Genomic DNA, 57,671 nt, shown 5'->3' with positions numbered 1-57,671 from the left:
GGAGACGCTCACGACGGCGTTTGCTTCCGGCGATTTGAACAGCGGCGAACTGTACGGGATGATCGAGTCTCGGGATCGATTTGTGCAGGGGTATATTTCGGATTTGGACAATATGGTCAATTCGATGGCCAACGGCGAGGTCGAGGTGACGATTCCGAAGGGGGCCGTCCTGCCGGATGGCACGACGCTGAACAACGTGACGTACACGGGGGCGAATCGGACGCTGACCGAGGATTTGACCGTGAAAGTCAACGGTTTGAACGGGCTGCATCAGCTCGGCTATAACTTCACGTCGAACTCGACGGGCATCGCCTTCTTCACGAAGGCCGACGGCACGACTGAAGGACTGACCGCCGAGAACCTGCGCCTCAATCCGGATATCGAGTCGAACGCCAACAAAATCGCCACATCGATGCGCGTGACGATCGGCGCGAGCGCCGACACCGTCGTGACGGGCAACAACTCGATGGCGGTGATGTTCTCCCAAATGCGGGATGCGAAGTTTAACTTCGGCACCGCGGTGGACGCGGACCTCAACACGGGCGATGCGTATTTCCGTTCGGTTGTCGGTCAATTGGGCGTGCAGGCCGAGGAGGCCAACCGCCGCTTGTCGAACCAGCAGTCGCTGGTCGACCAAGTCGATTCGAACCGTCAGTCCGTAAGCGGCGTTTCGCTGGACGAAGAGATGTCCAACCTGATCAAATTCCAGCATGCGTACAACGCCGCTGCCCGCAACATGACCACGATCGACGAGATGCTGGACAAAATCATCAACGGCATGGGCCGCGTAGGCCTCTAATATTTACACCATAAACCACGGAGGTAATTAGCGATGTCATTACGCGTCACCCAATCGATGATGAACGCCCGTCTCCTTAGTAATATAACCGGAAATATGAATCGTATGAATACACTGCAGGATCAACTTTCTTCCGGCAAACGCATCAACAAGCCATCCGACGATCCGGTCGGATTGACCTTCGCGATGCGCTACCGGAGCGAGCTGCAGGCGAACGACCAGTACGAGCGCAACGTCGATGCGGCGACATCGCTGCTCGAGTACACGGATACAACGATGGGCGAAGCCATGGATGTGGTGCATCGTGTTCGTGAACTGATGGTGCAAGGCGCGAATGGCGCACTTCCTCAGGACGCCCGCGATTCGATAACCGTTGAGGTGAAGCAGTTATTCAGCCAGCTCGTGGAGATTGGCAACAGTCAATTCAATGGCAAGTACATGTTTAACGGCGAACAAACGCAAACCGCTCCCTATTTGAAGCGGACAATTGATGAGGCGGCAGCGGTAACACCAGCTCAACTGGCTGCCGATCCGACGGCTAACTTCTTGGCCCAGAATGTAACGAGCGATACGGGGCAAATTAAGTATGAGCTGTCGACCGGGATGACAATGGCCGTCAATGTGACCGGCAACGAGTTTTTCGGGGAGCAGGTTTTGCCAGGGCAAGAAACGACAAGCGACAATATTTTCAACGTGCTTACCCAGATGGTGAAAGCGCTGGATGCCGGCGATTCGACAGCTGTATCCAACATGATTAGCAAAATCGACAGCCGCATGAGTACGATGCTGGAGAAGCGTTCCGAGGTTGGTGCACGCGCCAACCGGATTGAGCTCATCACGAACCGCTTGGCGAATAACAACATCAATCTTCAAAGTGTGTCCGCGAAGACAGAGGATGCAGACATGTCGCTCGTCATTACGAACTTAAAGATGGAGGAGAATGTGTACCAGGCTTCTTTGTCGGCAGGTGCTAAGCTCATCCGTCCAAGTCTAATTGATTTCCTGAGATAGAGGTGAAATCTAATGCGAATTCCGCAGATACAAATTCATCAGGAATACGCGTGGATTGGGATCCAAACGACGTCGGCCAAGCAGGAGATCGAGCAGCCCCAAGCGACGGTCGAAATAAAGCAAACCTCGGCCCAGCTTACGATTGAGCAACCTAACGGAGAGCTCGCAATCGATCAAACTCGGGCAAGAGATGCGCTTGCGATGGGGAATAACCTCGAGATGATGAAGCGGATCTATCAGAAGTCGGCAGAGCTGGCCCTTCAAGGGATATCTCGGATTGTAGAGAAGGGTGATCGAATGGCCACCATTCATGACGGCAGCAATCCCATCCCTGAGATGGCCATGGACTGGCGCCGTACATTTCCCGAATTTGCATTTGAGGGGCCCGCATCCATGGATAATGTCGACATTCAGTATACGGCTCATCGCCCTATTATTGAGTGGAATTTGGGCGGTGTCGAATATAACGTTACCACGCATAAAGCAGAGCATCAGTATACGCCAGGCAAAGCCGAGATTTATCTTCGCCAGCGTAATAGCGTCGAGTTTACTCTGCCGCAGGTGGACTTGACGTTATAATTGTTTTAGCTATAGGCAGAAGTTACAGATAGGGCGACCTTGAAGTAAGCTGCCTATAGTTTTTTCTATATTTAAGACAAAGGGGAAATGGATGGAGATGGATACCACACGGCTAGGAGATGTAACCGTAACCGGCTCGCGAGAACTGATCTTTGAGCATGGCATTCCGGGATTTGAAGACCTTCGCCGGTTTGATTTATTGGATTTGGAGATTGATCTGCCGATCAAGTTGCTGCAGTCGGCAGATAATCGCGATATTTCCTTACTGGTCGGAAATCCGTTTCATTTTTATCCCCACTATGAATGGGAGCTTGCCGAGAGTGTGCAGCAGGAGCTTGGTATTACGGATGCAGCCGAGCTTGAAATTTGGTCAGTCATTATTTTGCCAGCTAATGCAAGCGCCGCTACCATTAACCTGCAGGCGCCGATCGTGGTCAACCAGAAGACGGGAGCTGCCAAGCAGATTATTTTACATAACAGTATCTATAGCCACAGGCACCCGTTGCTAGAAGAGAAGTCCGTGGAGAAGACTTCACAAGGGCAGGTGGAGTAATGCTCGTATTATCTCGGAAAACAAACGAATCGATCATGATCGACAATCAGATTGAAGTTGTCGTAGTCAGCGTGGAAGGTGACGTCGTCAAGCTGGGCATTAGGGCGCCCAAGGAAGTAGAGATCTTTCGAAAAGAAATTTACTTGAACATTCAAGCTGCCAACAAAGAGGCGTCCACGAGCAGTCTCCAATTGCGACAGCTGTCCAAGTTGTTTGAGAATGACGGTGATTCCTCACCGAAAGCGTAATTTCTTTGCTTCACGAGCAAATACCGAAACCCCGAGTCCTGCGACTCGGGGATTTTTCGTTTTCTGGTGGAGGGGTTCGAGAATGTATAGAAAACAGAATACCAGAATTGCACTATAAACAATCCTCTTATATGGCCGATATATATAGTATCGGGTCGAGAGCGTACAAAACCTCATCTACCACGATAAAACACAGGCACCGCAAGGAAGCGGAGCCTTAAATTCAGGGAGGAAATAACAATGCGTATTAACCACAACATCGCAGCATTGAACACACATCGTCAATTGGGAGTCAACACGGCAAACCAAAGCAAAAACATCGAGAAACTGTCGTCCGGTCTTCGCATCAACCGTGCAGGCGACGATGCGGCAGGTCTGGCCATTTCCGAGAAAATGCGCGGTCAAATCCGTGGTTTGGATCAAGCTTCCCGCAACGCGCAAGACGGCATCTCGTTGATTCAAACGGCTGAGGGCGCCCTGCAAGAAGTTCACTCGATTCTGCAAAGACAAAGAGAACTGGCCGTCCAATCCGCGAACGATACGAACGTAACAGCCGACCGTACAGCGCTGGAAGCTGAATTTGATCAGCTGACTGCAGAAATCGGACGAATCAAAGACAATACAACCTTCAATACGCAGAAGCTTCTTGATGGCTCTGCTACGGCTGACCTGAAAATGCATGTTGGTGCAGACGCTGCTCAAACGATCGACATTAATCTCGACACAGCAGGTGTTGATTTAACGGCAGTACACACGGCTGCGACAGGCGCTACTATTGCGACACAAACAGATGCAAACACAGCGATTACAACGATCAACACGCAGCTGGAAAGTGTATCGGCTGGCCGTTCGTACCTGGGTGCGCTGCAGAACCGTTTGGAGCACACCATCAACAACCTGAACAACGCATCGGAGAACCTGACGGCATCCGAATCCCGTATTCGTGACGTAGACATGGCCAAAGAAATGATGGAGCAAACGAAGAACTCGATTCTTTCTCAAGCTGCTCAAGCGATGCTGGCTCAAGCGAACCAACAGCCGCAAGGCGTACTTCAACTTCTTCGTTAATCTTTGGTAAAGAGAAGAGACCTTAGTTGATCTAGGGTCTCTTTTAATGAGCGAATACCACCATCAAGTATGGATGAATTCATATAGACCCCTGGGGTCAAACTACAGGAAGAGGAGTGGTCTATTTGCAGAAATTCCCTGCGTTAATAGCGAACTACATGAAAAATTTTAAATGCACGGGATCTGCTTGCGAAGATACCTGCTGCAGCGGCGGATGGACAATTCCTGTAGACAAAGTGAGCTACGAGCGCTATCAGAAGGATGACGAAATTAAACGTAACGTCGTACGTGATACGGCCAAAGTAACGGGTCAGTACGCCTACATGAAATTATCAGAGGATAAGCTTAGCTGTTCGATGTTATCGGAAGACAAGCTTTGTACCATACAAGCAAGACTAGGCGAAGGCGCATTATGCAAGACGTGTTATATTTACCCGCGGAACTATAACTACGTCAATAAAAATCTCGAGATTTCGGCTACTTTGTCCTGTCCCGAAATTGCTCGGCTTGCGTTGCTTCAGAAGGATGGAATCGACTTCGATTACTTCGAAGAGTATCCCCTTTTGCGGGAAGTTCAAGTTCAGAACAGTGTAGAGACGTATAGCCACGATAACGAACTTAAATACTTGTGGGATCTGCGGAGTTTTTCAATCGGTCTTCTGCAAAACAGAGCGTATAGCTTAAAGGAACGGTTGATCTTGCTCGGCATGTTTTTTGAAAGTGTAAATAAAGAAATCGAAGCCCAAAACTATGCAGCGATTGGACAATTCATCGATCGTTATACCGAGCTGTTGGATCACGGATTATTAAAAAATGAGATCGACAGCATCAAGCCCAACATCGCGGCCCAAATTCAAGTGTTAACCCAATTGACGGAAATCGGCGTGAAATATATTACGCCAGGCAATGACCGTTATCGGGAATGTGTGATTGAGTTTATTGATGGCCTGGTTCATCCGGATCATGCAGGTGACAAAAGTATTTTGGACACCTACGAAGATGCATATAACCATTATTATGTGCCTTTTATGAAACAACATGAATATATTTTAGAGAACTATTTAGTCGATCTCGTCTTCAAAAATGTTTTTCCGATTACAGACGGCAAGTCATCCATATTTGACGAATATGTCAAATTGATCTGTCACTATGCGATTATCAAGTTTTTGTTAATTGGGATTTCCGCCCACGATAAAGGGCTGCAAATAGATAAAGTAATCAAAGTCATTCAATCGTTCTCCAAGAGCATTGGGCACAATAAAAGTCACGTGAGCAGTATAATTGCGAAAATCAAGGAAGAAAAGAATAATAATTTGTATTATATGACTTGTCTGGTCAATCATTAATAACCCGTATTCAAGCTACAGGACGAATTTTGTTCTGTAGCTTTTTTCTTGAGAAAATTCCTTTTTTAAAGAAATTTTTTCTAAATGCTATAAAACTTAACGGATAGCTTGTCGATATAAATATTGGTAGCTACAAATAGAGGGCGGCCGACCTCGATCTTAGTAGTAATCATCATCCACACGGACGTGGGTACATAACCATTTCAGGGAGGAATTATCATGCGTATTAACCACAACATCTCTGCACTGAACACACATCGTCAATTGGGCGTCAACACGGCAAACCAAAGCAAAAACATCGAGAAACTGTCTTCCGGTCTTCGGATCAACCGTGCAGGTGACGATGCAGCAGGTCTGGCAATCTCCGAGAAAATGCGCGGACAAATCCGTGGTTTGGATCAAGCATCCCGCAACGCACAAGACGGCATCTCGTTGATTCAAACGGCTGAGGGCGCCCTGCAAGAAGTTCACTCGATTCTGCAAAGACAAAGAGAACTGGCCGTACAATCCGCGAACGACACGAACGTAACAGCAGACCGTACAGCGCTGGAAGCTGAATATGATCAGCTGACTGCAGAAATCGGACGCATCAAAGACAATACAACGTTCAATACGCAGAAGCTGCTTGATGGCTCTGCAACCGCTGCTTTGAAAATTCATGTTGGTGCAGATGCAACCCAAACGATCGACATTGATCTCGACACAGCAGGTGTTGATTTATCGGCAGTCGCTACTGCAGCTGGTGGTGCAACAATTGCGACACAAACAGGTGCTAATGCAGCGATTACAGTGATCAACACGCAGCTGGAAAGTGTATCCTCCGGCCGTTCGTACCTGGGTGCGCTGCAAAACCGTCTGGAGCACACGATCAACAACCTGAACAATGCTTCGGAGAACCTGACTGCATCCGAATCCCGTATTCGTGACGTAGACATGGCGAAAGAAATGATGGAGCAAACGAAGAACTCGATTCTTTCCCAAGCCGCTCAAGCGATGCTGGCTCAAGCGAACCAACAACCGCAAGGCGTTCTTCAACTTCTTCGTTAATAGCAGTCAACAGAGGAGAGACCTGAGATTATCTTGGGTCTCTCTTCTTGTCACCCGCGGGGTTCATTTCGCAGGGTAAATATACCAGAAACAGTGCTATAATTATTGCTCTTAACGAGCCGATATATATATTAGCGGGGACGAGAGAGTAGAAAAACAAAAACCTCAAGTGGACCGCAACACTAACACAGGCATCGCAAGGAAGCGAGCCTTACACTCAGGGAGGAAATATTCATGCGTATTAACCACAACATCGCAGCATTGAACACACATCGTCAATTGGGAGTCAACACGGCAAACCAAAGCAAAAACATCGAGAAACTGTCGTCCGGTCTTCGCATCAACCGTGCAGGCGACGATGCGGCAGGTCTGGCCATTTCCGAGAAAATGCGCGGACAAATCCGTGGTTTGGACCAAGCATCCCGCAACGCGCAAGACGGGATCTCCTTGATTCAAACGGCTGAGGGCGCCCTGCAAGAAGTTCACTCGATTCTGCAAAGACAAAGAGAACTGGCCGTACAATCCGCGAACGATACGAACGTAACGGCAGACCGTACAGCGCTGGAAGCCGAATTTGATCAGCTGACTGCAGAAATCGGACGCATCAAAGACAATACGACGTTCAATACGCAGAAGCTGCTTGATGGCTCTGCTACCGCTAACTTGAAAATGCATGTTGGCGCAGATGCTGCTCAAACGATCGACATTAATCTCGACACGGCAGGCGTTGATTTAACGGCAGTCGCTACTGCAGCTGGTACGGCAACAATTGCTACGCAAGCAGGTGCAGATGCAGCGATTACATCCATCAACACGCAGCTGGAAAGCGTATCGGCTGGCCGTTCGTACCTGGGTGCGCTGCAAAACCGTCTGGAGCACACGATCAACAACCTGAACAATGCTTCGGAGAACCTGACTGCATCCGAATCCCGTATTCGTGACGTAGACATGGCCAAAGAAATGATGGAGCAAACGAAGAACTCGATTCTTTCCCAAGCCGCTCAAGCGATGCTGGCTCAAGCGAACCAACAACCGCAAGGCGTTCTTCAACTTCTCCGTTAATAGCAGTCAACAAAGGAGAGACCCTAGATTATTTAGGGTCTCTTTTCTTATTTCTACTTCTGTATATCAGGGGTGCGTTCGGATAAATGTACCAGGTATCGTGCTATAATCAATCCTCTTAACGAGCCGATATATATAGTATCGGGTCGAGAGCGTACACAACCTCATCAACCGCGATAAAAACACAGGCATCGCAAGGAAGCGGAGCCTTAAACTCAGGGAGGAAATAACAATGCGTATTAACCACAACATCGCAGCATTGAACACACACCGTCAATTGGGCGTCAACACGGCAAACCAAAGCAAGAACATCGAGAAACTGTCGTCCGGTCTTCGCATCAACCGTGCAGGCGACGATGCGGCAGGTCTGGCCATTTCCGAGAAAATGCGTGGACAAATCCGTGGCTTGGACCAAGCATCCCGCAACGCGCAAGACGGCATCTCGTTGATTCAAACGGCTGAAGGCGCCCTGCAAGAAGTTCACTCGATTCTGCAAAGACAAAGAGAACTGGCCGTACAATCCGCGAACGACACGAACGTGACGGCAGACCGTACAGCGCTCAAAGCTGAATTTGATCAGCTCAGCTCCGAAATCGGCAGAATCAAAGACAATACAACATTCAATACGCAGAAGCTGCTTGATGGCTCTGCAACCGCTGATCTGAAAATGCATGTTGGCGCAGATGCTGGTCAAACGATCGACATCAATCTCGACACGGCAGGGGTTGACTTGACTGCAGTCCAAACAGCAGCAGCGGGAGCTGATATTTCGACTCAAGCAGGTGCAAACACGGCGATTACAACGATCAACACGCAGCTGGAAAGTGTGTCCTCTGGTCGTTCGTACCTGGGTGCGCTGCAAAACCGTTTGGAACACACCATCAACAACTTGAACAACGCATCGGAGAACCTGACGGCATCCGAATCCCGTATTCGTGACGTAGACATGGCCAAAGAAATGATGGAGCAAACGAAGAACTCGATTCTTTCCCAAGCCGCTCAAGCGATGCTGGCTCAAGCGAACCAACAACCGCAAGGCGTACTTCAACTTCTCCGTTAATAGCAGTCAACAGAGGAGAGACCCTAGATTATCTAGGGTCTCTTTTCTTATGCTCCACCCCATAAGGGGAAGGTTTATCTTTAGGATTCTTGATTTTACCTGAATCGTACTATAAACAATCCTCTTAAATGGCCGATATATATAGTAGCGGGTCGAGAGCGTACAAAACCTCATCAACCGCGATAACAAACACAGGCATCGCAAGGAAGCGAGCCTTACACTCAGGGAGGAAATATTCATGCGTATTAACCACAACATCGCAGCATTGAACACACATCGTCAATTGGGAGTCAACACGGCAAACCAAAGCAAGAACATCGAGAAACTGTCGTCCGGTCTTCGCATCAACCGTGCAGGCGACGATGCGGCAGGGCTGGCCATTTCCGAGAAAATGCGCGGACAAATCCGTGGTTTGGACCAAGCATCCCGCAACGCGCAAGATGGCATCTCGTTGATTCAAACGGCTGAGGGCGCCCTGCAAGAAGTTCACTCGATTCTGCAAAGACAAAGAGAACTGGCCGTACAATCCGCGAACGATACGAACGTAACAGCGGACCGTACAGCGCTGGAAGCTGAATTTGATCAGCTGACTGCAGAAATCGGACGCATCAAAGACAATACGACGTTCAATACGCAGAAGCTGCTTGATGGCTCTGCTACCGCTAACTTGAAAATGCATGTTGGCGCGGATGCTGGTCAAACGATCGACATTAATCTTGACACGGCAGGTGTTGATTTAACGGCAGTCGCTACTGCAGCCGGTACGGCAACAATTGCTACGCAAGCAGGTGCGGATGCAGCGATTACATCCATCAACACGCAGCTGGAAAGCGTATCGGCTGGCCGTTCGTACCTGGGTGCGCTGCAAAACCGTCTGGAGCACACGATCAACAACCTGAACAATGCTTCGGAGAACCTGACGGCATCCGAATCCCGTATTCGTGACGTAGACATGGCCAAAGAAATGATGGAGCAAACGAAGAACTCGATTCTTTCCCAAGCCGCTCAAGCGATGCTGGCTCAAGCGAACCAACAACCGCAAGGCGTACTTCAACTTCTCCGTTAATAGCAGTCAACAAAGGAGAGACCCTAGATTATCTAGGGTCTCTTTTCTTATGCCCCGCGGGCTTCATTGCACAGGGTAAATATACCAGGAATAGTGCTATAATCGATGCTCTTAACGAGCCGATATATATAGTAGCGGGTCGAGAGCGTACACAACCTCAACAACCGCGATAAAAACACAGGCATCGCAAGGAAGCGGAGCCTTAAACTCAGGGAGGAAATAACAATGCGTATTAACCACAACATCTCGGCTTTGAACACACATCGTCAATTGGGCGTCAACACGGCAAACCAAAGCAAGAACATCGAGAAACTGTCGTCCGGTCTTCGCATCAACCGTGCAGGTGACGATGCGGCAGGTCTGGCCATTTCCGAGAAAATGCGCGGACAAATCCGTGGCTTGGACCAAGCATCCCGCAACGCGCAAGATGGCATCTCGTTGATTCAAACGGCTGAGGGCGCCCTGCAAGAAGTTCACTCGATTCTGCAAAGACAAAGAGAACTGGCCGTACAATCCGCGAACGATACGAACGTAACCGCAGACCGTACAGCGCTGGAAGCTGAATTTGATCAGCTGACTGCAGAAATCGGACGAATCAAAGACAATACGACCTTCAATACGCAGAAGCTGCTTGATGGCTCTGCTACCGCTAACTTGAAAATGCATGTTGGTGCAGACGCGGCTCAAACGATCGACATTAATCTCGACACAGCAGGTGTTGATTTAACGGCAGTACACACGGCTGCAACAGGCGCTACTATCGCGACACAAACAGATGCAAACACGGCAATTACAACGATCAACACGCAGCTGGAAAGCGTATCGGCTGGCCGTTCGTACCTGGGTGCGCTGCAAAACCGTTTGGAGCACACCATCAACAACCTGAACAACGCATCGGAGAACCTGACTGCATCCGAATCCCGTATTCGTGACGTAGACATGGCCAAAGAAATGATGGAGCAAACGAAGAACTCGATTCTTTCCCAAGCCGCTCAAGCGATGCTGGCTCAAGCAAACCAACAACCGCAAGGCGTTCTTCAACTCCTTCGTTAATAGCAGTCAACAGAGGAGAGACCTTAGACTATCTAGGGTCTCTTTTCTTGCCGCCATCGCTTCATACCAGATGGGGTTTGGCTGGTTATCTTTAGGCCTTATCATTTTGCCGAAAATTGCATTGTATCAATTCGATGAACACACTGCGTAAATTTCGACATTATCCCCTGAGAGGCGAAAGTTTTAGAGGATTGCTCTAATGCATTCGCGGAGAATAGCCGATATATGAATTATAATCATTCCAATGGGGGATTGGGAGCTATGAATATGAATGTATCGGGTGTGAATAGCGGCATTTCGGAACGTGGCACCCACGCTGAGTCGGCTCAGAAATCAAGCGGAGCATTACAATCCAGCGTGCCGGACCCGATCACGCAAGCGCATATTCAATCGTTAAGCGATCTGAAACAAGCAGAGATGCGTGGAGAGAATTACACGCTCAGCGACGAGCAGGTGGTCAAAGCGGTAGAACGCGCGATTAAAGCGATGCAGGGAAAATCGACGGCGCTGGAGTTTACCGTGCATGAGAAGACCAAGCTGATCGCGGTGAAGGTGCTCGATAAAGAGACGGGTGAGATCATCCGTGAAGTGCCGCCGGAGAAGACACTCGACTTTGTTGCGAAGCTTTGGGAAATGGCCGGTTTATTAGTAGACGAGAAGAGATAAGGGTTAACGAATTTTAGAGAGGAGTGGTCCGAATGGTTGGAGTAAACCGTCTAAGCGGTCTTGTTTCTGGTTTGGATACCGACTCATTGGTAAAAGCACTCGTAAGCTCGAATTCCGCAAAAGTCAACAAGTATAAGCAGAAGCAGGATATGCTGGAGTGGAAACGTACCGATTATCGGGAAATGAACAGTAAAATCCTGGATTTCCGAAATAGTGCTTTTAATATGAAACTGCAATCCAGCTACATGACGAAGACAGTAACATCCTCGCAGGACAGTGCCGTCTCCGTCAGCGCTTCCACGAGCGCGAATACAGGACAATTTAATATTGAAGTGTCCAGCTTAGCTTCAGGAGCGTCGCTAACATCGGCCGTTCTTGGCTCGAATCCAGATTTCACTAACAAAAATTTGACCATTAATGATTTTAATGGCAATCCAGTAGATATTCTTTCTGCTTCTGGATCAAACACGAAACCAGCCGATCTTGTGAATTTAATCAATGCCAAATCATCGGAGACAGGCGTAAAAGCTTCTTATGACAGCACGATGCAGCGGATATTTTTCACGACGACGAAAACCGGGGAGAACGCGGAGATCACGCTCGGGGGCTCGGCGGTTAGTGTATTAAATACGGTTAATAAGGTTGGTGCGGCAAGTACCTCGGAAAAAGGAACGAATGCGGACGTCACATTCAACGGGGTATCTGGCTCATACGAGACGAACACGTTCTCGATAGCGGGCTTGAACATTACCGCTAAGGCTGTTACGACTACGCCGGCGACAGTAACCGTCAATCAAGATTCGGATGCGATATTTAATACAATCAAAGGTTTTGTCGATAAATATAATGAACTGATCGAAACCGTGAATAAAAAAATATCCGAAACCCATGAGCGCAGCTTTGAACCGCTAACTAAAGAGCAGAAGGACGCCATGAGCGAGGATGAGATCAAGAAGTGGGAAGAGAAAGCAAAGGCTGGCTTGCTGTCCCGAGATTCGATACTGACCAGCGGCTTGTCCTCGCTGCGTCAAGCGTTCTCGGAGAAAATTGACGGCATGCCTGTCGATCTGGACAGCTTGGCTAAAATCGGTATTTCGTCGACCCTCTCTGCTGGCGGCGGAATTGCGGGTTCTTATATGGATAAAGGTAAAATCTATATCAGTGATTCGAAGCTAAAGCAAGCGATTGCCGATAACCCGGACGAGGTCATGAAGCTGTTTACGGCGAACGACGGAGACGATAAGGCAAGCGGCGGCGATGGACTGGCGGTTCGTCTATATGACCGGGCGAACGAGATCATTAACAAAATTACGGCCAAAGCGGGTTCAACCGGTTCCGTTTCCATGACATCGTATAGCATGGGCAAAGAATTGCTGGAGCTTAAGAATCGTATTTCTACGGAAGAGACACGAATCAGCGATTTGCAGGAACGTTACTACAGACAATTTTCCCGGATGGAATCATACCTGAGCAAGATGAACTCTCAGAGCAGCTGGATGGCAGGACAGACAGGACAATAATAAGGGGATGAGAGATGATGCAATATTTGCAGCGCAATAAGTATCTCGAGACGACGGTGCAGACAGCAACACCAGCACAATTGCTTCTAATGTTGTTTGATGGCGCGATTCGTTTCTGCAGAGGGGCGATCGATGCCCTACGTGCGAAGCGCAATGAAGAAGCCAATGAGCTTCTGATTAAAACACAAAACATCATTTCAGAATTCATAATTACCGTTGACCGCAATTCACCGTTAGCTCAGAGCTTGCTTTCGCTGTATGAATATTACAATCATCTTCTGGTCCAAGCTAACATTAAGAAGGATGTGGAGCCGGCAGAAGAAGTGCTCGGTTACCTGGTCGAAATGAAGGCAACCTGGATAGAAGCAGCGAAAGCAGCGAATGCGACAGGAGCGATCCCGAATGGAACAGCCAATCGTACGGCTCAAACGGTTGTCGGCTGAGCTGGTCAGCCGGTTGGGGGAATGTGAGCTGGAGGATTTTGACCAGTACATGACCGAGCGGGAAGAGATATTCGAGAACTTGATGCAAGGCCAGCTTAAGCCGGAGGAACACGAGGACGCGAAACGGATCCTTGAGCTGGATAAGCAGATTATCATTCGCATGCTTCAACTGAAGAATGAAGCGGCAGAGGAGCTTGAAAAAGTACAGCAAGGTCAGCGAAGCCGAAATTTATATGATAGCAGCTACGGCGCCCATCAAGACGAGAGCTTATTCTTCGACCGAAGAAGATAGCTCTCTTCTTCTTTTTATATACAGGCATGAATAAGTTCACGTTTTTTCATAAACCTTGTATTTCTCCGTGCTGATGCGACCTTCTCAATCCTCGGATGTGAAAGCAAACGAATCAACTTATGCGGAATGTAACGCAACGCGCCGTTAAAAAACGGCGACAGTCGGTACACCTTGCATCTCGTGTTAGCTCCCGTTTTCATGAAAGTAAAACGCTTCCACAACATCGTTGACAATTGTGTGACAACGATGGTATAGTCGATTTGTGAGCCACATTCGTGTGTGACCTCGCAGCATTTGAAGATGAAGGGAATGTTTATGCATGCAAGGAAAAGTTAAATGGTTCAACGCTGAGAAGGGCTATGGCTTCATCGAGACTGAACAAGGCGGCGACGTATTTGTTCACTTCTCCGCAATCCAATCCGAAGGCTTCAAAACGCTTGAGGAAGGTCAAGCTGTAGAATTCGACATCGTGGAAGGCGCACGCGGACCACAAGCTGCAAACGTAGTCAAACTGTAATCATCGGCTGACTTCAGCCCACGATAGATGGTTCACGCTTGACGAACTAATGCAAACACAACCGCAGCCCTGGGCAACCAGGGCTTTTTTTTATTTTCGGATATCTTGCGCAGGCGAGCCGCGTCGACATCGCTTGCGATGAACGAATGCGGCTCGGCATGATGCATCAGATCGCCGATATTAATTCCTTACTTCTTTGTCCACCTGGTCAGCGCGCCGCGGGAGCAGAACCCTGGATTCTCAGCACGTTTCCGGATTTTCATGCATGCGGGCTCGGTCAACCTCACCTGCTCGCAAACCAATAACAATCCATTTCCTCGCGGCTGCAATTACCAATCTTTCCGTTTCATTAAAGAACTAACTATCCCCCTAAGTCCCTCACGCGCTTCCTTACCATGTCGCGTTCATTAATCGGCCAAACTATTATCTAAAAATTCTAATAATACAGAAAATACTTTGGGAAAACGCCTTCAACTATGATATAATGAGAGCATGTAAAGGAGGAGTGCCCCATGAAATACAATGTTCGAGGTCAAAACATCCAAGTGACAGACGCGATGCGCGAATATGTCGAGAAGAAGCTCAGCCGCCTGGAAAAGTATTTTGAAGCGCCCGAAACCTCCGAATTGAATACGACGATGTCCGTGACGAAAGGCAGACACGCCGTCGAAGTCGCGATTCCGCTCCAGGGTACGATGTTAAGAGCCGAGGAGAAGAGCGACGATATGTATGCTTCGATCGACGTGGTGGTGGACAAACTCGAACGTCAAATCCGCAAATACAAAACCAAGGTCAATCGCAAATATAGACAGGAAAGCGGCATTCGAACCTTATTCAGGGAAGATGCGGCGCCCGTGCGGGTTCACGAGGACGAAGAGGACTGGGAGCTGGTACGCACCAAGCGTTTCACGCTGAAGCCGATGGATGTGGAGGAGGCGATCCTCCAAATGAACATGGTGGGACACTCGTTTTTCGTCTTCGCCAACGCCGAGACCAAAGAAGTGAACGTGGTCTACAAGCGGGGCGACGGGCGTTACGGCTTAATTGAACAGAACTAATCAACTTGCTTATAAACAGGGCATCGTTTCCTACCGGAAGCGCTGCCCTTTCATATTATACGGGCAGATGGGGAAACACATGAACAAGGTGCTAATCGGTTTTTTAACCGCGGCTGAAGCGCCATTGTTACATAGCCGGCTTACCGTCATCAATTCCGCCCGGACGGGCGCTTTCGAACGAACCGGAATCCGCGGCTCGGCAAGGTTTAAAGGTGACATGCATTTCGCCATGCGCTCCCGTCTAACCGTCGTCTTACATTGCGATACGCGCCGCAAACTGTTACAATTTACCCAAACATGCTTTTGCAGCGAAAGGGGAAGACCATGCTCGGACTTGTGAAGAAAATTTTCGGAGACGCCAACGAACGGGAAGTCAAGCGTCTGCTGCGCACTGTAGAGCAAATCAACGGAATGGAGTCTCAAGTGTCACAGCTTTCGGACGATGAGCTCCGCGGGAAGACCGATGAGTTCAAGGCGCGCCTGGAGAAGGGCGAGACGCTCGACGATCTTCTGCCGGAAGCGTTCGCGGTCTGCCGCGAAGCGTCCAAGCGCGTGCTGAACAAGCGTCACTATGACGTGCAGCTGATCGGCGGCATGGTGCTGCACGAAGGCAAAATCGCGGAGATGAAAACCGGTGAAGGCAAAACGCTCGTCGCGACGCTGCCGGTTTATTTGAATGCGCTGGCGGGCAAAGGCGTGCATGTCGTCACGGTCAATGATTACTTGGCCGAGCGCGACAGCAGCTTGATGGCGCCGTTATATACGTTCCTCGGTCTGACGGTCGGCTGTAACTTGAGCGGTCTGTCGCACGAGGAGAAGCAGCATGCATACAACTGTGACATTACCTACGGCACGAACAATGAGTACGGCTTCGACTATCTGCGGGACAACATGGTCCTGTATAAGGAACAAATGGTACAGCGTCCGCTGTATTATGCAACCATTGACGAAGTGGATTCCATTCTCGTGGACGAGGCCCGCACGCCGCTCATCATCTCCGGACAAGCCGCGAAATCGACCGAGCTGTATTTTGCGGCCGACCGGTTCGTGAGCCGTCTGGTAGCCGAGGAAGACTACACGGTGGACGTGAAGCTCCGCAGCGTTACGATTACCGAGTCCGGCGTCGAGAAGGCGGAGAAGGCATTCAATATCGAGAACTTGTTCGACCATGCGAATGTGCTCCTCAACCATCATATTAACCAAGCGCTGAAGGCCCACGTAATCATGAAGCGCGACGTCGATTACGTCGTGCAGGATGATGAGGTCATCATCGTCGACGAGTTCACAGGTCGACTGATGGCAGGCCGCCGTTATAGCGACGGACTTCACCAGGCGATCGAGGCCAAAGAGCAGATCAAGGTCCAGAACGAGAGCATGACGCTCGCGACGATCACCTTCCAGAACTACTTCCGGATGTACCGCAAGCTGTCCGGCATGACCGGTACGGCGAAGACGGAGGAAGAAGAGTTCAAGAAGATTTACGGCCTCGAGGTCGTACAAGTGCCGACGAACCGCCCGAACATCCGTCAGGATATCGCGGACGTCGTCTACAAGACCGAAGAGAGCAAGTTCAAGGCGGTCGTTGAAGCGATCGTCGAGCGCCATAAGCTCAACCAGCCGGTTCTCGTGGGCACCGTCTCGATCGAGAATTCGGAGCGTCTCTCTGACATGCTCCGCAAGAAGGGTGTACAGCATAAAGTCCTGAACGCCAAGTACCATGCCGAAGAGGCCGAGATCGTCTCCCGCGCGGGTCAACCGGGCGCCGTCACGATCGCCACGAACATGGCGGGCCGCGGCACCGACATTATTTTAGGCGAAGGCGTCCACGAGATCGGCGGTCTGCATATCATCGGCACCGAGCGCCATGAGAGCCGTCGGATCGACAACCAGCTGCGCGGACGCGCCGGCCGTCAAGGCGACCCGGGCTCGTCGCAGTTCTACCTCTCGCTCGAAGATGAGCTGATGCGCCGTTTCGGTTCGGATAACATTAAAGGCATGATGGAGCGTCTGGGCTTCGAGGAAGACCAGCCGATCGAGAGCCGCCTCATCTCGCGCGCGATCGAATCCGCGCAGAAGCGCGTCGAGGGCAACAACTTCGACCTTCGGAAGATCGTCCTGCAGTACGACGACGTCATGAACCAGCAGCGCGAGATCATCTACAAGCAGCGCCGCGAGGTGCTCTTCTCGGAGAACATCCGCGATGACGTGCATGAGATGATCAAGCCGGTCGTCGAGCGCATCGTCGAAGCCCATTGTTCGGACGACGAAGTGCCTGAGAACTGGGAGTACCAGGAGATCATCGATTATGCGCAGGGCACCTTCCTGAACGAGGGTATGCTGACCAAGGATGATTTGTGGGGCAAAGAAAAGGAAGAAATCATCGAGTTCCTGCTCGATAAAGTGATGAAACTGTACGAAGAGCGCGAAGCGGAGATTGGCGAAGAGACGATGCGCGAGTTCGAGAAGGTCGTCGTGCTCCGCGCTGTCGACAGCAAGTGGATGGACCATATCGACGCGATGGATCAGCTTCGTCAAGGTATTCACCTTCGCGCGTACGGCGGTACCGATCCGCTTCGCGAGTATCAATTCGAAGGCTTCGAGATGTTCAAAGAGATGATCGAGCACATCCAGGAAGAAGTCACGAAGTACGTCATGAAGGCGCATGTGGAGAACAACCTGCAGCGTCAAGAAGTGGCGAAAGGCCAAACGAGCAGCGGCGGAAGCAGCGAGACGGGCGTCAAGCGTCCGGTGAAGCTGAAGGAAGCCGACCGAATCGGCCGCAACGATCCTTGCCCTTGCGGAAGCGGCAAGAAATACAAGACCTGCCACGGCGAGCAAGCGTAAGCTTGCCGCCGGCATAGGCGGGCCAGACATATTTTGAGGTGAAGCAGTCATGATCGACGCAAGCGTGAAGCACAATCTGCGCGAGATGGCAAAGCGGCTCCAAGAACTCAGGGGGTCTCTTTGACTTAGATCTTAAGCAAGAGATGATCGCGAACTACGAGGAACGGATGACGGCGCCCGATTTCTGGGACGACAACGACAAGGCGCAAAGCACGATCGCCGAGCTCAATGCCGTCAAATCGGTCGTCGAGCAATACGAGCGGTTGAATACCGAGCAGGAAGATCTGCAGACGATGCTGGAGTTGGCGGAGGAAGAAGGGGACGATTCCCTCGAAGCGGACATCGTCTCCGGCACCGCCGAGCTCGTTCGCAAGGCGAACGAATTCGAGCTGCAGCTGCTCCTCAATCAGCCGTATGACAAGCTGAACGCCATTCTCGAATTGCATCCGGGCGCGGGCGGCACCGAGTCGCAGGACTGGGCGCAGATGCTGTACCGGATGTATACGAGATGGGCGGAGAAGCGCGGCTTTAAGGTGGAAGTGCTCGATTATTTGCCGGGCGACGAAGCAGGCATCAAGAGCGTGACCATCATGGTCAAAGGTTATAACGCGTACGGGTATCTGAAAGCCGAGAAGGGCGTTCACCGCCTCGTGCGGATATCGCCGTTCGACGCTTCGGGCAGACGCCATACGTCGTTCGTCTCCTGTGACATCATGCCGGAGATCGACGATGATATCGAGATCGACATTCGTCCGGAAGACCTGAAGGTCGACACGTACCGAGCAAGCGGCGCGGGCGGCCAGCACGTCAACAAGACGGAATCCGCGATCCGGATTACGCACATGCCGACCGGCATCGTCGTGGCGTGCCAGACGGAACGCTCGCAGATTTCCAATCGCGATCGGGCGATGAAGATGCTGCGTTCGAAGCTCTACGAACGGAAGATCGAGGAGCAGCAGAAGCATCTGGCCGAAATCCGCGGCGAGCAGTCCGACATCGCGTGGGGCAGCCAAATTCGCTCTTATGTATTCCATCCTTACAGCATGGTCAAGGATCACCGCACAGCGGTGGAGACGGGCAATGTCGGCGCGGTCATGGACGGCGACCTGGATGCGTTCATCGATGGCTATCTGCGCAGTCAGATTCGCACCGATCGCACGGAATAACGGCCGCAAGGCAGCGATAGGAATAGGTTGAAGAAGGAGTTCTTACGTCGAAATGTCGGCGTGGGAGCTCCTTCTTGCGGTATAGGGGTGCGTTGACGCTTTAATTGAACATAATAGAAGGTATCGGGTAGCATACAGCGGGAACGTGGGAAGGATGTCGGCAGTGAAGGCACAAGGGGAACGAAAATCGGCTTTGAATCGAAACGGCGCAATTGCGGCAGAGGAGCAGATGGGCATGATTACGCAAGGAAGAGACGAGCATGCTCACGAACCGCGTCGAGAGGGGCATTTGCCTTCGTGGGATGACATAGATAGTCAGGCCGAATCTGCCCTAACGAACAGGGAGAATACGCCTTTGGATAAAGAGGAGGGGGCGCGTTTGGCGACGCTGGCCTCGACCGACCGGGTGCGATCGCTAGAACCCGACGTTAGCGGGCATGCGGACAACGGGGAACGAGAGGCGAGAGCGCTGGTGTCGCGTCTGCTGCAGGAGAAGCCTGATAAGGAGGCTCGCGGCACTCGCGCCGAATCCACCCCGGGGATGGCTTCGGGAGCCAAACCCGGGAGTGGGCAGTCCCGCACCCGACGACGGCGTGGGGGCGGTACGGGCAATCCGACGCTGGCGGCGGTGTTGAACGTCGCGCTGCTGCTGATCGGCTCGTTTATCATCGCGGTCAGCTTCAATATTTTCCTCGTCCCCCTTGGCATCGCCTCGGGCGGCGTGTCAGGCATCTCCATCCTGGTGGAGCGGCTTACCGATATCCCGCCGGCCTATACGCAGTGGGCGCTCAACGTCCCGCTGTTCCTATTAGGCCTGTGGCTGCTCGGCAGACGCTTCGCCCTCAAGACGGCGCTCGGCTCGTTCATTCTGCCGCTGTTCGTCCTGCTGACCTCGCATTGGGAGGCGCCGACGGACAACGCGATGCTCGCCTCTATCTACGGCGGGATCGGGGTAGGGGCGGGGCTCGGTCTCGTGTTCCGCGGCCGGGGCTCAACGGGGGGGGCTTGATTTGGCGGCGCAGCTGCTGCATAAATTCACGGGGATTCGCCTAGGACTTGCCGTGGCATGCTTCGACGGGCTGGTCATCATCGCGGCGGGTCTCATCATCAAGCCGGAGAACGCGCTCTACGCGCTCGTCGGCCTGTTCGTCACCAGCAAGACGATCGACTTTATCCAATCCGGGTTTTCCATGTCCAAGGTCGCGTTTGTCGTCTCGAATCATTCGGACACTATCGCGCAGGTCGTGCTGCACGATTTGGACCGCGGCCTGACCAAGCTGGGCGCGCGTGGCGGCTACACCGACGCGGAGCGGACGGTGCTCATGATCGTCGTCAGCCAAGGCGAAGTGTCCAGGCTGAAGCAGCTCGTGCGCGCGGCCGATCCGGACGCGTTCGTCATCATCAGCGATACGGCGGAGGTCGTCGGACAAGGCTTCAGCTTGCCTTAATTTATCGCTTCGATTTTCAACCAATGGCCACTCGAACCAGGCGCGAACGCTGGGTGAGATGGCCATTTTTTGTATTGTATTTATATAATGCGCTATGTATAATAATACACGTCCCTGAATAAATCTCTCGCTTCATGCATTCATCGTAAGCATCCTAAGGCGGGCGGGCATAAAGAAAGCTCGTGATCATCGGGACGTTTGGTTATAATTGGTTCAGCCCGGTGCATCGCATGCTGCCAAGGGAAGCTAAGGAATGGGAGAGATTTGCGTATGAACGAGAACGTAAAAGTTGCAATTATCGGTTCGACCGGTTACGGCGGCGTGGAATTGATCCGTCTGCTGGCCAGCCATCCGCGGGCGGAAGTTACCTCGGTCATTTCCTCCTCGAGCGCGGGCGCGCCGATCGCGGAAGGCTATCCGCATCTGACGGAAATCCGGACCGACCTGCTGGATGACGTCGATCCGGCGCTTATCAAGGGCAAGGCGGACGTCGTATTCCTGGCGACGCCGGCAGGCGTGGCGGCGAAGCTCGTGCCTTCCCTGCTGGACGCGGGACTGAAAGTAATCGATATATCCGGCGACTTCCGGTTGAAGTCCCGGGATTCCTATAAAGAATGGTACAAGAAAGAACCGGCCGACCAATCGTACATCGACCAGGCGGTCTATGGGTTGGCGGAGGTCTACGGCGGAAGCGTGAACGGCGTCGACTTCGTATCCAACCCAGGCTGCTACCCGACGGCGACGCTGCTGGGCTTAATTCCGGCCGTATCCGCCGGTTTCATCGACCCGTCGACGATCATCATCGACGCGAAGTCAGGCGTATCAGGCGCCGGCCGCGGCGCGAGCCTCGGCACGCATTATTCCGAGCTGAACGAGAATTTCAAGGCGTACAAAATCAATCAGCATCAGCACATTCCGGAGATCGAGCAGACGCTGTCCGACATCGCGGGCCGTCCGGTCGTGACGACGTTCACGACGCACTTGGTGCCGATGACGCGGGGCATCATGAGCACGATGTACGCGACGATTCAAGGCGAGCATACGGCCGAGGATTTTATCGACCTGTACCGCCAATATTATGAAGGACGCAAATTCGTCCGGATCCGTCCGCTCGGCGTAACGCCGGCGACGAAGGAAGTATGGGGCTCCAACTATTGCGATATCGGCTTCGCGGTCGACAAGAGGACCGGGCGCGTCACGATCGTGTCGGTTATTGACAACCTGGTTAAGGGCGCTGCGGGGCAAGCGATTCAGAATCTTAATTTGATGATGGGCTGGGACGAGACGCTCGGGTTGCAATTTGTCCCCGCTTATCCGTAAATCACGAACCTTTATCGAGCAGAGGAGAAGCGGACATGGGACAGGAAACCGTGCAAGAGACGGCTTTTACGATTGTGCAGGGAGGCTCGGTCACGACGCCGCGCGGCTTTCGCGCGGGCGGCTTGCACTGCGGCTTGAAGAAGACGACGCGCCATGACTTGGGCGCGATCGTGTGCGAGGTGCCGGCGGCGGCGGCGGGCGTCTATACGACGAACGTCTTCCAGGCGGCGCCGATCAAAGTAACGCGCGAGAGCATCGCGGCGGGCGGCGTCCTGCGCGCCATGCTCGTGAACAGCGGCAACGCCAATGCGTGCACGGGCCAACAAGGAGAAGCGGATGCCTACGAGATGCGCGCCGTATTCGCGGACGCGATCGGCGTTCCCGCCGAGCAAGTGGCCGTTGCATCGACCGGCGTTATCGGCGAGCTGCTCAAGATGGATCGCGTGCGCGGCGGCGCGGTGGAGCTGCCGGCGAAGCTGGGCGATTCCTACGAGGCGGCCGATGATTTCTGCCAAGCGATTCTGACGACCGACTTGGTTAAGAAGGAAGCCTGCGTCGCCGTTACCATCGACGGACGCACGGTGCATATCGCAGGCGCGTCCAAGGGGTCGGGCATGATTCACCCGAACATGGCGACGATGCTCGGCTTCGTCACGACGGACGCGAACATCGGCAGCGAAGCGCTGCACGGCCTGCTGCGTCAAGTGACGGACGTGACGTTCAACATGATCACGGTCGACGGCGACACGAGCACGAACGATATGCTTGTCGCGATGGCCAGCGGACTTGCGGGCAACGACGAGCTGACCGTGGCGCATCCGGACTGGGCGGCGTTCGCGGAAGGGCTCCGCTACGTGTGCGAGGTGCTCGCCAAGGCGATCGCCCGCGACGGCGAAGGCGCGACGAAGCTGGTCGAGGTGCAGGTGCGCGGCGCAGTGTCGGATGACGCGGCGCAGGCGATTGCGAAGACGGTCATCGGTTCTTCGCTCGTGAAGTCCGCGGTATTCGGCGCAGACGCCAACTGGGGCCGGATTATCGCGGCGGTCGGTCGCGCGGGTCAGCCGGTCAATCCGGACACGGTCGATATTCGCCTCGGCGATATCGTCACGCTGAAGCAATCGGCGCCGGTGGCGTTCGACGAAGACGAGGCGCTTGCTTACTTGAAGGGCGATACGGTCGTCATTCACGTCGACCTGAACATGGATAACGGCTCCGCGACGGCTTGGGGCTGCGACCTGACGTACGATTACGTTCGGATCAACGCGGCTTACCGGACCTAATCGGCTCCGGCGAGCGCGAAGCGCGGTTCGAATTCGAGGAGATAGAGAGGAACGGACGACATGGAGCAACGGTTTGTGATGAAATGCGGCGGCAGCACGCTCGCCGCGCTGCCGGATTCGTTTTTCGCCGACCTGCGCAGTCTGCAGGAGAGCGGCGTGAAGCCGGTCATCGTGCACGGCGGCGGTCCCGCGATCTCGGAGACGCTGACGAAGCTCGGCATCGAGAGCGAGTTCGTGAACGGACTCCGCAAGACGAGCGACGAGGTGCTGGACGTCGTTGAGATGGTGTTGGCGGGCCGGATCAACAAGGAGATCGTCCGGAAGATCCAGCATAGCGGGGCCAAGTCGATCGGCCTCTCCGGCGTCGACGGCAAGCTGATCAAGGCACAGCCGGTCGCCAGCGCGGCGGAGATCGGCTTCGTCGGCGATGTGACGGACGTCAATGCGGACATCATCGCGGGCATCATGGAGATGGGTTATATTCCGGTTATCGCGCCGATCGGCATCGACGACGCCTCGCAGCGCTATAACATCAACGCCGACACGGCGGCGGGCGCGGTCGCGTCCCATCTGGGCGTGGAGCGGATGATCGTCGTCACCGACGTGCCGGGCATCCTGAAGACGGTCGACGGCCAGAAACAGGTGCTCCCGTCGGTGACGGTTGAAGAGATCGAAGCGATGATCGCCAGCGGCGAGATCTACGGCGGGATGATCCCGAAGGTTCGCGCGGCGATTCAATGCATCCAAGGGAAGGTGCGAGAGGTCGTCATCGTGAACGGCGACGAGCCGAACGTGCTGAGTAAGGCGGTTTTGGAAGGCGGCATCGGCACGCGCATCGTGCGCTAGACGACAAGCGTCCCGCGGCCTATCCATATACATGTTCCGCTGGTTGAACAGCCATAATGAGAGAGGTGAACCGAAGATGAGCGAACAAGCTAACGCAAGCTCGTTGTTTCAGAACTATGCGAGATACCCGATCACGCTGGTCAAAGGGGAAGGCAGCTGGCTCTGGGACGACCAAGGCAACAAGTATCTGGACTTCATGTGCGGCATTGCCGTGACGAATCTGGGCCATGCCCCGAAGCCGGTCAAGGATGCGCTCGTGAAGCAGCTCGATGAGCTGTGGCACGTATCGAACCTGTACCATATCCCGAACCAGCAAGCGGCGGCGAGACTGCTGACGGACAACAGCTGCGCGGACCGCGTCTTCTTCTGCAACTCCGGCGCGGAGGCGAACGAGGCGGCGATCAAGATCGCGCGCCGTTATCAGCAGAAGGTAGCCGGCAATGGCCGCTACGAGATTATCACCTTCCACAAGTCGTTCCACGGCCGCACGCTGGCTACGCTGACCGCGACGGGCCAAGAAAAGGTGAAGGACGGCTTCCTGCCGCTGCCGGAGGGCTTCGTGCACGTCGAGCTGAACGACGCGCAGGCGCTGGAGGCGGCGATCAACGAGCGGACGGCGGCGATCATGCTGGAGCTGGTCGTGGCCGAAGGCGGCGTCTATCCGGTGGAACCGGCATTCGCGGCGCACATCGCGCAGCTTTGCAAGCAGCACGGTCTGCTGCTCATCGTGGATGAGATCCAGACAGGCATGGGGCGCACGGGCACGCTGTTCGCGTATGAGCAGTACGGCATCGAGCCAGACGTGTTTACGCTGGCCAAGGGGCTGGGAAGCGGCTTCCCGGTCGGCGCGATGCTCGCCAAGGAATACGTCGCGGAAGCGTTCAGCGCGGGTACGCACGGCTCGACCTTCGGCGGCACGCCGATCGCGACGGCGGCGGTGAAAGCGACGATCGAGACGATCGTGGGCCAAGGCGTGGCGGCGAAGGCGGCCGAGGCGGGCGCGTATTTGGTTCAGCAGCTGAAAGAGAAGCTTGGCGGGCATCCGCTCGTGACCGATGTTCGCGGCAAAGGGCTGCTCATCGGCATCGAGTGCACGCAGCCGATCGGCGAGCTGATCACCGAAGGACAGAAGCGCGGGCTGCTGACCGTATCGGCAGGGCCGAACGTCATCCGTCTGCTGCCAAGCTTGCTCGTCTCGAAGGAAGAGATCGACCACGCGGTTTCGATACTAGCCGGTATTTTTGCGGATCGTACGGCGGCCGTATAAGGCGATCCTGAGGAAGGGAGTCAGATCAGAATGACGCAAACGCTATTGAACGAAGAGTTGGCCTTGAACCTGAAGGGCAGAGATTTCCTAGCCCTCGTTGACTATACGCCGGAGGAAGTCCGGTACTTGATCGATCTGGCGATCGAGCTCAAGCGCAAGCAGAAGGCGGGCGAAGTCTACCATCCGCTGCTCGGCAAGACGCTCGGCATGATTTTCGAGAAATCGTCGACGCGCACGCGCGTGTCGTTCGAGGTGGGCATGTACCAGTTGGGCGGGCAGGCGCTGTTCCTGAGCAAGAACGACCTGCAGATCGGACGCGGCGAACCGATTGCCGATACGGCGCAGGTGCTCTCCCGTTACCTGGACGGCATCATGATCCGCACGTTCGCGCACCGTACGATCATCGAGCTGGCGCGGGCTGCGACCGTCCCGGTCATCAACGGCCTGACGGACACGAACCATCCTTGCCAGGCGCTCTGCGACTACCAGACGATTCTGGAGCACAAAGGCCGCCTCGAAGGTCTGAAGCTGGCTTACATCGGCGACGGCAACAACATGGTGCACTCGCTGTTGATGGGCGCCGCGAAGCTGGGCGTGAACATCTCCGTGGCGACGCCGGAGGGCTACGAGCCGGACGAAGAGATCGTGCAGCTGTCGAAGCAGCATGCGAAGGAGACGGGCGCGCAGATCTATCTGACGCAGGATCCGAAGGAAGCCATCAGCGACGCGGACGTCGTGTATACGGACGTTTGGGCGAGCATGGGCTTCGAGCAGGAGCAGCAGGAACGCGAGAGGGCGTTCGCGAACTTCCAGGTGAACGAAGCGCTGGCGAAATACGCGAAGAGCGACTATCTGTTCATGCACTGTCTGCCGGCACACCGCGGCGAAGAAGTGAGCGAGGGCGTCATCGACGGCAAACACTCGATCATTTTCGACCAAGCGGAGAATCGCCTGCACGCGCAGAAGGCCATCATGGCCGCGACGATGTAACACGTTTTTTTGCAAAAAGGGGATCCATTTAAGCTGCGGCTATTTTTCGATATATGAGGAGCGTTGGGAGAAACCATGGCGAAGGAAAAAATCGTACTCGCATACTCGGGCGGTCTGGATACGTCCGTAATTTTGAAATGGCTCAAAGAAACGTATGACGCCGAGATCATCGCGTTCACGGCCGACATCGGCCAGAAGGATGAGCTCGACGGCCTGGAAGAGAAGGCGCTGGCGACCGGCGCGTCCAAAATCTACATCGATGATCTCCGCGAAGAATTCGCGAAAGACTTCATCTACCCGATGTTCCAAGCCGGCGCGCTGTATGAAGGCCAATACCTGCTCGGCACGTCGATCGCGCGTCCGCTTATCGCTAAGCGTATGGTCGAGATCGCCCGCGCGGAAGGCGCCAAGTTTATCGCCCATGGCGCAACGGGCAAAGGGAACGACCAAATCCGTTTCGAGCTGACGGCAGCCGCGCTTGCGCCGGAAATCGAAGTGATCGCCCCTTGGCGCATCGAGCAATTCCGCGAGGAGTTCCCGGGTCGCGCCGAAATGATCGCGTACGCCGAGAAGCACAATATCCCGGTTCAAGCGTCCGCGGCGAAGCCGTATTCGATGGACCGCAACCTGCTGCACATCAGCTTCGAGAGCGGCATGCTCGAAGATCCGTGGTTCGATCCGTCGGCCGACGACAACAAAGGCATGTACGTGCTGAGCGTCGCCCCTGAGGACGCGCCGGACCAAGCGGAATACGTGGAGCTGACGTTCGAGGCGGGCAACTGCGTCGCCATCAACAACGAGCCGCTGAACCCGCTCGCCGCGATGGAGAAGCTGAACGAGCTCGGCGGCAAACACGGCATCGGACGCGTTGACATGGTCGAGAACCGTTTCGTCGGCATGAAGAGCCGCGGGGTGTACGAGACGCCGGGCGGTTCGATCCTGTTCGCCGCGCACCGCAAAATGGAATCCCTCACGATGGACCGCGACGTCATGCATCTGCGCGACTCGCTCATCGCGAAATACGCATCCCTCGTGTACAACGGCTTCTGGTTCGCGCCGGAGCGTCTCGCGCTGCAGGCGCTCGTGACCGAGAGCCAGAAGAACGTGACGGGCGTCGTTCGCCTGAAGCTGTACAAAGGCAACATCATCGGCGCCGGCGTGAAGAGCCCGGTCAGCCTGTACAATCCGGATATCGCGACGATGGAAGCCGATCCTTCCAAAGCCTACGACCAAGGTGACGCGACCGGCTTTATCCGCCTGAACGCGCTTCGTTTGAAAGTCGCGTCCGGCGTGGAGCAGAACAAGAAGTAATCCGATTCGGCACGATGAAGGCCCTGGTCGTTCGCGACCGGGGCCCTGCGTGCATCAACCGAACGATTTTCAAGCGCATGAGCATGGGATAAAGGAGCGGACCAACGTGAGCAAACTGTGGGGAGGCCGGTTTACGAAGAAAACCGACCAGCTGGTGGAAGAGTATACGGCATCGATCATGTTCGATAAGGAACTGGCCGAGGAGGACGTGCAGGGCAGCTTGGCGCATGTGACGATGCTCGGCAAGCAAGGTATTTTGCCGGCGGACGACGTCGAGACGATCAAGCAGGGCCTGACGCGCGTCCTGGAGAAGGTGCGCAAAGGCGAAATCGAATTCTCCATCTCCGACGAAGACATTCATATGAATATCGAGAAGACGCTGATCGACGACATCGGTCCGGTCGGGGGCAAGCTGCACACGGGCCGCAGCCGCAACGACCAAGTCGCAACGGATATGCACTTGTACCTGCGCAAGCGCGTCGTCGAATTCGTCGACCTGCTGCACAAGCTGCAAGCGGCGCTGATCGAGCAGGCGAAGGCGAACCTCGATACGATCGTGCCGGGCTACACGCATCTGCAGCGCGCGCAGCCCATTTTGTTCGCGCATCACCTGATGGCCTATGTCTCGATGTTCGGCCGCGACGCCGAGCGTCTGCAGGACAGCTACAAGCGGATCAACACGCTGCCGCTCGGAGCGGGCGCGCTTGCGGGCACGACGTTCCCGATCGACCGCCATTTCGTCGCCAGCCAGCTCGGCTTCGACCGCGTCTACGAGAACAGCCTCGACGCGGTGAGCGACCGCGACTTCATTCTTGAATTCCTTTCGCACGCGTCGATCATCATGATGCACTTGTCGCGTCTGAGCGAAGAGCTCATCCTGTGGTCGAGCACGGAGTTCCATTTCGTCGAGCTCGATGACGCCTTCTGTACGGGCAGCAGCATCATGCCGCAGAAGAAGAACCCGGACGTGCCGGAGCTTGTCCGCGGCAAGACGGGCCGCGTCTACGGCAACCTGATCGGCCTGCTGACGGTTCTCAAGTCGCTGCCGCTCGCATACAACAAGGACATGCAGGAAGACAAGGAAGGCATGTTCGACACGGTGCGCACGCTGCAGGGCGCGCTTCAGCTGTTCGCGCCGATGATCGCGACGATGAAGGTGAACAAGGACCGCATGCGCCAAGCGGTCAACCAGGACTTCTCGAACGCGACAGACATCGCGGACTTCCTCGTCGGCAAGGGGCTGCCGTTCCGCCAAGCGCACGAGGTCATCGGCAAGACGGTGTTGTACTGCATCCAGCAGAACAAATACCTGCTCGACCTGACGCTGGACGAGTTCAAGCAGTTCTCTGACCTGTTCGACGACCGGATCTATGAGGTGCTTCAGCCGGAGCAGGTCGTCAACGCGCGCAACGTCTACGGCGGCACCGCTCGTTCGCAGGTCGCCGAGGCGATCGCCCGCGCCGAGCGCGAGCAAGATCAGACCGCCTCGTGGGTGAAGGAGTATAGCGAGCGCAGCCAGTAATCGCGCGGAGCTTTCGCAATAGGCGTTGCCATTGAACGCTCGCCATAAGCATGGAATAACAAGAAGCCGTTTCGACCCGACCGGGAAGAGACGGCTTCTTGTTATTCTCCAGGCACGCATGGAGCTTGCGGCAGGCTGCCCAATACTGGCGCTGAGTGAACCGCCGCCCCTAAGCGCATCCTAATGCGTAACGCCATCCTCGACGACTTCCTTGCGCGACCTGCCGAGCTCCTGCATGCCGTGCGGATGCGCGTTCTCCGGCGCGATCGCGTAGACGGCCGGCTGCGCTTTATACTTGTCGCGCGAGATGCGTTCGACCGCCACCGCTTTGCCGTTCACCAGCTTCGTGCGGAACGTCTCGACGATATAGCCGGTTTTGCCGGGACTCATGAGCAGACGGCTGCCCGGCTGTACGGATGCCGAAGGAATTTCTTTGATGCCAGGGGCGATCTCCTCGACGGTCTTGGACTCGAGCTTGTAGGCGACGTTCTTCGGCAGCGTGCCGAACAGCTTGACCGTCAACTTGCCGCCCGAGGTCTCTGTCCGGATGAGCATATGCTTGCCGGTCGTGTTCTTGAAGCGGAAATCGATCGAACCTTCGGCGAAGGTCGCGTCGCGGCCCATCGGCAGGTACGACACCGGCAGCGAGTGATTGCGCCGATCCGTCATATGAAGTCCGGCCAGCAGCGCCGCGTTATAGAGCGTGCTCGACACTTGGCATATGCCGCCGCCGATGCCGGGGACGAGCTCGCCGTTCAGAATGACGGGCGCCTCCTTGAAGCCGTAGCTTTCCCGGGTCGCCTTAATGACGGTGAGATAATCGAACATTTCGCCGGGGGCCAACTCCCAGTCGTGCAGCGATTTGGCGGCCGAAATGACGTTATGCGCCCGACCCTCGCCGCTCGTGCTGAAGTCGGTCGTGAACGACGCGATCAGCCGCTCGACGCCCTGCGCCTTCAGCTTCGCGAGCGTCACGTTGGGGTGCACGACCGCAAGCGGCAGGGCAATTACGCCCGACGCGGCAATCGGCCTGCCTTGCGCGGTCGCCTCGAGCGCTTGTTCGACCCGCGCGCGGATCGTTGCCGTTAGCGAACGCATGTCCAGCCGATACGCGTCGTGATGCGGCGTATACGAGACGGTGTCGTTCCCCCGGATCGTCCGGGTGGCGTTGACCGGTTCGTGGGCCTCCAGGAAGCCCCACACCGCGCGCACCTTTTGATCCAGCTGCTTCGTATTCCAGGCTATCTTAAGCGTTAACTTGTCGGGAAAATGATACCGGTACTTGGCGCGCGCCCACACGCCGCCTTCCCGCAGCTTGTTAAGCGCCTGCTCGGCGCCCGACGTATCGACGGACAACCCGAGCTCGGCCATCGTCCACGTTCGTTTCACCTGGCTGCTGCCTCTCGTCTGCAGGGATACCGTCATGCCGGTCAAAGCGGCAGCCTGCCGCTTCAACCGTTCTTTCGCGTCGTCGATCGTCATCTCGCCTAGCTCCAGGGCACTCTTGTCCGTTACGCGGAGAACCCCCTCCGATGGTTGAGGTCCCGCCCGCGTCCCCTCCGGCACGACGTCCCGTTTGGCGTACAGCCATAATCCTCCCCATACGACCGAGATTGCCAACAATACCGCAAAAAAGGCAATGCCGATCACATGCCACTTCTTCATGCCTCATCACCTCTGCAAACCCGCGATTATCGATGTATATGCGGACGCGTCGCAAATCTGAATCGCGAATTGGAAAGGAAGCAGCGCTAAATTTTGATTGAACCGTCGGCGAACAAAAAAAGCTATACTAGAACCATAAAGACGAAACGTCGAATGATGGAACCTGAAGACCATCGGCCAGCCGCACGTTTGTCGAAAAATATGCGAAGAACGCATCGTTGCCTTGCATCCGGGCAGCATTAGAATTATGAAAAATGCGGAATGAACCGCTTTACTAGAGGATTTACCCAATTTCTGTCGAATACCAATAAGCTGACTATCTACAGGATGTGATATTGTGATCGAAATGCAGGACGTCTGGAAAACGTACGCGGATGGGACCCATGCCCTGCGCGGCGTTTCCGTTCTTATAGAGCGCAACGAGTTCGTTTACTTGGTCGGTCCTTCGGGAGCGGGCAAGTCGACGTTCATGAAATTGATTTACCGGGAAGAGGTGCCGACCAAAGGCCAGATTTCGGTCAACGGCTTCAACATCGGCAAGCTGAAGCCCCGCAAAATCCCGTTCGTGCGCCGCAACATCGGCGTGATCTTCCAGGATTACCGGCTGCTGCCGAAGCTGACTGCCTACGAGAACATCGCTTTCGCGATGGAGGTCATCGAGGCGCCGCGCCGGATCATCAAGAAGCGGACGATGGAAGTGCTGGAGCTGGTGGGTCTTCGCGGCAAGCACGCTTCCCTGCCCGCGCAGCTGTCGGGCGGCGAGCAGCAGCGGATCGCGATCGCTCGCGCGATCGTGAACAACCCGTCCGTCATCGTAGCGGACGAGCCGACCGGCAACCTGGACCCCGAGACTTCGTGGGGCATCATGAATCTGCTCGAGGAGATCAACTTCCGGGGCACGACGATTATTATGGCCACGCATAACAAGGAGATCGTGAACACGCTGCGCAAGCGCGTCATCGCGATCGAGAACGGCCTGATCGCCCGCGACGTCGTGAGGGGAGATTACGGCTATGAAAATTAGCACGCTGCTTCGTCACTTCCGCGAAGGCGCAAAGAACATTTTACGCAACGGCTGGATGTCGTTCGCTTCGATTAGCTCGATCGTCATTTCCTTGTTCATCCTGGGCGTCTTCCTGCTGCTCGCCCTGAACGTCAACAACCTGGCCAGCCAGATTGAGAGCCAGGTTCAAATTCGCGTGTTCCTGCAGCTGGAGACGTCGCAGGCGACGATCGATTCTTTGCAGACGCAGATCAAAGCGATTCCTGAAGTGAGCCAAGTCGAATTCGTCTCCAAGGAGCAAGGGCTCGAGCTGCTGCGGGAGTCGATGGGCGAGGAGAACGCCGATCTGCTCGAAGGGTACGACAACGAGAACAACCCGCTGCCCGATTCGTTCACGGTCGAGGTGCTCGACCCGCAGACGATTTCGTTCGCCGCGAAGAAGATCGAGGCGCTCGGGCAGACGAGCGAGGCCAATCCTTTCCTGAGCATTAAATACGGCAAAGGGACCGTCGAGAACCTGTTCCGCATCACGAATGCGGTTCGCAACATCGGTCTCGTCATTGTAGGCGGCCTCGCGATCACCGCGATGTTCCTCATTTCGACGACGATCAAGATGACGATTCTCGCCCGCCGTCGCGAGATCAGCATCATGAAGCTGGTCGGTGCGACGAACCATTTTATTCGCTGGCCGTTCTTTATCGAAGGCGCGCTGATCGGCTTGTTCGGCTCCGTCTTGACGACGGTCGTGCTCTTGTTTGGTTATAATCGCTTGATCGAGGCGTCGCAGTTCGACTTCGGCCTCATGATGATCAAGCTGGTGACGTTGAAGGAAGTCGGTTTCTTGGTCAGCGTGCTGCTGGTCGGTCTCGGGACGATGATCGGCATCTGGGGCAGCACCATTTCCGTGCGCAAATATTTGAAAGTATAGGAGGAGTGCTTACGTGAAAAAGGGACTAGCCGTCCTGGCCGTCATATTGCTCGCCGCGTTCGTGTTTCAGCCATACGGGGGGCAGGCCGCATCCTCGCAGGTCGACAAAATCAACAAAGAGCTTCAGAAAGTGCGCGCGCAGATGGAAGCTGCTTCGAAGAGCCGCGTCCAAGCCGATCAATATAAGCAATATTACGAGAAACAAAAGGAGCAGACGACGCAGTCGGTCAACGAGATTTTGGCGCAGATCGACTCCGTCAGCACGCAGATGAGCGGCGTCCAGACACAGATCGAAGCGACGGAATCGAGCTTGCTTAAGGCGGGGGAAGATTTGCAGACGGCTGAGGAACGCATCGTGTCCCGGGACAAAATGCTGCAGTCGCGCATTCGCCTTATGTACACGAACGGTTTCGTCTCGTATATGGACGTGCTGCTCAGCTCCACGAGCTTCACCGATTTCCTCGACCGCTTCGACTCGCTGACGTCGATGCTCGGTCAGGATCGCGATATTCTCGACAACCATAAGAAAGACCAAGCGCTCATCGCCGAGAAGAAAGCCGAGATCGAGAAGCAGCTCGGCCAGGTGCGCACGATGTACGCCAAGCTGGAAGACTACCAAGGATTGTTGGTCGATAAGGAACACCAGAAGGAAGTGCTCGTGCAGCAGCTGAACGAGAAAGTCGAGGAATCCGAGGAGATTAGTGAAGAGCAGGAAGCGCTGCTCATGCAGCTGGCCAAGAAGGTCGCCGACCTCGAAGAGCAGAAGCGCAAAGCGGCGAAGAAGAAGAAAGTGACGTATTACAAGGGCGGCAAGCTCGCCGTTCCGCTGAAAGATTCGTACCGCCTGTCTTCCTCGTACGGTTACCGGACGCACCCGGTCACCGGCAATCGCAAGCTGCACGCGGGCATCGACATGGCAGCGCCGAAAGGCACGCCGATCTACGCGGCTGAGTCCGGCACGGTGCTCGTCGCCCAGAGCTGGAGCGGTTATGGCAACTGCGTCATCATCGACCACGGCAACGGGATGTGGACGCTGTACGGGCATATCCGGACGGGCGGCATCATGGTCGAGAAAGGCCAGTTCGTCAAGCGCGGCCAGAAAATCGCGGAGGTTGGCTCGACGGGCGTTTCAACGGGCAACCATCTGCACTTTGAAGTGCGGATTAACGAGAAGACGGTCGATCCGGCGCCATACTTGAAATAACCCCTGCACTTATCTTACCCTATAAGCAGCGATCATATCGCTCTGCGCGGACAGCCGACATTCTTGTTGGACTCCGAGCCGGGCAAACCGACATGCCGTACCCGTTTCGTAAATAAATGGGTGCGGCTTGTCATATACTAGGAAAGTTGCAACTCGGGTACATACACATAGGACTTACTCAAGGAAGCTGGTGACCACATGCAATTTAGAGGACGTACGGTAGCGGCGTTCGTCGCCCTGACGATGGCGGTGACGGTGCTGGCGACGCTGACGCTCAGCGATCAGTGGGTGGCGCTGGGTAGCGGGAAGCCAACCGCGGCGGCGGACGGTTCGGGCCAATCCGGACTGACCGGCGCGGAAACGGGCAAGCTGGGCGCGGTTATGAACTTGATCGAGCAAAAATATTTCCGCGAAGTCGATCGTGCCAAGGTCGTCGACGGCGCGATCTCGGGCATGATGGAGGCGCTCGGCGACCCGTATTCGGTGTATATGGAGAAGACGAGCGCCCAGCATTTTTCGGAATCGATCGAAGGCTCCTTTACGGGCATCGGAGCCGAAGTGACGCTGCAGGACGGCAAAGTGACCGTCGTCTCGCCGATCAAAGGCTCCCCGGCGGAGAAAGCCGGCGTGCTGGCGAAGGACGTGCTGATCTCCGTCGACGGCGAATCGCTCGAAGGCGTCGCGCTGAGCGACGCGGTGGCGAAGATACGCGGGCCGAAAGGCACCAAGGTGAAGCTCGTCATTGCGCGTGCGGGCGTCTCCACGCCCGTTCACCTCGTGCTCGTGCGGGATGACATCGATTACGAAACCGTCTACGCGAATTTGCGGGATGATGGCGTCGGCGTCATCGAGATCCGTCAGTTCTCGCTCAACACGGGCGAGCGGTTCCTGGAGGAGCTGGCGTCGCTGGAGAAGAAGGGGATGAAGGGACTCGTCATCGACGTGCGCAATAACCCGGGCGGCGTGCTGCCGGTCGTCGTGTCGATCGCCCAGCCGTTCGTGCCGAAGGGCAAGCCGATCGTCATGGTCGAAGATCGCACGGGCGAGCGCGAGAAGACGTTGTCCAAAGGGACGGGCAAGGACTATCCGGTCGCGGTGCTCATGAACAAAGGCAGCGCGAGCGCGTCGGAAGTGCTCGCCGGAGCGCTCAAGGAAGCGGGCGGCGCGGTGCTGGTCGGCGAGACGTCGTTCGGCAAAGGCACGGTGCAAGTCAGCTACGACAAGGCAACGGGCGACGGCAGTCTGGTCAAAATGACGATTGCGAAGTGGCTCACGCCGGACGGCAACTGGGTGCATGAGAAGGGGCTCAAGCCGGACATCGAGTCGCTGCCGCCGGATTATTACACGGTTGCCCGTCTGTCCAAGGCGAAGACGCTGGCACCGGATACGATCGGCGAAGACAATCGGAGTCTGCAGATTATGCTGGCCGCGCTCGGCTACAAGATCGACCGCAAGGACGGCTACTTCTCCGCGAAGACAGCCGAGGCCGTGAAGCAGTTCCAGAAGCAGGCGCAGCTTCCGGTCACGGGCGAGGTTGACAAGACGACGGCCGAGAAGTTCGAAGAGGCGCTCATCGCGCTCATCCGGAACGAGCAGAATGATAGCCAGTTGAACAAGGCAATCCAAGTCGTCTCGCAGAAAGCCGCGAAATAGAAAGCCAAGGCAGGATTTTATGTCTAGGATGTCGAATGTATGGAAGGTTGAAGCTTTGCGCCTAACGGCGCGGCTCAGCCTTCTTTTTATTTGAAATCCAGCTTTAGACGATTTCGGTTTTTGAAGACAACCATGTTTAAATTTACGGTGATTGCGTATTTTGTATGTTTACATAGCTGATCGCGCCGGCCGTAGAGTGCGCGACAGCCGTTTCACTTTGAGCTATCCAGTCAATCGCGCGACTTTCGAAGGAGTGAACGCTTTGGACGCGGCTTTGGATCTGCTCCGGCAGACGTTGGAAGGGATCGGGCAGCTGCTGTTGTCGCCTTTCTATTATGTGGGAATTTTGCTGGTCATGCTTCAATATAGGAGGCAGACGCTGTTGGAGCGGGCGCTCTTCCACGTTCGGCTGCACGCATGGCCGCTGCAGCTCATCCGCACGGTCGTCGCGGGTCTGCTGGCGGGCGCGCTCGTATCGGTCGCGGGACTGTTCCTCGGGATTAACGTCACGGGCGAAGCCGTGCTCTGGATGTGGGGGATCGCCGTGCTGCTCGCAGCGCTATCGGTCCGGTACCTCTGCTTCGCTTACAGCGTCGGGGTGCTCGGCGTGCTGCAATTCATCGTCGGTTGGACGCCGCTCGCGGAGCAGCCGAATTGGATCGGGGACGCGGCCGTTTCGCTGGCGTCGCTGGACATTCCAGGTCTGCTCGTCCTTGTGGCGGTCATGCACGTGGCGGAGGCGATTCTCGTTGGCTCGCAGGGAGCTGGATTCGCCAGTCCCCTCTTCCTCGAGGGAAAACGGGGCAAGCTGGTGGGCGGCTATATGCTGCAGGGTTTTTGGCCGGTCCCGCTCGTGCTGCTCGTACCGGGTTCGGGAGCGGGAGAGGCGCTGCCTTGGCAGACGCTGCTCGGCGGCGGATGGACGCAGAGCGGTCAATGGGCGCTGCTCGGTTTTCCGATGATGATCGGGTTCTCGGAATTGACGCGCACGATGCTCCCTCAGGAGGCGGCGAAGGCCGCGGCGCGCAAGCTGGTCTGGTATGGCCTTATTGTGGGCGGAGCGGCCGTAGGCGCCGCATATTGGTCGCCGCTTACGCTCCCTGCAGCCATTGCCGCGCTGCTGCTGCACGAGGCGATGGTTTGGCTGAGCCTGCTTCAGGAGGAACGGCGCAGTCCTTATTACGTCAACGATGGCAGAGGCCTGCGCGTGCTTGCGGTCATTCCGGGTACGCCAGCCGAGCAGCTCGGCATCGCGGCCGGGGAGATTTTGCACAAGGTGAACGGCTTGCCCGTCCGGACGAAGGAAGAGCTGCATGCCGCGCTTCACGTCAATTCGGCATTCTGCAAGCTCGAGGTGCTCAACCTGGAGGGGCATGTGAAGTTTCTGCAGCGGGCGCGCTATGCGAACGAACATCATCAGCTTGGCGTTGTGCTGGCCCCGGACGATCGGGCGGGCATGTACGCCGTGCCGAAGCCGGTGTCGCTGTTCGGGCTGCTCAAGGCCAGGAACCAGGCGAAGGAACGGGGAACAACGACGCATATGTAGCGGGATAGACGGGCGGGGCGAGGAGCCGTACGGGGGAGAAGTCCTGCCGGGCGGCTTTCTCTTTGCCCCGGAATGGCAGATGGGGCACTCAGCCACACTAGACATGAAACGGGGGATCGACAATGAATCGAGAGGACATCGAGCGCATCGAGTTGGAGATCGCCGTGTTCGTCCGCCGGGCGGAAGCGGCGAGGATCGCATATTTGAAATACAAGGATTTCGACCGTTCCACTTATCTGCTCCTGCACCGTCTCGACGAGAAGGGAGCCCAGGGCATCAAAGCGCTCGCCGATGCGTTCCAACTGGATCTGTCCACGCTCAGCCGGCAGACGGCGTCGTTGGAAGCGAAGGGGTTCGTCGAGCGCAAATCGGACGTCCGCGATGCGAGGATCAACCTGCTTCACATCACGCCATACGGCCGCGAGCAGCTGTACGAAGTGCGCGAGGCGCGGCAGGAGCTGTTCGGCAAATTGCTGGGCGACTGGTCCGACGAAGAGCGACGCTCGCTGGGCGAATTGCTGGAGAAATTCAACCGGACGACCGAACATTATTTGGCACTAAAGTAAGGCAGCCTTTTTTGACGGAAAGGCTGCTTTCGCGATATTTAGTTGTATGGCGCAACATTATAACGTGAATGGTGGAGGGGGAGGAACGGCTTGGAGCCGCGCCTCCTTTTTATTTTGGCGGGCAATTGCAACGGAGGAACGAAACCGATATAATGAGATGGATGAGAACACATATTCTTATGTTGTCCCGTTGCTGTTAATTTCAGCAAGTTATTTAGAGGGACTTAATCGATATAACCGTCTAACCTAGCGGTGTTTATGGGTATACCAAATCATAGAGCCTTTTGATAGAGGCGCGGGAACGGGGGTACGGAATCATGAGCGGAAGCAGCGAGGACAAGCGGATTTTTCAGTTGAAATCGCCTTACACGCCGCAGGGCGATCAGCCGGAGGCGATACGCCAGCTGGTGGAGGGCGTGGAGAAGGGCATGAAGCATCAGACGCTGCTCGGCGCGACGGGCACGGGTAAGACGTACACGATCGCCAATACGATCGCGGCCTTGAATCGCCCGACGCTTGTCATTGCGCACAACAAGACACTGGCAGCGCAGTTGTGCAGCGAGTTCAAGGAATTTTTCCCGGATAACGCGGTATCGTATTTCGTTAGTTACTACGACTACTTCCAGCCTGAAGCCTACATCCCGTCCACGGATACGTACATCGAGAAGGATTCCAGCATCAACGACGAGATCGACAAGCTGCGTCACTCCGCGACGAGCTCCCTGTTCGAGCGACGCGACGTCATCATCGTCGCCTCGGTCTCCTGTATATACGGCCTCGGTTCGCCGAAGGAATACGGCAACCTGGTGCTGTCGCTGCGCGTCGGGATGGAGAAGTCGCGCGATCTGATTCTTCACAAGCTCGTCGACATTCAGTATCAGCGCAACGATATCAACTTCGTGCGGGGCACGTTCCGCGTGCGCGGCGACATCATCGAGATTTTCCCGGTTGCGAACAACGAGCGGGCGATGCGCGTGGAGCTGTTCGGCGACGAGATCGAGCGCATTACGGAGATTGACGTGCTGACGGGCGAGATTGTCGGCGAGCGCGATCATGTCGCGATTTTCCCGGCGTCCCACTTCGTTACCCAGGAAGAGACGATGCGCGTGGCGCTGAAGAATATCGAAGCCGAGCTGGAAGCGCGGCTGGCCGAGCTGCGCGAGCAGGGTAAGCTGCTGGAGGCGCAGCGGCTGGAGCAGCGCACGCGGTACGACATCGAGATGATGCAGGAGATGGGCTTCTGTTCCGGCATCGAGAACTACTCCGGGCCGCTCACGTTCCGCGAGCGAGGGGCGACGCCGTATACGCTGCTGGATTATTTCCCGGACGATATGCTGTTCGTCATCGACGAGTCGCACGTGACGCTCCCGCAGATTAGAGCGATGTACAACGGCGACCGGGCGCGGAAGGAAGTGCTGGTCGACCACGGATTCCGATTGCCGTCGGCAATGGATAACCGTCCGCTTCGATTCGAGGAATTCGAGGGGAAGATTACCCAGATGATCTACGTCTCCGCTACGCCGGGACCGTACGAGATGGAGCACTGCCCGACGATGGTCGAGCAGATCATCCGTCCGACGGGACTGCTCGATCCGATTATCGAAGTCCGCCCGACCAAGGGGCAGATCGACGACCTGCTCGGCGAAGTCCGGGATCGGATCGCGAAGGATGAGCGGGTGCTGCTGACGACGCTGACGAAGAAGATGGCCGAGGATCTGACCGACTATCTGAAGGAGGTCGGCATCAAGGTCCGCTATCTGCATTCGGACATCAAGACGCTGGAGCGCATGGCGATCCTTCGCGATTTGCGGCTGGGCACCTTCCACGTGCTGGTCGGCATCAACCTGCTGCGGGAAGGCCTCGACCTGCCGGAAGTATCGCTCGTGGCCATCTTGGATGCCGATAAGGAAGGCTTCCTCCGGTCCGAGCGTTCCCTCATCCAGACGATCGGTCGGGCGGCGCGGAACTCCGAAGGGCGCGTCATTATGTACGCCGACAAGATTACCGACTCCATGGATAAGGCGATCAAGGAGACGGAGCGGCGGCGTACCCTGCAGATCGCGAATAACGAACGGCTCGGCATTACGCCGCAGACGATCCGCAAGCGGGTGCACGACATCATTGAAGCGACGAAGGTAGCCGAGCAGAAGAGCGATTACTTGGCGGGCGTCGGCACGGCGAAGATGTCCAAGAAGGACCGTCAGTCCCTCATCCAGCGTCTGGAGGCCGAGATGAAGGAAGCGGCGAAGAACCTGCAGTTCGAGCGGGCCGCAGAGCTGCGCGACGCGCTTTTGGAGCTGCGCGCGGACGCGGGTTAACGACATATCATCACGATAATCAGCGGCGAATGTCTGTTAACAGGCATCGCCGCTTTGCATAGCGGGAGTAGGTACGTCCGTCAGCAGTGGATGGGCGGGAAGCAATGTTTAACCAAGGATACGAGGGCCGGGCGGCACGGATGTGCGCGCATATGGCTGGACGTACAGGAGGAGAGAAACCAAGTGGCAAGCGAATCGATCGTAATTAAAGGGGCGAGAGCCCATAACCTGAAGAATATCGACGTCACGATACCGCGGGACAAGTTCGTCGTCCTGACGGGACTGAGCGGATCCGGCAAGTCCTCTCTGGCCTTCGATACGATTTACGCCGAGGGGCAGCGCCGCTACGTGGAGTCGTTATCGGCCTACGCACGTCAGTTTCTGGGGCAGATGGAGAAGCCGGACGTCGATTCGATCGACGGTCTGTCGCCGGCGATTTCCATCGACCAGAAGACGACCAGCCGCAATCCGCGTTCGACCGTCGGCACGGTCACGGAGATTTACGACTACATGCGTCTGCTGTTCGCCCGGATCGGCAAGCCGCATTGTCCGGAGCACGGCATAGAGATTACGTCGCAGACCGTGGAGCAGATGGTGGATCGTATCATGGAATATCCGGAGCGGACCAAGCTGCAAATTTTGGCGCCGATCGTCTCCGGCCGCAAGGGCGAGCATTCCAAATTGCTGGCCGACGTGCAGAAGCAAGGATTCGTTCGGGTGCGCGTGAACGGCGAGATGCGCGAGTTGAGCGAGAAGATCGAGCTTGAGAAGAACAAGAAACATAATATCGAGGTCGTCGTCGACCGGATCGTCGTCAAGGATGATATCCAGACGAGGCTTGCCGACTCGATCGAGACGGCGCTTAAGCTGTCGGACGGCAAGGTGCTCATCGACGTCATGGAGAAGGAAGAGCTCATGTTCAGCTCGAATTTGGCTTGCCCGGAATGCGGATTCAGCATCGATGAACTCGCGCCGCGGATGTTTTCCTTCAACAGTCCGTTCGGTGCATGCCCGGATTGCGACGGATTGGGCGCGAAGATGATTGTCGATCCGGACCTGCTCGTACCGGACGCGAGCCGCTCGATCGAAGAAGGCGCGTTCGAAGCTTGGGCGGGCAGCACGTCGAACTACTATCCGCAGTTTCTTGAGGCGGTGTGCGTACATTTCGGCATTCCGCGCGACGTGCCGGTCGGCGAGCTGACGAGCGAGCAGATGAAGAAGCTGATGTACGGAACGGGCGGCGAACGGGTGCGTTTCCGCTACGAGAACGATTTCGGGATGGCGAAGGAAGCGTACGTGCCGTTCGAGGGCATCGTGCATAACCTGGAGCGCCGCTATCGGGAGACGGCTTCGGATGGCATCCGGGAGTACATCGAGCAATATATGAGCGCCAAGCCGTGCGGAGGCTGCAAGGGCCAACGTCTTCGCAAGGAAAGCTTGGCCGTCACCGTGGGCAAGCAAAATATTTCGCATGTGACATCGCTCTCGATCGGCGGGGCGCAGCAATTTTTCGATCAGCTCGACCTGAGCGAGAAGGACCGCACGATCGCGAATTTGATCCTGAAGGAAATCAACAGCCGTCTGGGCTTCTTGACGAACGTAGGCTTGGAGTATTTGACGCTCAGCCGCGCGGCGGGGACGCTCTCGGGCGGCGAAGCGCAGCGGATCCGCTTGGCCACGCAGATCGGTTCGAGCTTGATGGGCGTGCTCTATATTTTGGACGAGCCGAGCATCGGACTTCATCAGCGCGATAACGACAAGCTGATCAAGACGCTCGAGCATATGCGGAACCTCGGCAACACCCTCATCGTCGTCGAACACGACGAAGACACGATGATGGCCGCGGATTACATCATTGACGTCGGTCCGGGCGCCGGCGTTCATGGTGGACGCATTATCGCGCAGGGGACGCCGGAAGAAGTCATGAAGAACGAGAACTCCCTGACCGGCGCCTACCTGAGCGGCCGCAAGTTCATTCCGGTGCCGCTCAAGCGCCGCTCGACTGGCGATAAGTGGCTGGAAGTGCGCGGGGCGAAGGAGAACAACCTGCGCGGGGTGAACGTCAAGATTCCGCTCGGCGTATTCGCTGCGGTCACCGGCGTGTCCGGTTCCGGCAAGTCGACACTCGTGAACGAGATTCTGTACAAGACGCTGGCACGCGATCTGAACAAGGCCCGTGTGCGTCCCGGCGAGCACAAGGAGATTCGGGGTCTGGAGCATATCGACAAGGTTATCGACATTGACCAATCGCCGATCGGCCGCACGCCGCGCTCCAACCCGGCTACGTACACGGGCGTATTCGACGACATCCGCGATCTGTACGCGTCTACGAACGAGGCGAAGGTGCGGGGATACAAGAAGGGCCGGTTCAGCTTCAATGTCAAGGGCGGCCGCTGCGAGTCCTGCCGCGGCGATGGCATTATCAAGATCGAGATGCACTTCCTCCCCGACGTGTACGTCCCGTGCGAGGTGTGCAAGGGCAAGCGTTACAACCGGGAGACGCTTGAGGTGAAGTACAAAGGCAAGAGCATCGCGGAAGTGCTGGAGTTGACGATCGAGAACGCGACCGAATTTTTCGTGAACGTGCCGCGCATCCACCGCAAGCTCCAGACGCTGATGGACGTCGGTCTCGGCTATATGGATCTGGGTCAGCCGGCGACCACGCTTTCCGGCGGCGAAGCGCAGCGCGTCAAGCTGGCTGCGGAGCTGTACCGCCGCAGCACGGGCAAGACGATGTACATTCTCGACGAGCCGACGACCGGACTTCACGTAGACGATATCGACCGGCTGCTTGTCGTCCTTCATCGATTGGTCGAATCCGGCGAGTCCGTCCTCGTCATCGAGCACAATTTGGACGTCATCAAGACGGCCGACTATTTAATCGACCTGGGTCCCGAAGGCGGCAGCGGAGGCGGCACGATCGTCGCGACCGGCGCGCCGGAGCAGGTCGTCAAGGTAGAAGGTTCCTATACGGGCCGTTATTTGAAGCCGGTCTTGGAGCGGGACCGCAAGCGGACGGAAGAAGCGCATCGCGCCGCCGAGACGGTAGCGGCCGCGCAGGCCGAATAGCAGTAACATGCCGGTTCGGCAGGCGTGCCGATTGGTTGCAAGCGTGGATCGTGCGCCTTACGCATGCGGGTTAGAGCGCTAGATAACCGTTCGGGTATGGCGACAACGCGGGAGGATTGCCCGCCCGACGCGTCCAAGGCATCTTGTCCGCTCGCACGGCGAGGTGCCTATCCGGAAGAGGCCCCTACTGCGTCTATCGCAGCAGGGGCCTCTTTTGCGTTCGCGGCGATCAGCCTAGAATATACTGGCTCAACTTCGCGTAGATCTCATTAATATTGACCTGCTTATTGAATTTCTTGACGATCGGCATCGACTGGCCGCTTAGCCAGATTTTCAATTCCGCGTCAAGGTCGAACGTGCCCGCGCTCTCGCGGGAGAAGCGGATAATACTTTTGTACGGAATCGAGAGGAGTTCCGTCTTGTTGCCCGTAACGCCCTGCTTGTCGATCAGGATGAGTCGCTTGTTCGTGAAGACGATGCCGTCCCGAAACACCTTGTACGCTTTCTCGACCTGCTCGCCAGGCGTCAGAACAGGGCGGAGCTCCTGCTGAATTTCGCCGACCGGTATTTCCGATGCATTCCCCATCATGCTGTCGAACAGTCCCATGAAAATCGCTCCCTTGGGCCTTATAAGGCTCTATTTTCAGTTTATGTGTCTTGCGTTGCGGAAATGCGGATGCTAAACCAACTGAATACCTCTCTTCTGTGAGGATGAGTTGCTGCAGGAGGCCATTGTCGAGTGACGCTGGCGGACGAGTAAGTGAAATGCTGGGTTAGTCTGTTATAAACATTGCCGCTGATGGACAATTTATTGTTACAGGGAAGAATGAAGCAATCAAGGCTCATCAAGCAGAAGTCATGGATATAAAGCGTATCCGAGCGTCATCACGAGTCACTCGACGAGGACGGCAAGCGGACAGCCGGTTTCAATCGCGCTGTTCCCTAAAGTTTGAAGTTGTTCGCCTTCAACGATGGGTTCACGTAATGATTACCGGAGTGTGAAGTTGACTATCTGAATCTCGCATTCGATTGTGACGGATTCTTCAACGGCGGCCCCTTACTTTTGTACAAAGAATAGCAAAAAATGAGGGGCATGCCTTAAAATCGAATCGTCAAGCGTGAAATGGTGACAAACTTGTTACGAATGTGAATATGGACTTGCCAGACTGACCGGTAAAAGCTAACATTAAGTTAATATAGGCTACGTGCGAAAATAAGGAGGTCCCCTATGTTTTATCTCGCAGAGGAAGCTGCTGCGGAAGCGGCAACATCGACAAGTCTGTTCGATCCGTACGACATCGTGATGCTTCTCTTTACGATCGTCATCTTGATTGGCCTCTTCCGTTTGGTGAAGCAGCGCAACAAGAACTATTTTGCAATCGGCTTCACGCTTCTTGCCGCCGGCGTATTCCTGTTCTCGGACTACGTCATGATCCAAGGCTGGTAATCAGCTGCTGATCTTCAGCTACTGCAAGCTTTACCCGATATAGCCGCCGGTACCCGGATTTCCCCGGATGCCGGCGGCTTTTCTATGTAAACGATACGACAAGCCCCATTGTTCGGCGGAAGTTCCTTCCGCCGAACAATGGGGCTATTAATCGTTGCTATGAAGCTGGGCTTACACCCACCACATCTCGCCGAGCGGCTCGCGAATCAGCACCTGCTGGAGGTTCTGAACCGCTTTGGTGAAGCCTTCGTCGACGGACATGAGACCGTCTTCATGCTCGATGCTCACGACATAATCGTAGCCGACCAGACGCAGCGCGCTGATGATGTCTGCCCATGTTTTCAGGTCGTGCCCGAAGCCGACCGTGCGGAACTGCCAAGCGCGGTCCAGCATAAGCGCATAAGACTGCATATCCGTTACGCCGTGCTTGTTGACGTTGATCGGGTCGATCGACGTGTCCTTCGCGTGGAAGTGATGAATCGCGCCGGCGCGGCCGAGAATATGGATCGCTTGCACCGGATCGATGCCTTGCCACCACATGTGGCTCGGGTCGAGGTTGGCGCCGATGGCGTCGCCTGCGGCTTCACGCAGACGAAGCAGCGTAGCTGGGCTGTGGACGGAGAAGCCGCCGTGCAGCTCGAGACCGATTTTCACGTTGTTCTCGGTTGCCAGCTTCGCGATTTCGGTCCAGTAGGGGATAACCTTCTCTTCCCATTGCCACTTCAGAATATCCTGGAATTCGTTCGGCCAAGGCGCGACTGGCCAGTTCGGGTATTTCGCGTCCTCATGGTCGCCCGGGCAGCCGGAGAACGTATTGACAACCGGAACGCCGAGCTTGCCGGCGAGTACGATCGTTTTGCGGATAATGGCGTCATGCTCGCTGGAGATCGCTTTTTGCGGGTGGAGCGGATTTGCATGACAGCTGAGGGCGCTGATCGTCAGGCCGCGGGAAGTGACCGCTTCCTTGAACGCGTTCAGTTTGCTCTCGTCGGCCAGCAGGACGTCCGGATCGCAATGCGCGTTGCCCGGATAGCCGCCCGTTCCGATTTCAATGGCTTCGAGGCCTTTCGACGCGATATAGTCGAGTGCTTCTTCAAAAGGTTTCTGTGCGAACAGCACAGCAAAAACACCAAGTTTCATGGATCGATAAACCTCCCAAAATGAGATGTGCAAGAATGGTTTCATTATAACATGACCAGACGGGCGGCATAGCGATCAATGGACAGAATGGCAAAATCACACAATAAAAGGGCAAAAAGATAAAAGCGCTGTCATGCGGAAGCCGCAAGGAATAAGGGAAAATCGATAAATAGGTGAGAATCGGCTCGGGTCAAAATCGTATCCAAACCCATAGCCCAACCTTCGCAGGCACGTATTGGTTTAGGTGGACGCAAGAAATAGTAGTAACCTCATTATGCTAAAAGTACAAAGGACAAAGGATGAAATCCGTGATTATAGGATGGGGCTGTTGCCGGAGGATTCCGTGCGACATGGCAAACAACCACGATCCGGTCGAGAAAGCCTTCAAACCTTTACGATTTATTAGACCGCGCAACCGCTCCTATCAGCTTGTTCCATAGCGAGCGGTTTTGGTTTCCCGCTAGCGATCAGCCGCTTGGAAACGGCTGTCGGTGGAATCGGCCGCGGCACTCTGGTACACTTAGAAGAATAGCAATGGACAAAGGGTGGCGGATTAGAAGATGACAACAATAACGCGTGCAGACGTTGAACTGCTCGCGCCGGCAGGCGATTGGGACTGCATGCGCGCGGCGGTGGCGAATGGCGCAGATGCGATATTTTTCGGCGTGGAGAAGTTCAACGCGCGGGCAAGAGCGAATAACTTTCAAATGAGCGAGCTGCCAGAGATCATGGCGTTCCTGCACAGCTACGGCGTAAAAGGGTTTCTCACCTTTAATATATTGGTGTTCGAAGACGAGCTGCGCGAGGCGAAGCAGCTGATCGAAGCGTGCATTGACGCTGGCGTCGACGCGGTGATCGTGCAGGATTTGGGGCTGGTAAAGCTCATTCGCGAGATGTCGCCGGATTTCCCGATTCACGGTTCGACCCAGATGACGATCACGTCGCCGGAGGCCGTCGAATTCACCAAGCCGTTTCATATGGAACGCGTGGTGCTGGGCCGGGAGAACAACCTGAAGCAAATTAAGACGATCGGCGATCAGGCGAAGCTGCCGATGGAAGTATTCGTGCACGGCGCCCTGTGCGTGTCGTATTCGGGTCAATGTTTGACATCCGAAATGTGGGGCGGTCGCTCGGCTAACCGCGGCGAGTGCGCGCAGGCATGCCGGCTGCCGTACGACCTGATGGTCGACGGAGAGCACAAGCCGATGGGCGATGTGGCCTACTTGCTGTCGCCGAAGGACTTGGCCGCGATCGACATTATGCCGGAGCTGATCGAAGCGGGCGTCACCTCGTTCAAAATCGAGGGCAGACTGAAGAGCCCGGAATACGTGGCGAATGTGGTGAGCAAATACCGCGCCGCGATCGACCGATATTTCGACGGCGATCGGTCGGCCCCGTCCAAGCAGGAGATCGAGGAGCTGCAGCAGAGCTTCTCGCGCGGGTTTACCCACGGCTTCTTGAAGGGCACGAATAACAAAATGCTCGTCGAAGGGACGTTCCCGAAAAGTCGCGGCGTATATCTCGGACGCGTCGAGCGCGTGCTTCGCGACGCGGTCGTGTGCCGAATCGAAACACCGCTCAAACGCGGGGATGGCATCGTGTTCGACGCCGGGGACCCGACCAAGAAAGAAGAAGGCGGCCGGATTTACGATTTGCGCCGGCAAGGCGTGAAGATCGAAGGAGAAGCGCAGGACGGCACGCTGCTCGAGATCGTGCCGGGACGCAATGACGTCGACCTGCGCAAGGTGCATGTCGGCGACCGGATTTGGAAGACGAATGATCCGGCGCTCGACAAGCGGCTGCGCGCCACGTTCGAGACGGAGAAGCCGTATCGGGTGTTCCCGCTTCGGGTGAAGGTGCTTGGTACGCTCGGCCAGCCGCTCAAGACGTGGTGGACGGATGTGGACAAAGGCACGACCGTGGAGGTCGTCTCCGAGCTGGAGCTGGAAGCCGCGCAGAAGCGTCCGATGGATATCGCGCTGCTCGAGGAGCAGTTCGGACGCCTAGGCGGCACGCTCTATCAATTGGACAAGCTGGACGCCGAACTCCAAGGCGACCTGATCGTGCCGGTTCGCGAGCTGAACCGAATGCGGCGTGAGGCGGTGGAGCAGCTGGCGGGCGAACGTCCGAAGCCGCCGGTATACGTGAAGCATGAGGTCGACGTATATGCCGATGCCGAAGCGCGCGAGCGCAGGGTCGTCCTGCCGATGCCGACATCCCAGGCGGCGGCATCCCGCCTGACGGCGCTCTGCCGGACGCTGCCGCAGGTCGAAGCGGCCGTTCGCTCCGGCGTGGGGATGGTCTACGCGGATTTCGAGTTTATTAAGCAGTTCCCGGCAGCGCTAGAGATCGCGCGCCAAGCGGGCAAGCCGATCGCGCTGGCCACGCCGCGCATCCATATGCCGGGCGAGAACGGCTACCACGCCAATATTCTGAAGCTGGCGCCGGATGCGGTGCTCGTTCGGAATACGGGGGCGTTGTATTACTACATGCGCGCCCGCGCGGAACGCGGCGGAGAAGGGTTCCCGCGTTTGATCGGCGACTTCTCGCTGAATATCGCCAATCATAAAGCGGCGGATTTGTTCCTCGAAGCGGGCTGCGATTTCGTAACGCCTTCGTACGACTTGAACGTACAGCAAATGTTCGACCTGCTGGGCCGCTCGGACACGTCCAAAATGGAAGTGGTCATCCATCAGCATTTGCCGATGTTCCACACGGAGCACTGCGTGTACTGCACCTTCATGAGCGAAGGGACGGATTACACGAACTGCGGCCGGCCGTGCGAAGAACAGCGTGCTTCCCTCCGCGACCGGATCGGCATGTCGCATCCGGTGCGCGTCGACGAAGGTTGCCGCAATACCGTGTACAACGCCATCGAGCAATCCGGCGCCGAATACTTGCGTCAATTCGCGGATCTTGGCGTAGGTTCCTTCCGCATCGAATTTTTGGAAGAGACCGCCGAGAAGGTAGAGGAGGTCATCGGTCTTTATACCGATGCGCTCAGCGGGCGTATTAACGGCACGCAAGTTTGGAGAAGTCTGAAAGCGATCAATCAGCTCGGCGTGACGCGCGGACAGCTGGTGAAATAGCAACGAGAGAAACGGGGGCCGAGGTCCCCGTTTTTTTGCGTTCAGAAAGCAAGACTTTAGCGCGACAGGCAGGTATTTTGGCGTATGGAAGCGAAATAGAGGAGAGATTACAATGACAATCGAACGTGGGGAACCAACGATGGAATATAATGGAAAATTATCCCAAAACGCGGATGCATGGACAGATAGCGTATTATCGCTGGAACGAGCGATATTGGACGGCAGGCGCGTATCGGCGGACATGTTGGCCGTCATACCGGCCGCCATTCGGAATAGCTCGCCTTTGCTGCTGCAAGCGGAGTGCGAGGAAGGGCTGCTTCAAGGGCGTTTGGGCGATGCGAAGCGGTTGATCGAAAGCGCGCTGCGGGCGTTCGCCGCGCAAGCGAACGAGCAGGCAATGCTGACGCTGATGGGGATGCTGGGCCTATTGTATCAGCAGGTTGGGGATCGGTCGGATTCCACGCCCGTGATCGATTTCTTGCGGACGGAATGGGCGCATTCCGGACAGGCGTGCAGCGGCTTCGTGCCGTGGGCGCTGGCGCGCGCGTTGGCGGGAGGCGGATTGGGCGAACAGGGCGGCTTAACCGCGCCGGAGGAGTTGTTTCAGGCGGCGGCGTACCGGTTCAGGGAAGAGGGGAAGCCGCTGTGGGCGGCGATCGTCATGCTGGAGCGGCTGTTGTATGATCCGCAGCGCGATGCGCTGGCCGATCCGGAATGGCGATTGCTGCTGCAGTGGCTGGGCCGCAGTCTAGATGACACCTCGCTCGGAGAAGCGTTGAAAGAGACGCTGAATGCGGGCGGCAAGCCGAAGGATGAGACGATCGAACTCCTACCGGCGAGATACGTCTACTTAGTTAACGCGATCTGCTTCGGTCGAGCGAATCGAAGGCCGCCGCGCTCCCTCGATGACGATATCGAAGTGCAGTTTTACGCGGCGGCCGCGGAGCTTCGCAGAGGCTTGCAGCGTGGGGACGATTCGCGCGCGAGAGAACTGTTTCAGGCTGTGGAAGGGTATGCCGCGCTCGTGTCTTCGCCGGAGATCAAGCGCCGCTTGATCGAATTGGAGGAGCTGCGCATACAGTCGATCCGGGAAGAGGCGGCCGAGTCGGCGAGAACGCAGCCGGATGCCGAGGAGCAGCAGAAATTGGCGGAGCAAGAGCCGCCGTCCGTGCCGGCAGATCGGCGCTGGCGGGTTCAACTGATCGACGGGTTGCGCTTCAGCGCCGCGGACGGTCAAGTGGCCGAGCCGGTATGGAAGCGCCGCAAGGCGGGAGAATTGCTTGTTTATCTGCTGCTCCAGCCTGCCTACAAAGCCAATCGCGAGCAGGTGCTCGAGCGCGTATTCGGCGAAGGCGAATCGGCCAAACAATCGAACCAGCTTTACGTTACGCTGCACGATTTGCGCCATACGCTTCGCGAGATGGGAATGTCCGATCCGGTCTACGTCAAACGGGGCGTAATCGGGTTGGACGAGCAGATTATCGAGCATGTAGACGCGGAGGCGTACATGACGTTGTCCAGGGTCGGGGATCAGCTGTGGAACGATGACCGGGAAGCGGCCTGCCGCCTCTATGAGGAAGCGCTGCCGTTGTACGGCCAGCTGGCGACGGAGCTCCCGAACGTGGAGTGGCTGGAGCGCACGCGGGAACAAATGCTGGATAGGCAGACGAACATGCTGAAACGGCTGGCGATTTACTATACCGAGCTTCGGGATGAAGTGAAGGCCGAGCAAGCGCTAAGCGAATGGATCGGGCTGCGTCCGAAGCAGGAAGAAGCTTATGAAGCGATGATTCGCCACTGTCTGGCTAAGGGACACCGGGCCGAGGCGATCGGTTGGTACAAGCGCCTCGAGCGCATGTACGAAGAAGAGTTCGGTTCCGAACCGTTGGAAGAGACCAGACGCCTGTTATGGAACTGATGCGGCGATCCTTGAGGGATACGATGTCGCCCGCAATGTCCATAGCGTGGAGACGGTTGTATATGAGGCTGTTCGCGGCCCAAACCGCGGCGGTACTGGCAGGCCTCTTGATATTTACCGTCAAAAATCATATCGTGTCGCATCGGCTCCTTCCGCACGTCGAAGGCGAAGGGATGCCCTACCCTCTCGTCGTCGTTTCATTGATCATCGCGGCGCTCGGCATTCATTTAGCCTGGCGGCTCCACACGGTCAAGCGGCTGTTAGGCCAACGAGCGAAGGCGCATTCGGCGGTCTGGAGGCTGCTCCGCTATCCTTATCAGATTTCGGCATCGATGTTAATCGCGGGCCTAGTCAGCAACGGGGTGTCCGTTGCGCTTGGCGTGGAAAGGGATCGCGTTCAGGCTTACGCGGACATTCTAACCGGCGGTATCGGCATGTCGCTAACGATGGCGGTCCTACTGTTCGTCGCCGTGAGAGGCGTGCTGCGAGAGACGGTGCTGCAGCTGCGAAGAGAGCATGGGAGCGACCGCAGCCTCCCCATAATCTGGCCGCTGTTGACCACCTACTTGGGCATGTTCCTAGCCGCGATGTTGAATGTGCTGCAGCTTATGCTGATCCAGAGCAATCAGCCCGGCACCCTCGACTCGGGAGCTTTTATAGGCGCGGCAGCGATCGACGCGGCGCTGGGCTTGTCGCTGGCCGTCTTGGTGACGACGCGATTTCGCGTCGAATTTCGCCGCATGATCCGCAGTCTGCGGGAACTAATCATGCACGAGCATCCGGGGGCGCCCAGAGCGAAGGGGGACCTGGAGGGCGTGGCGGGCGATTTAGCGCACGTGTTCCATGAACTTCAGACACGCGCAAGGCAGCGATACGAGCAGTTCGAACGGGAGCTGCGGCTTGCCAACAAAGTGCAGCAGAAGCTGCTGCCTCCGGGCGATATGACGATCGGCTCCTACCGGATCGCCGCGAGAAGCCGGCCATTCCATGAGGTGGGAGGCGACTTTTTCGACGTGCTCAGCTTGGGGCCGAACCGGTTCGCCATCATGATCGGCGACGTATCGGGCAAAGGCGTTCCGGCGGCGCTCTTGATGTCGGCGCTGCTGATGCTCTTTCGCGCGGAGATCAGGCGCAATGGGAATCCGGCCGAGGTGATGATGCGGATCAACGAGGAGCTGTGCGAGGCGCTCGGCGAAGAAGGGGCGGTCACGATAGGCATTGGCGTCGTCGATTCGGTTCATGACACGCTTCAGTATGTGAGCGCCGGCCATCTGTCTCCGTATATCGTAAGCGAGTGCGGCAGCATCAAGGCGTTGGATTGCAGCTCGCTTCCCATCGGCATCGATCCCGAGACGCAATATGAGTCCATGGTGCTCAAGCTTCAGCCTGGCGATCAATTCGTGCTCTATACCGATGGCTTGATCGAAGCGATGGATGAAGCGGGACGGATGTACAGCTTCGACGGGTTGGAGCAGGAATTGGCGCGGTGGGGGCCGGGCCTCGACTTGCCGGAGCGGGTGGACGACTGGCTTGGACGCATGGATGCCAAGTATGCCAAAGACAACGACGACCGTACGATCGTCGTGCTGGAGCTTGTTCACGCCTATTGGCTTCAGGCGGCCGAGCGTGAAGCGGCAGCCGCCCTGCACGGCGCCTTGTTGGACGAGCTGGCGCCCAGCCGTTTTTATGCGCATGACTGGATGCTGGGCAGTGCGGAAGGCACCGAGCGGATGGTAGCGGAGCAAGTGGGCATGTTGGTGTCGACGTTTTGGCCGGAGACCGTACTCGGCGAGGACGTGCAGAGCGCCGTGTCAGAAGGAATCATGAACGCGATGGAGCATGGCAATCGGCGGAGGCCGGGTTCAGTCGTCGCCGTGCAAGCGCAGGTGGGCAGCCGGATTACGGTCATTCGGATCTACGACAGCGGGGGAGGCTTCTTCCCGCACGTGGCGCGCAACGAGGAGGAAATGGCCCGCAAGCGGGAATCCGAGGATCCGCGGGGCTGGGGGCTGGTGCTCATCGACGCGTTATCCGACTATTGGGCGACAGGGCGGGACGAGCGGGGCTTTTACCTCGAAATTTATTTTATGCGTAAAACGCGCGCTTAGCGCGCACAACAAAGGAGGCGACGGTAGTGCAACAGCCATTGGTCATCGAGAAGCGTCAGTTTCCCGGGGGCTGCGTCATGCAGCTTAGGGGCGAGCTGACCCGTGCATCCGAGCATGAAATATTGGACGGATTCGCAGCCGAATTCGCCAGCGAAGTGCGTTATTTGGTTTTGGATTTAACGGGGATTACCTATATCAACAGCGGCGGCATGGCCGTACTGATCCGATTTGCGCGGACAGCCAAGAAGGCCGGGATGCACACGTTCGCATGGGGGATCACGCCGCATTACGAGAAGCTGTTCCGGATGGTCGGCTTGACGGAATGGATCATGATGTACCCGAACGAGTTTTCCGTGATGCAGCGCATCGAATCGTTGTAAGCGGCATCCTTGGGAAGCGCAACTTAGAAAGGAATGCGATGATTAACATGCAAAGCGAAATTTACGCCGAATGGCGGCACGTCTTCAAACTCGATCCGGAGCGGGAAATCTCGGATGAAGCGCTGGATGCAGTCTGCATGTCCGGCACGGATGCGATCCTCGTCGGAGGATCGAGCGGCGTCGATTACGACAACACCGTGGAACTGCTGTCGCGCATCCGCCGCTACGAGGTGCCGTGCGCGCTCGAGGTGTCGAATATAGAGGCGGCCGTACCGGGCTTCGACTGGTATTTTATCCCCCTCGTCCTGAACACGCGGCGAGGCGAATGGATCGCGGGCAATCAGATCGAGGCGCTGCGTAAATTCGGTCCGTTCGTCCCCTGGGAGATGACTTCCGCCGAGGGGTACATCATATTGAATCCGGACGCGGAAGCAGCCAAGGTAACCGGAGCGGACGCGATACAGGATGCCGAGGGCATCGCCGCGCATATTTACATGGCGGACAGGCTCATGCGGCTTCCGGTGGTGTACATCGAGTACAGCGGTTCATTCGGGGATATGTCGCTCGTAGATCGAGCCGGCAAACTGCTGACGGGCGCGCGATTATTTTACGGCGGCGGGATCGACGGTCCCGAGCGAGCGGGCGAAGCAGCCGCGCTTGCCCATACGGTCGTGGTCGGCAATGTCGTGTACGACCAACTGGACGCTGCGCTCGCGACAGTCGCCGCCGTCCGCCGAACGGCCTGCAAACTAAAGCAAGCCTAGCCAGCGATTGATAATACATACAGCTCCCCATCATCGGATCGATAAGCCAAGACAGCCGAGCAGGGGGCTGTTTTCTTTTTCATGGCGCTGTTGCGGTACCCAAATGGCAGCGTGCAAGGGATATTGACGCAATCAGCAGCCTCACGCCTCTCCGATTATGCCGAAACGCATATGTCGCGCGGGCGATTGCTGAAGTCCTGCCAAATGTCTGCAAAACCCAGAATCAAATTGACACCGCAGGCGCGGTTGTCTAGACTGGGAATAGGCGAACAAATGCGAACAAAAGGAGCTTTATTCCTCATATGTTAAACGAATTCAGTATCGAACAGGCGGTGCAGAAACTGAATCCGCCGCAGCGGGAGGCCGTGCAGGCCACCGATGGTCCGTTGTTGATTATGGCCGGAGCGGGCAGCGGCAAGACGCGCGTGCTGACGCACCGGATTGCGTACTTGATCGAGAAGCGCCGCGTAGCGCCATGGAGCATTTTGGCGATCACGTTTACCAATAAAGCGGCAAGGGAGATGCAGCAGCGCGTTTCCGCGCTCATCGGGCCTTCCGGCCATGATATCTGGGTATCGACGTTCCACTCCATGTGCGTGCGAATCTTGCGCAGAGACATCGGACGGATCGGATTTTCGCAGAGCTTCTCGATTCTCGATTCGGCCGACCAGCTGTCGGTCATCCGCAACATCATGAAAGACATGAACCTCGACACGAAGAAATTCGAGCCGAAGGCGGTTCAGGCTAAGATCAGCGCGGCGAAGAACGAGCTGCAGACGCCCGAACGGCTGGAGAATAAGATCGGCGACTATTTCGACGGCATCGTGGCCAAAGTATACGCGTCCTACCAGAAGCGGCTGAAGTTCAACAACTCGCTCGACTTCGACGATCTGATCATGAAGACGATCGAACTGTTCACGGATGTACCCGAAGTATTGGCCTTTTATCAGAATAAATTTCGTTTTATCCACGTGGACGAGTATCAGGATACGAACCGCGCGCAGTATATGCTGTGCAAAATGCTGGCCGATCAGCATCACAACATTTGCGTCGTTGGCGATAGCGACCAGTCGATCTACCGCTGGCGGGGCGCGGACATATCGAACATCCTCAATTTCGAAGAGGATTACCCGGAAGCGCGGACCATTATGCTGGAGCAGAACTATCGCTCGACGTCGAACATCCTGAACGCGGCCAACGCGGTCATCAACCTGAATACGGGTCGCAAAGCGAAGAAGCTGTGGACCGACCGGGGTGAAGGGGAGCCCATCACCGTTTACCAGGCGGAATCCGAGCACGAAGAGGGCTATTTCGTCACCGGCGAGATTCAGAAGAATATCAAGCAGGGCAAGAAGTACGCTGACCACGCGATTTTGTACCGGACGAACGCGCAGTCCCGCGTAATCGAGGAAACGTTGATCAAATCGGATATCCCGTACCAGATCGTCGGCGGCATCAAGTTCTATGATCGCAAAGAGATCAAGGATTTGCTTGCTTACCTGCGGTTAATTTCCAACCCGGACGACGATATTAGCTTTGAGCGGGTCGTCAACGTGCCGAAGCGGGGCATCGGCGATACGACGGTCGCCAAGCTGGCCGATATCGCGGGCTCGCGCGGCATTTCGATTTTCGCGCTGCTGGAAGAGCTCGACTGGATCGACGTGACCGGCAGGGCGCGTACGGCGCTTCGCGAATTCCGCGACATGATTTCGAATTTGACGCAGATGGTGGAGTATCTTTCCGTGACGGAGCTGACCGAGAAGATTCTCGAGATGAGCCAGTACCGGCTCGAGCTGCAGCGGGAGAATACGCTCGAATCCACGGCGCGGCTCGAGAACATCGACGAGTTTCTGTCCGTGACGCAGGACTTTGAGAAGCGCAACGACGACAAGTCGTTGGTTTCGTTCCTTACCGATCTGGCGTTGATCGCGGATATCGACTCCGTCGATAAAGACGAACCGGAAGGCGGCGTGAAGGACGCGGTCATCCTCATGACGATGCACAGCGCCAAAGGTCTGGAGTTCCCGGTCGTGTTCATCATCGGCATGGAGGAAGGCGTATTCCCGCACAGCAGGGCCTTTATGGACAACGAAGAGCTCGAGGAAGAAAGAAGGCTGGCGTATGTGGGCATCACGCGGGCGGAGAAGCAGCTGTTCATGACCTGCGCGCGCGTACGCACGTTGTTCGGACGGACGAACGCGAACAAGCCCTCTCGATTCCTGGACGAGGTGCCGGATGAGCTGAAGAAGGATGCGTCCATGTTCGGCCGCGCAAGCAGCCGTCCGTTGAACGGCGGATTTGGCGGGGGCAGGAGCAGCGCATCGGGCGGCGGATCCGGCTTTGGATTCCGCGGCGCGTCGGGCAACGCCGTTTCTCGACCGAGCACAGGTGCCTCGACAGGTGCCCCAAGTGCGGGAGGCGTTCGGGTGACGACGCCTGCGGACGCCGCTCGCATGGCTTCCGGAGGCGCGACATCGGGAGGCTCCAAAGACTTTAAGGTGGGAGATCGCGTGTCGCACGGTAAGTTCGGGGTCGGGACGGTCGTATCGGCGAAAGGCGCGGGCAACGAAATGGAGCTCAATATCGCGTTTCCGGCTCCGGTCGGCATCAAGAAGCTGCTGGCCAGCTTTGCTCCGATCACCAAAGTAGAATAAAGCAGGTACTGCATCATAAGAGAGGCGCTGGCAATGGAAGTAGACGCGGGCGTCTCTCTCTTTACATAACGAAGCAGGCAATTTATACGGATTTAGAAGAGAGGCGGATTAGGCGATGGTGCAAGGACAAGGCGCGGAACCGGCGCAGCTGGCGCGCATGCGCGAGTTGGCGGCGTTGATCGAGGAGCATAATTATAACTACTACACGCTGGATACACCTACGCTGAGCGATAAGGAGTACGACGCGTTATATGATGAGTTGACCGGTTTGGAGACGCTGACGGGCGTCATACTGCCGGATTCCCCTACGCTGCGCGTGGGCGGCGATATATTGAAAGGATTCGAGCCTCATCGTCACCGGGCGCGGCTGTGGAGCTTGGATAAAGCGCAGGACAACGAGGATCTGTTGGCATGGAACGCTCGCGTCCGCAAGGCGATTACCGACTATAATGCCAAAAATCCGGAAGGCGTTCCGCTTCCCGATCCAAGTTACGTTGTCGAACTGAAGTTTGACGGCCTTACGCTTAACTTGACCTACGACGACGGTCGGCTTGTCCAAGCCGCCACAAGGGGCAATGGCGTTGTGGGGGAAGGCATCTTGGCGCAAGTGAAGACGATCAAGTCGATCCCGCTGACGATCCCGTTTTCGGAGGGAATTATCGAAGTGCAAGGCGAGGGCATTATGAACCTGTCGGTGCTGGAGGCGTACAACCGGACGGCGGCGGAGCCGCTCAAGAATGCGCGCAATGCCGCAGCCGGAGCGCTTCGCAACCAGAATCCGCGCATCACGGCCGAGCGCAAATTGAACGCGTTTTTCTATAATATTGGCTACGCGGA

The 57,671-nt window shown here is 56.2% G+C and carries 45 protein-coding genes and 2 pseudogenes (2 of these 47 cut by a window edge); 44 read left to right on the top strand and 3 right to left on the bottom strand.

Features of this window, described 5'->3' with window-relative positions; genetic code table 11:
* From flgK to argH, 28 genes and pseudogenes are all read left to right on the top strand, one after another.
* Positions 1 to 799, top strand: a pseudogene (gene flgK, locus ACFSKT_RS27895) (flagellar hook-associated protein FlgK) (it extends 759 nt beyond the left edge of the window).
* A gap of 33 nt (positions 800 to 832) precedes the next feature.
* Positions 833 to 1,810 (top strand): flagellar hook-associated protein FlgL, encoded by a 978-nt coding sequence (gene flgL / locus ACFSKT_RS27890; RefSeq protein WP_377719025.1) that lies wholly within the window; start codon positions 833 to 835, stop codon positions 1,808 to 1,810.
* Between the two features lie 12 nt (positions 1,811 to 1,822).
* Positions 1,823 to 2,389, top strand: coding sequence for a DUF6470 family protein (locus ACFSKT_RS27885; protein ID WP_377719024.1), 567 nt, complete (start codon positions 1,823 to 1,825; stop codon positions 2,387 to 2,389).
* A gap of 91 nt (positions 2,390 to 2,480) precedes the next feature.
* On the top strand, positions 2,481 to 2,942 hold the full coding sequence (locus ACFSKT_RS27880; RefSeq protein ID WP_377719023.1) for a flagellar assembly protein FliW: 462 nt from the start codon (positions 2,481 to 2,483) through the stop codon (positions 2,940 to 2,942).
* Positions 2,942 to 3,190 (top strand): carbon storage regulator CsrA, encoded by a 249-nt coding sequence (gene csrA / locus ACFSKT_RS27875; RefSeq protein ID WP_377719022.1) that lies wholly within the window; start codon positions 2,942 to 2,944, stop codon positions 3,188 to 3,190. Before ACFSKT_RS27880 ends, csrA begins: the two co-directional genes overlap by 1 nt.
* Before the next feature lie 240 nt (positions 3,191 to 3,430).
* On the top strand, positions 3,431 to 4,258 hold the full coding sequence (locus ACFSKT_RS27870) for a flagellin N-terminal helical domain-containing protein (protein ID WP_377776371.1): 828 nt from the start codon (positions 3,431 to 3,433) through the stop codon (positions 4,256 to 4,258).
* A gap of 125 nt (positions 4,259 to 4,383) precedes the next feature.
* Positions 4,384 to 5,604 carry a flagellin lysine-N-methylase gene (fliB, locus tag ACFSKT_RS27865; protein ID WP_377719020.1) on the top strand — a complete coding sequence of 407 codons (1,221 nt, stop codon included), beginning with the start codon at positions 4,384 to 4,386 and terminating at the stop codon, positions 5,602 to 5,604.
* Between the two features lie 219 nt (positions 5,605 to 5,823).
* Entirely contained in the window at positions 5,824 to 6,651 is an 828-nt protein-coding gene (locus tag ACFSKT_RS27860) for a flagellin N-terminal helical domain-containing protein (RefSeq protein WP_377719019.1), read from the top strand.
* Positions 6,652 to 6,885: 234 nt separating this feature from the next.
* Positions 6,886 to 7,713, top strand: a complete 828-nt coding sequence (locus tag ACFSKT_RS27855) for a flagellin N-terminal helical domain-containing protein (RefSeq protein WP_377776370.1) — start codon at positions 6,886 to 6,888, stop codon at positions 7,711 to 7,713.
* Between the two features lie 232 nt (positions 7,714 to 7,945).
* A complete protein-coding gene (locus ACFSKT_RS27850) occupies positions 7,946 to 8,773 on the top strand; it encodes a flagellin N-terminal helical domain-containing protein (protein ID WP_377720654.1) in 828 nt (275 codons plus the stop codon).
* Positions 8,774 to 9,011: 238 nt separating this feature from the next.
* A complete protein-coding gene (locus ACFSKT_RS27845; RefSeq protein WP_377776369.1) occupies positions 9,012 to 9,839 on the top strand; it encodes a flagellin N-terminal helical domain-containing protein in 828 nt (275 codons plus the stop codon).
* Between the two features lie 225 nt (positions 9,840 to 10,064).
* Complete coding sequence (locus ACFSKT_RS27840; RefSeq protein WP_377720656.1) at positions 10,065 to 10,892, top strand: flagellin N-terminal helical domain-containing protein; 828 nt, start codon at positions 10,065 to 10,067, stop codon at positions 10,890 to 10,892.
* Positions 10,893 to 11,153: 261 nt separating this feature from the next.
* Positions 11,154 to 11,558, top strand: coding sequence for a flagellar protein FlaG (locus ACFSKT_RS27835; RefSeq protein ID WP_377720657.1), 405 nt, complete (start codon positions 11,154 to 11,156; stop codon positions 11,556 to 11,558).
* 32 nt (positions 11,559 to 11,590) lie between these two features.
* Positions 11,591 to 13,078 (top strand): flagellar filament capping protein FliD, encoded by a 1,488-nt coding sequence (fliD, locus tag ACFSKT_RS27830; protein ID WP_377720658.1) that lies wholly within the window; start codon positions 11,591 to 11,593, stop codon positions 13,076 to 13,078.
* 14 nt (positions 13,079 to 13,092) lie between these two features.
* Positions 13,093 to 13,521: a flagellar export chaperone FliS gene (gene fliS, locus ACFSKT_RS27825; RefSeq protein ID WP_377720659.1), complete on the top strand. Its 429-nt coding sequence runs from the start codon at positions 13,093 to 13,095 to the stop codon at positions 13,519 to 13,521.
* Positions 13,481 to 13,813 (top strand): flagellar protein FliT, encoded by a 333-nt coding sequence (fliT, locus tag ACFSKT_RS27820; RefSeq protein ID WP_377720660.1) that lies wholly within the window; start codon positions 13,481 to 13,483, stop codon positions 13,811 to 13,813. The genes fliS and fliT overlap by 41 nt, the downstream gene beginning before the upstream one ends.
* A 319-nt stretch (positions 13,814 to 14,132) precedes the next feature.
* The gene (locus ACFSKT_RS27815; protein WP_087569424.1) at positions 14,133 to 14,330 is read left to right on the top strand and encodes a cold shock domain-containing protein; all 198 of its coding nucleotides are present in this window, start codon (positions 14,133 to 14,135) and stop codon (positions 14,328 to 14,330) included.
* Between the two features lie 512 nt (positions 14,331 to 14,842).
* Positions 14,843 to 15,388: a ribosome hibernation-promoting factor, HPF/YfiA family gene (hpf, locus tag ACFSKT_RS27810; RefSeq protein ID WP_377720661.1), complete on the top strand. Its 546-nt coding sequence runs from the start codon at positions 14,843 to 14,845 to the stop codon at positions 15,386 to 15,388.
* 324 nt (positions 15,389 to 15,712) lie between these two features.
* Positions 15,713 to 18,232 (top strand): preprotein translocase subunit SecA, encoded by a 2,520-nt coding sequence (gene secA / locus ACFSKT_RS27805; RefSeq protein ID WP_377720662.1) that lies wholly within the window; start codon positions 15,713 to 15,715, stop codon positions 18,230 to 18,232.
* A gap of 49 nt (positions 18,233 to 18,281) precedes the next feature.
* Positions 18,282 to 19,398 (top strand): peptide chain release factor 2 gene (gene prfB, locus ACFSKT_RS27800; RefSeq protein ID WP_377720663.1). Its coding sequence is split into 2 segments (ribosomal slippage): positions 18,282 to 18,353 and positions 18,355 to 19,398, totalling 1,116 coding nucleotides; the frame shifts between segments, so codons are not numbered across the junction.
* A gap of 541 nt (positions 19,399 to 19,939) precedes the next feature.
* A pseudogene (locus tag ACFSKT_RS27795) lies at positions 19,940 to 20,846 on the top strand (YitT family protein).
* A 270-nt stretch (positions 20,847 to 21,116) separates the two neighbouring features.
* Positions 21,117 to 22,166: an N-acetyl-gamma-glutamyl-phosphate reductase gene (gene argC / locus ACFSKT_RS27790; RefSeq protein ID WP_377720664.1), complete on the top strand. Its 1,050-nt coding sequence runs from the start codon at positions 21,117 to 21,119 to the stop codon at positions 22,164 to 22,166.
* Between the two features lie 35 nt (positions 22,167 to 22,201).
* Positions 22,202 to 23,446, top strand: a complete 1,245-nt coding sequence (gene argJ, locus ACFSKT_RS27785) for a bifunctional glutamate N-acetyltransferase/amino-acid acetyltransferase ArgJ (protein ID WP_377720665.1) — start codon at positions 22,202 to 22,204, stop codon at positions 23,444 to 23,446.
* A 60-nt stretch (positions 23,447 to 23,506) separates the two neighbouring features.
* The gene (argB, locus tag ACFSKT_RS27780; RefSeq protein WP_377720666.1) at positions 23,507 to 24,292 is read left to right on the top strand and encodes an acetylglutamate kinase; all 786 of its coding nucleotides are present in this window, start codon (positions 23,507 to 23,509) and stop codon (positions 24,290 to 24,292) included.
* A gap of 76 nt (positions 24,293 to 24,368) precedes the next feature.
* Positions 24,369 to 25,559, top strand: a complete 1,191-nt coding sequence (locus ACFSKT_RS27775; protein ID WP_377720667.1) for an acetylornithine transaminase — start codon at positions 24,369 to 24,371, stop codon at positions 25,557 to 25,559.
* A 30-nt stretch (positions 25,560 to 25,589) separates the two neighbouring features.
* Positions 25,590 to 26,549, top strand: coding sequence for an ornithine carbamoyltransferase (argF, locus tag ACFSKT_RS27770; RefSeq protein WP_377720668.1), 960 nt, complete (start codon positions 25,590 to 25,592; stop codon positions 26,547 to 26,549).
* Between the two features lie 75 nt (positions 26,550 to 26,624).
* Entirely contained in the window at positions 26,625 to 27,860 is a 1,236-nt protein-coding gene (locus ACFSKT_RS27765) for an argininosuccinate synthase (RefSeq protein ID WP_377720669.1), read from the top strand.
* 106 nt (positions 27,861 to 27,966) lie between these two features.
* A complete protein-coding gene (argH, locus tag ACFSKT_RS27760; protein ID WP_377720670.1) occupies positions 27,967 to 29,382 on the top strand; it encodes an argininosuccinate lyase in 1,416 nt (471 codons plus the stop codon).
* Positions 29,383 to 29,562: 180 nt separating this feature from the next.
* Here the strand turns inward: argH and ACFSKT_RS27755 are convergent, their stop codons facing one another.
* Positions 29,563 to 31,047: a VanW family protein gene (locus ACFSKT_RS27755; protein WP_377720671.1), complete on the bottom strand. Its 1,485-nt coding sequence runs from the start codon at positions 31,045 to 31,047 to the stop codon at positions 29,563 to 29,565.
* A 337-nt stretch (positions 31,048 to 31,384) separates the two neighbouring features.
* On the opposite strand from ACFSKT_RS27755, the gene ftsE reads away from it, so the two are divergent.
* From ftsE to uvrA, 8 genes are all read left to right on the top strand, one after another.
* Positions 31,385 to 32,071 (top strand): cell division ATP-binding protein FtsE, encoded by a 687-nt coding sequence (gene ftsE / locus ACFSKT_RS27750; RefSeq protein WP_377720672.1) that lies wholly within the window; start codon positions 31,385 to 31,387, stop codon positions 32,069 to 32,071.
* Positions 32,061 to 32,978 carry a permease-like cell division protein FtsX gene (gene ftsX, locus ACFSKT_RS27745; protein WP_377720673.1) on the top strand — a complete coding sequence of 306 codons (918 nt, stop codon included), beginning with the start codon at positions 32,061 to 32,063 and terminating at the stop codon, positions 32,976 to 32,978. The genes ftsE and ftsX overlap by 11 nt, the downstream gene beginning before the upstream one ends.
* A gap of 13 nt (positions 32,979 to 32,991) precedes the next feature.
* Positions 32,992 to 34,182 (top strand): murein hydrolase activator EnvC family protein, encoded by a 1,191-nt coding sequence (locus ACFSKT_RS27740; RefSeq protein WP_377720674.1) that lies wholly within the window; start codon positions 32,992 to 32,994, stop codon positions 34,180 to 34,182.
* A 198-nt stretch (positions 34,183 to 34,380) separates the two neighbouring features.
* The gene (locus ACFSKT_RS27735) at positions 34,381 to 35,835 is read left to right on the top strand and encodes a S41 family peptidase (RefSeq protein ID WP_377720675.1); all 1,455 of its coding nucleotides are present in this window, start codon (positions 34,381 to 34,383) and stop codon (positions 35,833 to 35,835) included.
* A 262-nt stretch (positions 35,836 to 36,097) separates the two neighbouring features.
* Positions 36,098 to 37,381 carry a PDZ domain-containing protein gene (locus ACFSKT_RS27730; protein ID WP_377720676.1) on the top strand — a complete coding sequence of 428 codons (1,284 nt, stop codon included), beginning with the start codon at positions 36,098 to 36,100 and terminating at the stop codon, positions 37,379 to 37,381.
* A 122-nt stretch (positions 37,382 to 37,503) separates the two neighbouring features.
* Entirely contained in the window at positions 37,504 to 37,947 is a 444-nt protein-coding gene (locus ACFSKT_RS27725) for a MarR family winged helix-turn-helix transcriptional regulator (RefSeq protein WP_377720677.1), read from the top strand.
* Between the two features lie 317 nt (positions 37,948 to 38,264).
* Positions 38,265 to 40,265, top strand: coding sequence for an excinuclease ABC subunit UvrB (gene uvrB / locus ACFSKT_RS27720; RefSeq protein WP_377720678.1), 2,001 nt, complete (start codon positions 38,265 to 38,267; stop codon positions 40,263 to 40,265).
* 183 nt (positions 40,266 to 40,448) lie between these two features.
* The gene (gene uvrA / locus ACFSKT_RS27715; protein WP_377720679.1) at positions 40,449 to 43,334 is read left to right on the top strand and encodes an excinuclease ABC subunit UvrA; all 2,886 of its coding nucleotides are present in this window, start codon (positions 40,449 to 40,451) and stop codon (positions 43,332 to 43,334) included.
* 229 nt (positions 43,335 to 43,563) lie between these two features.
* On the opposite strand, the gene ACFSKT_RS27710 is transcribed toward uvrA, so the two are convergent.
* Positions 43,564 to 43,941: a PH domain-containing protein gene (locus ACFSKT_RS27710; protein WP_377720680.1), complete on the bottom strand. Its 378-nt coding sequence runs from the start codon at positions 43,939 to 43,941 to the stop codon at positions 43,564 to 43,566.
* 621 nt (positions 43,942 to 44,562) lie between these two features.
* On the opposite strand from ACFSKT_RS27710, the gene ACFSKT_RS27705 reads away from it, so the two are divergent.
* The gene (locus tag ACFSKT_RS27705) at positions 44,563 to 44,781 is read left to right on the top strand and encodes a DUF2759 family protein (protein WP_377720681.1); all 219 of its coding nucleotides are present in this window, start codon (positions 44,563 to 44,565) and stop codon (positions 44,779 to 44,781) included.
* A gap of 171 nt (positions 44,782 to 44,952) precedes the next feature.
* Here ACFSKT_RS27705 and ACFSKT_RS27700 read toward each other — a convergent pair whose 3' ends face one another.
* Positions 44,953 to 45,921 carry a sugar phosphate isomerase/epimerase family protein gene (locus tag ACFSKT_RS27700; protein WP_377720682.1) on the bottom strand — a complete coding sequence of 323 codons (969 nt, stop codon included), beginning with the start codon at positions 45,919 to 45,921 and terminating at the stop codon, positions 44,953 to 44,955.
* Positions 45,922 to 46,481: 560 nt separating this feature from the next.
* Between ACFSKT_RS27700 and ACFSKT_RS27695 the strand changes: the two genes are divergently transcribed.
* From ACFSKT_RS27695 to ligA, 7 genes are all read left to right on the top strand, one after another.
* Positions 46,482 to 49,010: a U32 family peptidase gene (locus ACFSKT_RS27695; protein WP_377720683.1), complete on the top strand. Its 2,529-nt coding sequence runs from the start codon at positions 46,482 to 46,484 to the stop codon at positions 49,008 to 49,010.
* Between the two features lie 112 nt (positions 49,011 to 49,122).
* Positions 49,123 to 50,928 (top strand): AfsR/SARP family transcriptional regulator, encoded by a 1,806-nt coding sequence (locus ACFSKT_RS27690; RefSeq protein WP_377720684.1) that lies wholly within the window; start codon positions 49,123 to 49,125, stop codon positions 50,926 to 50,928.
* Between the two features lie 62 nt (positions 50,929 to 50,990).
* Positions 50,991 to 53,036 carry an ATP-binding SpoIIE family protein phosphatase gene (locus tag ACFSKT_RS27685; RefSeq protein ID WP_377720685.1) on the top strand — a complete coding sequence of 682 codons (2,046 nt, stop codon included), beginning with the start codon at positions 50,991 to 50,993 and terminating at the stop codon, positions 53,034 to 53,036.
* A gap of 26 nt (positions 53,037 to 53,062) precedes the next feature.
* Positions 53,063 to 53,416: an STAS domain-containing protein gene (locus ACFSKT_RS27680; protein WP_377720686.1), complete on the top strand. Its 354-nt coding sequence runs from the start codon at positions 53,063 to 53,065 to the stop codon at positions 53,414 to 53,416.
* 47 nt (positions 53,417 to 53,463) lie between these two features.
* Complete coding sequence (gene pcrB / locus ACFSKT_RS27675) at positions 53,464 to 54,180, top strand: heptaprenylglyceryl phosphate synthase (RefSeq protein ID WP_377720690.1); 717 nt, start codon at positions 53,464 to 53,466, stop codon at positions 54,178 to 54,180.
* A 302-nt stretch (positions 54,181 to 54,482) separates the two neighbouring features.
* On the top strand, positions 54,483 to 56,834 hold the full coding sequence (gene pcrA / locus ACFSKT_RS27670; protein WP_377720687.1) for a DNA helicase PcrA: 2,352 nt from the start codon (positions 54,483 to 54,485) through the stop codon (positions 56,832 to 56,834).
* Between the two features lie 115 nt (positions 56,835 to 56,949).
* On the top strand, positions 56,950 to 57,671 hold the 5' end (the start) of the coding sequence (ligA, locus tag ACFSKT_RS27665) for an NAD-dependent DNA ligase LigA (protein WP_377720688.1). 1,312 nt of this gene lie beyond the right edge of the window; the window shows 722 of its 2,034 coding nt (coding positions 1-722); it begins with the start codon at positions 56,950 to 56,952; the stop codon falls past the right edge of the window.

The sequence above is a fragment of the Paenibacillus xanthanilyticus genome, assembly GCF_042682185.1.
Classification (GTDB): Bacteria; Bacillota; Bacilli; order Paenibacillales; family Paenibacillaceae; genus Paenibacillus_Z; species Paenibacillus_Z xanthanilyticus.
This window is presented reverse-complemented; position numbering and strand designations above follow the sequence as displayed.

Excerpts from the sequence above, each read along its gene's own strand:
- flgL (WP_377719025.1), top strand. The coding sequence starts at position 833 with ATGTCATTACGCGTCACCCAATCGATGATGAACGCCCGTCTCCTTAGT.
- ACFSKT_RS27885 (WP_377719024.1), top strand. The coding sequence starts at position 1,823 with ATGCGAATTCCGCAGATACAAATTCATCAGGAATACGCGTGGATTGGG.
- ACFSKT_RS27880 (WP_377719023.1), top strand. The coding sequence starts at position 2,481 with ATGGAGATGGATACCACACGGCTAGGAGATGTAACCGTAACCGGCTCG.
- csrA (WP_377719022.1), top strand. The coding sequence starts at position 2,942 with ATGCTCGTATTATCTCGGAAAACAAACGAATCGATCATGATCGACAAT.
- ACFSKT_RS27870 (WP_377776371.1), top strand. The coding sequence starts at position 3,431 with ATGCGTATTAACCACAACATCGCAGCATTGAACACACATCGTCAATTG.
- ACFSKT_RS27860 (WP_377719019.1), top strand. The coding sequence starts at position 5,824 with ATGCGTATTAACCACAACATCTCTGCACTGAACACACATCGTCAATTG.
- ACFSKT_RS27855 (WP_377776370.1), top strand. The coding sequence starts at position 6,886 with ATGCGTATTAACCACAACATCGCAGCATTGAACACACATCGTCAATTG.
- ACFSKT_RS27850 (WP_377720654.1), top strand. The coding sequence starts at position 7,946 with ATGCGTATTAACCACAACATCGCAGCATTGAACACACACCGTCAATTG.
- ACFSKT_RS27845 (WP_377776369.1), top strand. The coding sequence starts at position 9,012 with ATGCGTATTAACCACAACATCGCAGCATTGAACACACATCGTCAATTG.
- ACFSKT_RS27840 (WP_377720656.1), top strand. The coding sequence starts at position 10,065 with ATGCGTATTAACCACAACATCTCGGCTTTGAACACACATCGTCAATTG.
- ACFSKT_RS27835 (WP_377720657.1), top strand. The coding sequence starts at position 11,154 with ATGAATATGAATGTATCGGGTGTGAATAGCGGCATTTCGGAACGTGGC.
- fliD (WP_377720658.1), top strand. The coding sequence starts at position 11,591 with ATGGTTGGAGTAAACCGTCTAAGCGGTCTTGTTTCTGGTTTGGATACC.
- fliS (WP_377720659.1), top strand. The coding sequence starts at position 13,093 with ATGATGCAATATTTGCAGCGCAATAAGTATCTCGAGACGACGGTGCAG.
- fliT (WP_377720660.1), top strand. The coding sequence starts at position 13,481 with ATGGAACAGCCAATCGTACGGCTCAAACGGTTGTCGGCTGAGCTGGTC.
- ACFSKT_RS27815 (WP_087569424.1), top strand. The coding sequence starts at position 14,133 with ATGCAAGGAAAAGTTAAATGGTTCAACGCTGAGAAGGGCTATGGCTTC.
- hpf (WP_377720661.1), top strand. The coding sequence starts at position 14,843 with ATGAAATACAATGTTCGAGGTCAAAACATCCAAGTGACAGACGCGATG.
- secA (WP_377720662.1), top strand. The coding sequence starts at position 15,713 with ATGCTCGGACTTGTGAAGAAAATTTTCGGAGACGCCAACGAACGGGAA.
- argC (WP_377720664.1), top strand. The coding sequence starts at position 21,117 with ATGAACGAGAACGTAAAAGTTGCAATTATCGGTTCGACCGGTTACGGC.
- argJ (WP_377720665.1), top strand. The coding sequence starts at position 22,202 with ATGGGACAGGAAACCGTGCAAGAGACGGCTTTTACGATTGTGCAGGGA.
- argB (WP_377720666.1), top strand. The coding sequence starts at position 23,507 with ATGGAGCAACGGTTTGTGATGAAATGCGGCGGCAGCACGCTCGCCGCG.
- ACFSKT_RS27775 (WP_377720667.1), top strand. The coding sequence starts at position 24,369 with ATGAGCGAACAAGCTAACGCAAGCTCGTTGTTTCAGAACTATGCGAGA.
- argF (WP_377720668.1), top strand. The coding sequence starts at position 25,590 with ATGACGCAAACGCTATTGAACGAAGAGTTGGCCTTGAACCTGAAGGGC.
- ACFSKT_RS27765 (WP_377720669.1), top strand. The coding sequence starts at position 26,625 with ATGGCGAAGGAAAAAATCGTACTCGCATACTCGGGCGGTCTGGATACG.
- ACFSKT_RS27755 (WP_377720671.1), bottom strand. The coding sequence starts at position 31,047 with ATGAAGAAGTGGCATGTGATCGGCATTGCCTTTTTTGCGGTATTGTTG.
- ftsX (WP_377720673.1), top strand. The coding sequence starts at position 32,061 with ATGAAAATTAGCACGCTGCTTCGTCACTTCCGCGAAGGCGCAAAGAAC.
- ACFSKT_RS27735 (WP_377720675.1), top strand. The coding sequence starts at position 34,381 with ATGCAATTTAGAGGACGTACGGTAGCGGCGTTCGTCGCCCTGACGATG.
- ACFSKT_RS27725 (WP_377720677.1), top strand. The coding sequence starts at position 37,504 with ATGAATCGAGAGGACATCGAGCGCATCGAGTTGGAGATCGCCGTGTTC.
- uvrB (WP_377720678.1), top strand. The coding sequence starts at position 38,265 with ATGAGCGGAAGCAGCGAGGACAAGCGGATTTTTCAGTTGAAATCGCCT.
- ACFSKT_RS27710 (WP_377720680.1), bottom strand. The coding sequence starts at position 43,941 with ATGGGACTGTTCGACAGCATGATGGGGAATGCATCGGAAATACCGGTC.
- ACFSKT_RS27705 (WP_377720681.1), top strand. The coding sequence starts at position 44,563 with ATGTTTTATCTCGCAGAGGAAGCTGCTGCGGAAGCGGCAACATCGACA.
- ACFSKT_RS27700 (WP_377720682.1), bottom strand. The coding sequence starts at position 45,921 with ATGAAACTTGGTGTTTTTGCTGTGCTGTTCGCACAGAAACCTTTTGAA.
- ACFSKT_RS27695 (WP_377720683.1), top strand. The coding sequence starts at position 46,482 with ATGACAACAATAACGCGTGCAGACGTTGAACTGCTCGCGCCGGCAGGC.
- ACFSKT_RS27690 (WP_377720684.1), top strand. The coding sequence starts at position 49,123 with ATGACAATCGAACGTGGGGAACCAACGATGGAATATAATGGAAAATTA.
- ACFSKT_RS27685 (WP_377720685.1), top strand. The coding sequence starts at position 50,991 with ATGAGGCTGTTCGCGGCCCAAACCGCGGCGGTACTGGCAGGCCTCTTG.
- pcrB (WP_377720690.1), top strand. The coding sequence starts at position 53,464 with ATGCAAAGCGAAATTTACGCCGAATGGCGGCACGTCTTCAAACTCGAT.
- pcrA (WP_377720687.1), top strand. The coding sequence starts at position 54,483 with ATGTTAAACGAATTCAGTATCGAACAGGCGGTGCAGAAACTGAATCCG.